The organism is Streptomyces sp. NPDC060366 (assembly GCF_042725135.1).
Lineage (GTDB): Bacteria > Actinomycetota > Actinomycetes > Streptomycetales > Streptomycetaceae > Streptomyces.
In genome coordinates this window covers 1-56834 of sequence record NZ_JBHXDC010000027.1, presented here as the reverse complement: position 1 = coordinate 56834, position 56834 = coordinate 1, and the positions used below count along the sequence as shown (strand labels likewise).

Annotated in this window: 48 protein-coding genes, 2 pseudogenes and 1 riboswitch (1 of these 51 running past the window's edge); of the genes and pseudogenes, 17 read left to right on the top strand and 33 right to left on the bottom strand. The window is 71.7% G+C overall.

Annotated features, from left to right (window positions below):
* The 9 genes from ACFWHU_RS35910 to ACFWHU_RS35870 all read right to left on the bottom strand — a co-directional run.
* Nucleotides 1-89, bottom strand: partial view of a hypothetical protein gene (locus ACFWHU_RS35910; RefSeq protein ID WP_387230307.1) — the beginning only. 4888 nt of this gene lie to the left of the window's left edge; 89 of the gene's 4977 nt are visible here — the first part of the coding sequence; the start codon lies at nt 87-89; the stop codon falls past the left edge of the window.
* An 80-nt stretch (nt 90-169) separates the two neighbouring features.
* Nucleotides 170-1081 carry a hypothetical protein gene (locus tag ACFWHU_RS35905; protein ID WP_387230305.1) on the bottom strand — a complete coding sequence of 304 codons (912 nt, stop codon included), beginning with the start codon at nt 1079-1081 and terminating at the stop codon, nt 170-172.
* A 70-nt stretch (nt 1082-1151) separates the two neighbouring features.
* Nucleotides 1152-2696: a hypothetical protein gene (locus tag ACFWHU_RS35900; RefSeq protein WP_387230303.1), complete on the bottom strand. Its 1545-nt coding sequence runs from the start codon at nt 2694-2696 to the stop codon at nt 1152-1154.
* Between the two features lie 118 nt (nt 2697-2814).
* A complete protein-coding gene (locus ACFWHU_RS35895; RefSeq protein WP_387230301.1) occupies nt 2815-6495 on the bottom strand; it encodes a hydantoinase B/oxoprolinase family protein in 3681 nt (1226 codons plus the stop codon).
* Nucleotides 6492-7466, bottom strand: coding sequence for an SGNH/GDSL hydrolase family protein (locus ACFWHU_RS35890; RefSeq protein WP_387230299.1), 975 nt, complete (start codon nt 7464-7466; stop codon nt 6492-6494). The genes ACFWHU_RS35895 and ACFWHU_RS35890 overlap by 4 nt, the downstream gene beginning before the upstream one ends.
* The gene (locus ACFWHU_RS35885) at nt 7463-8776 is read right to left on the bottom strand and encodes a glycosyltransferase (RefSeq protein ID WP_387230297.1); all 1314 of its coding nucleotides are present in this window, start codon (nt 8774-8776) and stop codon (nt 7463-7465) included. The genes ACFWHU_RS35890 and ACFWHU_RS35885 overlap by 4 nt, the downstream gene beginning before the upstream one ends.
* A complete protein-coding gene (locus ACFWHU_RS35880; RefSeq protein WP_387230295.1) occupies nt 8773-9987 on the bottom strand; it encodes a glycosyltransferase family 4 protein in 1215 nt (404 codons plus the stop codon). The genes ACFWHU_RS35885 and ACFWHU_RS35880 overlap by 4 nt, the downstream gene beginning before the upstream one ends.
* Nucleotides 9988-10251: 264 nt before the next feature.
* Nucleotides 10252-11670, bottom strand: a complete 1419-nt coding sequence (locus tag ACFWHU_RS35875; protein WP_387230293.1) for a HEAT repeat domain-containing protein — start codon at nt 11668-11670, stop codon at nt 10252-10254.
* A 205-nt stretch (nt 11671-11875) separates the two neighbouring features.
* On the bottom strand, nt 11876-12328 hold the full coding sequence (locus ACFWHU_RS35870; RefSeq protein WP_387230291.1) for an ankyrin repeat domain-containing protein: 453 nt from the start codon (nt 12326-12328) through the stop codon (nt 11876-11878).
* A 253-nt stretch (nt 12329-12581) separates the two neighbouring features.
* Between ACFWHU_RS35870 and ACFWHU_RS35865 the strand changes: the two genes are divergently transcribed.
* Nucleotides 12582-12776, top strand: a complete 195-nt coding sequence (locus tag ACFWHU_RS35865; protein ID WP_055611072.1) for a hypothetical protein — start codon at nt 12582-12584, stop codon at nt 12774-12776.
* A gap of 46 nt (nt 12777-12822) precedes the next feature.
* Nucleotides 12823-14478, top strand: a complete 1656-nt coding sequence (locus ACFWHU_RS35860) for a hypothetical protein (RefSeq protein ID WP_387230289.1) — start codon at nt 12823-12825, stop codon at nt 14476-14478.
* 36 nt (nt 14479-14514) lie between these two features.
* Here ACFWHU_RS35860 and ACFWHU_RS35855 read toward each other — a convergent pair whose 3' ends face one another.
* Nucleotides 14515-16023, bottom strand: a complete 1509-nt coding sequence (locus tag ACFWHU_RS35855) for a PLP-dependent aminotransferase family protein (RefSeq protein ID WP_385801982.1) — start codon at nt 16021-16023, stop codon at nt 14515-14517.
* Between the two features lie 104 nt (nt 16024-16127).
* Here ACFWHU_RS35855 and ACFWHU_RS35850 point away from each other — a divergent pair, with 104 nt between their 5' ends.
* From ACFWHU_RS35850 to ACFWHU_RS35835, 4 genes are all read left to right on the top strand, one after another.
* Nucleotides 16128-16796: a YitT family protein gene (locus ACFWHU_RS35850; protein WP_387230287.1), complete on the top strand. Its 669-nt coding sequence runs from the start codon at nt 16128-16130 to the stop codon at nt 16794-16796.
* Nucleotides 16793-17557, top strand: a complete 765-nt coding sequence (locus ACFWHU_RS35845; RefSeq protein ID WP_385801978.1) for a glycerophosphodiester phosphodiesterase — start codon at nt 16793-16795, stop codon at nt 17555-17557. Before ACFWHU_RS35850 ends, ACFWHU_RS35845 begins: the two co-directional genes overlap by 4 nt.
* A gap of 43 nt (nt 17558-17600) precedes the next feature.
* Nucleotides 17601-18959: an MFS transporter gene (locus ACFWHU_RS35840; protein WP_385801976.1), complete on the top strand. Its 1359-nt coding sequence runs from the start codon at nt 17601-17603 to the stop codon at nt 18957-18959.
* 254 nt (nt 18960-19213) lie between these two features.
* Nucleotides 19214-19588: an RNA polymerase-binding protein RbpA gene (locus ACFWHU_RS35835; protein ID WP_003959706.1), complete on the top strand. Its 375-nt coding sequence runs from the start codon at nt 19214-19216 to the stop codon at nt 19586-19588.
* A gap of 120 nt (nt 19589-19708) precedes the next feature.
* On the opposite strand, the gene fxsA is transcribed toward ACFWHU_RS35835, so the two are convergent.
* From fxsA to ACFWHU_RS35815, 4 genes are all read right to left on the bottom strand, one after another.
* Nucleotides 19709-20317, bottom strand: a complete 609-nt coding sequence (gene fxsA, locus ACFWHU_RS35830; RefSeq protein ID WP_385801974.1) for an FxsA family membrane protein — start codon at nt 20315-20317, stop codon at nt 19709-19711.
* Nucleotides 20318-20370: 53 nt separating this feature from the next.
* On the bottom strand, nt 20371-21138 hold the full coding sequence (locus tag ACFWHU_RS35825) for a polyprenol monophosphomannose synthase (protein WP_242574801.1): 768 nt from the start codon (nt 21136-21138) through the stop codon (nt 20371-20373).
* A gap of 552 nt (nt 21139-21690) precedes the next feature.
* Nucleotides 21691-23337: an amidohydrolase gene (locus tag ACFWHU_RS35820; protein WP_387230283.1), complete on the bottom strand. Its 1647-nt coding sequence runs from the start codon at nt 23335-23337 to the stop codon at nt 21691-21693.
* A 122-nt stretch (nt 23338-23459) separates the two neighbouring features.
* Nucleotides 23460-23900, bottom strand: coding sequence for an Lrp/AsnC family transcriptional regulator (locus tag ACFWHU_RS35815; protein ID WP_385801970.1), 441 nt, complete (start codon nt 23898-23900; stop codon nt 23460-23462).
* 204 nt (nt 23901-24104) lie between these two features.
* Here ACFWHU_RS35815 and ACFWHU_RS35810 point away from each other — a divergent pair, with 204 nt between their 5' ends.
* Nucleotides 24105-24503: a hypothetical protein gene (locus tag ACFWHU_RS35810; protein WP_385801968.1), complete on the top strand. Its 399-nt coding sequence runs from the start codon at nt 24105-24107 to the stop codon at nt 24501-24503.
* Between the two features lie 101 nt (nt 24504-24604).
* On the opposite strand, the gene ACFWHU_RS35805 is transcribed toward ACFWHU_RS35810, so the two are convergent.
* Nucleotides 24605-25777, bottom strand: a complete 1173-nt coding sequence (locus ACFWHU_RS35805; protein WP_385801967.1) for an acyl-CoA dehydrogenase family protein — start codon at nt 25775-25777, stop codon at nt 24605-24607.
* A gap of 428 nt (nt 25778-26205) precedes the next feature.
* Here ACFWHU_RS35805 and ACFWHU_RS35800 point away from each other — a divergent pair, with 428 nt between their 5' ends.
* The gene (locus tag ACFWHU_RS35800) at nt 26206-27453 is read left to right on the top strand and encodes a glycoside hydrolase family 18 protein (protein ID WP_385801965.1); all 1248 of its coding nucleotides are present in this window, start codon (nt 26206-26208) and stop codon (nt 27451-27453) included.
* Between the two features lie 103 nt (nt 27454-27556).
* Here ACFWHU_RS35800 and ACFWHU_RS35795 read toward each other — a convergent pair whose 3' ends face one another.
* Both ACFWHU_RS35795 and ACFWHU_RS35790 read right to left on the bottom strand, forming a co-directional pair.
* Nucleotides 27557-28213, bottom strand: coding sequence for a TetR/AcrR family transcriptional regulator (locus tag ACFWHU_RS35795; RefSeq protein ID WP_385801964.1), 657 nt, complete (start codon nt 28211-28213; stop codon nt 27557-27559).
* A 127-nt stretch (nt 28214-28340) separates the two neighbouring features.
* Nucleotides 28341-29735, bottom strand: a complete 1395-nt coding sequence (locus ACFWHU_RS35790; protein ID WP_387230280.1) for a peptidase C39 family protein — start codon at nt 29733-29735, stop codon at nt 28341-28343.
* Nucleotides 29736-29922: 187 nt separating this feature from the next.
* On the opposite strand from ACFWHU_RS35790, the gene ACFWHU_RS35785 reads away from it, so the two are divergent.
* Nucleotides 29923-30552, top strand: a complete 630-nt coding sequence (locus ACFWHU_RS35785) for a hypothetical protein (protein WP_387230278.1) — start codon at nt 29923-29925, stop codon at nt 30550-30552.
* A 373-nt stretch (nt 30553-30925) separates the two neighbouring features.
* Nucleotides 30926-32836, top strand: coding sequence for an AAA family ATPase (locus ACFWHU_RS35780; RefSeq protein ID WP_387230276.1), 1911 nt, complete (start codon nt 30926-30928; stop codon nt 32834-32836).
* An 87-nt stretch (nt 32837-32923) separates the two neighbouring features.
* Here the strand turns inward: ACFWHU_RS35780 and ACFWHU_RS35775 are convergent, their stop codons facing one another.
* The 10 genes and pseudogenes from ACFWHU_RS35775 to ribD all read right to left on the bottom strand — a co-directional run bounded on the left by ACFWHU_RS35775 (nt 32924) and on the right by ribD (nt 41774).
* Nucleotides 32924-34033: a hemolysin family protein gene (locus ACFWHU_RS35775; RefSeq protein ID WP_387230274.1), complete on the bottom strand. Its 1110-nt coding sequence runs from the start codon at nt 34031-34033 to the stop codon at nt 32924-32926.
* Nucleotides 34030-35478, bottom strand: coding sequence for a hemolysin family protein (locus ACFWHU_RS35770; protein ID WP_387230272.1), 1449 nt, complete (start codon nt 35476-35478; stop codon nt 34030-34032). Before ACFWHU_RS35770 ends, ACFWHU_RS35775 begins: the two co-directional genes overlap by 4 nt.
* 275 nt (nt 35479-35753) lie before the next feature.
* Nucleotides 35754-36224, bottom strand: a pseudogene (locus ACFWHU_RS35765) (PH domain-containing protein); the annotation flags it as partial.
* 14 nt (nt 36225-36238) lie between these two features.
* Nucleotides 36239-37087 carry an ATP phosphoribosyltransferase gene (gene hisG / locus ACFWHU_RS35760; protein WP_385801952.1) on the bottom strand — a complete coding sequence of 283 codons (849 nt, stop codon included), beginning with the start codon at nt 37085-37087 and terminating at the stop codon, nt 36239-36241.
* A 130-nt stretch (nt 37088-37217) separates the two neighbouring features.
* A complete protein-coding gene (locus ACFWHU_RS35755) occupies nt 37218-37487 on the bottom strand; it encodes a phosphoribosyl-ATP diphosphatase (RefSeq protein ID WP_078079905.1) in 270 nt (89 codons plus the stop codon).
* A 34-nt stretch (nt 37488-37521) separates the two neighbouring features.
* Nucleotides 37522-38007: a 6,7-dimethyl-8-ribityllumazine synthase gene (ribH, locus tag ACFWHU_RS35750; protein ID WP_387230270.1), complete on the bottom strand. Its 486-nt coding sequence runs from the start codon at nt 38005-38007 to the stop codon at nt 37522-37524.
* Nucleotides 38008-38050: 43 nt separating this feature from the next.
* Entirely contained in the window at nt 38051-39343 is a 1293-nt protein-coding gene (locus ACFWHU_RS35745; protein ID WP_385801948.1) for a bifunctional 3,4-dihydroxy-2-butanone-4-phosphate synthase/GTP cyclohydrolase II, read from the bottom strand.
* Complete coding sequence (locus ACFWHU_RS35740; protein WP_385801946.1) at nt 39340-40008, bottom strand: nicotinamide riboside transporter PnuC; 669 nt, start codon at nt 40006-40008, stop codon at nt 39340-39342. Before ACFWHU_RS35740 ends, ACFWHU_RS35745 begins: the two co-directional genes overlap by 4 nt.
* A complete protein-coding gene (locus tag ACFWHU_RS35735; protein ID WP_387230267.1) occupies nt 40005-40625 on the bottom strand; it encodes a riboflavin synthase in 621 nt (206 codons plus the stop codon). Before ACFWHU_RS35735 ends, ACFWHU_RS35740 begins: the two co-directional genes overlap by 4 nt.
* Nucleotides 40626-41774 carry a bifunctional diaminohydroxyphosphoribosylaminopyrimidine deaminase/5-amino-6-(5-phosphoribosylamino)uracil reductase RibD gene (gene ribD, locus ACFWHU_RS35730; RefSeq protein WP_387230326.1) on the bottom strand — a complete coding sequence of 383 codons (1149 nt, stop codon included), beginning with the start codon at nt 41772-41774 and terminating at the stop codon, nt 40626-40628.
* Between the two features lie 173 nt (nt 41775-41947).
* Nucleotides 41948-42078, bottom strand: a riboswitch (FMN riboswitch).
* Between the two features lie 198 nt (nt 42079-42276).
* On the opposite strand from ribD, the gene ACFWHU_RS35725 reads away from it, so the two are divergent.
* Entirely contained in the window at nt 42277-43023 is a 747-nt protein-coding gene (locus ACFWHU_RS35725; protein ID WP_385801942.1) for an SDR family oxidoreductase, read from the top strand.
* Between the two features lie 88 nt (nt 43024-43111).
* Here the strand turns inward: ACFWHU_RS35725 and ACFWHU_RS35720 are convergent, their stop codons facing one another.
* On the bottom strand, nt 43112-44296 hold the full coding sequence (locus ACFWHU_RS35720; protein ID WP_387230265.1) for an ROK family transcriptional regulator: 1185 nt from the start codon (nt 44294-44296) through the stop codon (nt 43112-43114).
* 132 nt (nt 44297-44428) lie between these two features.
* Between ACFWHU_RS35720 and ACFWHU_RS35715 the strand changes: the two genes are divergently transcribed.
* Nucleotides 44429-45676 (top strand): MFS transporter, encoded by a 1248-nt coding sequence (locus ACFWHU_RS35715; protein ID WP_385801938.1) that lies wholly within the window; start codon nt 44429-44431, stop codon nt 45674-45676.
* A 12-nt stretch (nt 45677-45688) separates the two neighbouring features.
* Here ACFWHU_RS35715 and ACFWHU_RS35710 read toward each other — a convergent pair whose 3' ends face one another.
* Entirely contained in the window at nt 45689-46990 is a 1302-nt protein-coding gene (locus ACFWHU_RS35710) for an alginate lyase family protein (protein ID WP_387230263.1), read from the bottom strand.
* Nucleotides 46991-47200: 210 nt separating this feature from the next.
* Here ACFWHU_RS35710 and ACFWHU_RS35705 point away from each other — a divergent pair, with 210 nt between their 5' ends.
* Together ACFWHU_RS35705 and ACFWHU_RS35700 are read left to right on the top strand one after the other, a co-directional pair.
* A complete protein-coding gene (locus tag ACFWHU_RS35705; RefSeq protein ID WP_387230261.1) occupies nt 47201-48619 on the top strand; it encodes a uracil-xanthine permease family protein in 1419 nt (472 codons plus the stop codon).
* Between the two features lie 84 nt (nt 48620-48703).
* Complete coding sequence (locus ACFWHU_RS35700) at nt 48704-49417, top strand: DUF5995 family protein (protein WP_387230259.1); 714 nt, start codon at nt 48704-48706, stop codon at nt 49415-49417.
* Between the two features lie 66 nt (nt 49418-49483).
* Here the strand turns inward: ACFWHU_RS35700 and ACFWHU_RS35695 are convergent, their stop codons facing one another.
* Complete coding sequence (locus ACFWHU_RS35695; protein WP_387230257.1) at nt 49484-51205, bottom strand: flavin monoamine oxidase family protein; 1722 nt, start codon at nt 51203-51205, stop codon at nt 49484-49486.
* 65 nt (nt 51206-51270) lie between these two features.
* On the bottom strand, nt 51271-52086 hold the full coding sequence (locus tag ACFWHU_RS35690; protein WP_387230255.1) for a carbon-nitrogen hydrolase family protein: 816 nt from the start codon (nt 52084-52086) through the stop codon (nt 51271-51273).
* 298 nt (nt 52087-52384) lie between these two features.
* On the opposite strand from ACFWHU_RS35690, the gene ACFWHU_RS35685 reads away from it, so the two are divergent.
* Nucleotides 52385-52972 carry a Repetin gene (locus ACFWHU_RS35685; RefSeq protein WP_385801927.1) on the top strand — a complete coding sequence of 196 codons (588 nt, stop codon included), beginning with the start codon at nt 52385-52387 and terminating at the stop codon, nt 52970-52972.
* A 91-nt stretch (nt 52973-53063) separates the two neighbouring features.
* On the opposite strand, the gene ACFWHU_RS35680 is transcribed toward ACFWHU_RS35685, so the two are convergent.
* Both ACFWHU_RS35680 and ACFWHU_RS35675 read right to left on the bottom strand, forming a co-directional pair.
* A complete protein-coding gene (locus ACFWHU_RS35680) occupies nt 53064-53519 on the bottom strand; it encodes an Lrp/AsnC family transcriptional regulator (protein WP_078078353.1) in 456 nt (151 codons plus the stop codon).
* 11 nt (nt 53520-53530) lie between these two features.
* A pseudogene (locus tag ACFWHU_RS35675) lies at nt 53531-55010 on the bottom strand (amino acid permease).
* A 225-nt stretch (nt 55011-55235) separates the two neighbouring features.
* Here ACFWHU_RS35675 and ACFWHU_RS35670 point away from each other — a divergent pair.
* Together ACFWHU_RS35670 and ACFWHU_RS35665 are read left to right on the top strand one after the other, a co-directional pair.
* A complete protein-coding gene (locus ACFWHU_RS35670) occupies nt 55236-56246 on the top strand; it encodes a GDSL-type esterase/lipase family protein (protein WP_387230253.1) in 1011 nt (336 codons plus the stop codon).
* A 78-nt stretch (nt 56247-56324) separates the two neighbouring features.
* Nucleotides 56325-56714 (top strand): ATP-binding protein, encoded by a 390-nt coding sequence (locus ACFWHU_RS35665; RefSeq protein ID WP_385801921.1) that lies wholly within the window; start codon nt 56325-56327, stop codon nt 56712-56714.
* The last annotated feature ends 120 nt before the right edge of the window (nt 56715-56834 follow it).

The following is a 56834-nucleotide window of genomic DNA, read 5'->3' as shown; positions in this document are numbered from 1 at the left end:
CCGACTCCGCGCAGGTCGAGCACGGTGTCGGCGTAGCGCGCACCGGCAGGCCCGATGGAGTAGAGGCGGACCCGGGACAGCTCGTACATGGCGGCGGACTCTCGTCGTGGTCAGGACCGGATGAAGACCGGCGAGTGGGGGCTGGGTGGGGGCGGGGGCTGCGGGCCGCTCAGGAGTGGAACGGCAGTCCGGCGTCGGCGACCAGGTCGAGGTCGTCCGGGTCGGGTGGGGGGAGCAGCGTGGCCGATCCGTCGGTGACCGGTACGACGCCCAGGGCGAGCAGTTCGGCCATGGCGGCGCTGCCTGCCATGTCGCGGACCTGGAGTTGGTAGCGGGCCGTGGTGCGGTACGCGCCCCCGGCGTCGTCGCCGGTGCGGTGCAGGAACCCGGAGTCGGTGAGGAAGGCCATGGCCTTGCCGATGATGCCGGTGGTGGAGCCCGCGAGGCGGCGCGCGTCCTTGGTGGCGCCGGTCGCGCTGCGGCGCGCGTAGATGCGCCAGGCCGATTCGAGGCCGGGGGCGTCCGTCTCGGGGTCGGTGTTCTCGCCCTGTTCCTCTGCCTGTTCCTCCAGTCTGCGGCAGGCCTGCCGTACGAAGGCGTCGACGCCGTTGACGGTGATCCGGCCGATGTAGCCGTCGTCGGCGAGGTCCTCGGGGCGGGGGAATGCCATGGCGGCGACGGCGAGATGGGCGAGGCCGTGCAGGAATCGATCGGCGGAGTCGGTGGAGGCGCGGCGGGCGTAGTCGCCCATGCGGACGGCGAACACGGAGTCCTCGCCCGCCGTCACGGCCATCCCCGCGCGGGTCGAGACTTCGAGGACGACGAGTCCGAGGCCGGTGGCGACCGCGTCGGACAGCCGCGCGAAGGCCGGCTCGTCGCGGTAGCGGCGCAGCAGGTCGGCGTATTCGGCGTCGCGCGCGGGCAGCAGTTTGGGCTGGAGCCCGAAGGACACGAGGCGGGCGGCGTCGGCCGCGTCGGCGGGGGTGACGCCGCCGCCCTGCGCGGGGGCGGACGCGCGGGCCGTCTCCGTGCTGCCCGGCTCGCTCCACGCGGCGGCGTGCTCTGCCTGGTGGTCGCTCACGGCCGCTGCTCCTTGCTGAGGGTCGTTCTGTTGAGGGTGATTCGGGTTTTGCTGGCGGTCACGGTGGGCGTCATGCCGCCTCCGTACGGTCGGCGGTCATGCCCGCGGCGTCGAGGAGAGCCATGCCCACTATGAGATCGGCCCCGCCGAACTCCGGGTCGTCGAGGGGCGTTCCGTCGTCCACGGCGAACAACAGCCGCTCCTCGCCCTGCCGGTAGGCCGTACCGACCGGCGGACTGGCCGCGTGGACGGCGAGCAGCGCGACCAGATAGGGCAGGTCGGGATCGCGGCGGCGGGCCTCGGCGAGCAGGCCCGAGAGCCTGCGTGGCGCGTCGTGCTCCAGGTCGAGCAGCTCCATCGCGCTCGCCAGCTGCTCCTCGCTGAAACGGCTGTCGTCGGGTGTCGCGATCAGATCGGGTTCGGGCATCTCCGCGCCGAGGTGTTCGCGCTCCACGGGAGGGGTGAGCAGCAGATCCACGAGGTCGCCCACCCGCACGGAGGCGGGCGTGCGCAGGCCGGTGCCGCGGGCGAAGAACGCGTCGGTGACCCGGCTCGCCCGGTCGACCGGCAGCGGGAGGAGCGGGGCGACGAGTTGGCCGTACAGATCGAGCCCGGTCCGCGTGGTGGGTCCGGCGAACGCCTGGCGGTCCTGCTCGGCGCGGAACAGCGGGCCGGCCTCCAGCAGCCGGGACTGGAGCTGGGTGTGTCTGCGGATGCAGTCCTTGACGATGTCGACCAGTTCGGCGGCGCGCCGCTTGTGCTCGGCCGTCTTCGGGTCGGCGCCGGTCTCCGCCTCGTCACGTGACTTGCGGATGTTGTTGAGGATGGCGTTCTCGTGGCGGTAGCGGTCGGCGACATGGTCGAGTGCCTCGTCGATCATGTCGGGCACGGCGTTGAGCCAGTCGACCGCGCGGACGTTGCGCCGGGTCGCCTCCAGGGTTCTGCGCAGCGTTTCCGCGTACTGCACGGTGCGGTACCGGGCCTGCTCGGCGGCGAGTTGGGCGTCGGCGAGCCGCCCCCTGTTGATCAGTACTTCCAGTTTGACCTCGGCGGCGATCTGCGCGCTGGTGACGTCCGTGTCCAACGCGCCCACCAGCACGTTCACCGCTTCGTCGGTGGTGCGCAGATAGACGCTGCCGCCGTGGCCGGGGACTTCCTCGATCAGTTTGAAGTCGTAGTCGCGGCGGGTGTAGACGCCGTCGGCGCCGAACGTGCCGTACACGGCGCGGAATCCGCGGTCGACGCTGCCGACGTTGATCAGGTTCTCCAGCACCCAGCGGGCGACCCGCTCGTGCTCGGTGACCGGGCGGTGCGGTGCCTGGGCAGCGACGCGCGGCAGGAGTCTGGCCACTATCTGCTCGTGGTCCGCGCCGGTGTCGAAGTCCATGTTGAGCGTCACGAGGTCGATCGCCGAGAGCGCGACCTCCGCCATCGCGTAGACGGAGTACTCGCCCGCCAGATTGGCCTTGCGGGTGTCGAGGTCGTGCAGCGGCGCGGTGCACGCGAGCGCGCGCAGCCGCCGCGCCAGCCCTTCGTCGGCGGCCGGGCCCTGGGCGAGCCGCGGCCCCGCGCTGAGCTGGGGCGGAACGGGGTCCGTCGAGGCAGGCGAAGTCACGCTGAACAGATTAGGTCCTCGGACCGACAACGGTCGAAACGACGCAGAAGCCCCAGCGGCCTCCGCGGGTGGGCGGGCAGAGCGCCGCCCGCCCACCGGCCCGCCGTGCCGGGCGAGTTCAGCGCGGTGGCGACGGTGGCGTTCCGTATCCCCCGCCGCCCGGGGTGCGCAGCACCAGCACATCGTCCACGGCCACGTCGACCGAGTCGACCCCCTTCAGCGCCGTACGCGTCCCGTCGGCCAGTTCCACCTCGTTGCCGCCCAGTTCGCCGGTCCCGCCGCCCGCCATTCCGTACGGCGGCACGGTGCGGTGCCCGGTCAGCAGCGTCACCGTCATGGGTTCCAGGAAGCGGATGCGGCGTACGACTCCGTTCCCGCCGGTCCAGCGGCCACGGCCGCCGCTGCCGTCCCGGACGGCGAATCCGTCGACCCGCACCGGGTAGCGCCATTCGAGCACTTCGGGGTCGGTGAGGCGGGAGTTGGTCATATGGGTCTGGACGGCGTCGGCGCCGTCGAAGCCCTCCCCCGCGCCCGATCCACTGGCCACCGTTTCGTAGTACTGGACCCGTTCGTTGCCGAACGTGAGGTTGTTCATCGTGCCCGAGCCCTCGGCCTGGACGCCGAGCGCCGCGTACAGCGCCCCTGTCACGGCCTGCGAGGTCTCCACGTTGCCCGCCACCGTCGCCGCCGGGAAGGCCGGCGAAAGCATCGAGCCGTCCGGCACCCGCACGTCCAGCGGCGCCAGACAGCCGCTGTTGAGCGGGATGTCGTCGGCGACCAGTGTCCGGAAGACGTACAGGACGGCCGCCATCACCACGGATTTGGGCGCGTTGAAGTTGCCCTCCTGCTGAGGCGAGGTGCCGGTGAAGTCCACGACCGCGCCGCGGGCCTCGCGGTCGACGCGCACGGCGACCTCGATGACCGCGCCGTTGTCGGTCTCGTAGCGGTACGTCCCGTCGCTCAGCCCGGCGATGATGCGGCGTACGGACTCCTCCGCGTTGCGCCGTACGTGCCCCATGTAGGCGTCGACGACGTCGTGGCCGAACTGCTCGGTCATACGGCGCAGTTCGGCGATGCCCTTCTCGTTGGCGGCGATCTGGGCGCGCAGGTCGGCGAGGTTGGTGTCCGGGTCGCGGGAGGGGTACGGCGCGGTGGCGAGCAGTTCGCGGGTCTCGGCCTCGCGGAGCCTGCCGTCGCGTACGAGGAGCCAGTTGTCAAAGAGCACGCCCTCCTCGTGGATGGTCCGGCTGAAGGCGGGCATCGAACCGGGCGTGATGCCGCCGATCTCGGCGTGGTGGCCGCGCGAGGCGACCAGGAAGCGCAGCCGTTCGCCCTGTTCGTCGAAGACGGGCGTCACCACCGTCACATCGGGCAGATGGGTGCCTCCGTGGTAGGGGTCGTTGACCGCGTACACGTCGCCGGGGCGGATCGAGCCCTCGTCGCGCTTCAGCACCTCCTTGATGGACTCGCCCATGGAACCGAGGTGGACGGGGATGTGCGGCGCGTTGGCGATCAGGTTGCCGTCGGCGTCGAAGAGGGCGCAGGAGAAGTCGAGCCGTTCCTTGATGTTGACGGAGTGGGCGGTGTTCTCCAGCCGTACGCCCATCTGCTCGGCGATGGCCATGAAGAGGTTGTTGAAGACTTCGAGCAGTACGGGGTCCACGTCGGTGCCCGCAGCGACCCTGGTGGGGCGGGGGCGTACCCGGGTCAGGAGCAGATGCCCGAGGTCGCCGACCGCCGCCTGCCAGCCCGCGTCCACCACGGTCGTCGCGTCGTCCTCGGCGATCATCGCGGGGCCCGCCACGGTGTCGGTGGGCCGCAGGTCTCCGCGCCGCAGGAGCGGACAGTCGCGCTCGGTGCCGTCGACGAACATCCGTACCTTCGCGGGCCGTACGGACCCGTCGTCGCCTTCCACGGAGGTCGACTCGGCCGCGTACGTGCCGTGCGACGCGGCCTTCCCGACGGCTTCGACCGACACGGCCTCCACCACCAGGGGCTTGTCCATGGTGAAGGCGTAGCGCGAGCGGTGTTCCTTCTCGAAGGCCGTCTTCATCTCGGCGGCGCCGCCGAGGGGCACCGCGAGGCTCGCGTCCGTTCCGGCGTACCGGAGCAGCACGCGCGCGTGGGTGGTGATCGCGGCGTCCGGGACGGAGTCGGCGCGCAGTTCGGCGCGGGTGCGCTCGGCGAGGGCGGCGCACAGTTCGCGCACCCGGCCGATCGTGCCGCCGTCACCGTCACCGCGATCACCGTCACCGTCGCCGTCGGCACCGCCGTCTTCCGGGGCGCCGTCGCCGAGTTCGGCCTCCACCGACTGCTCCCGCATGGCGGTGGCGTCGGCGAGCCCGATGCCGTACGCGGAGAGGACCCCGGCGAGCGGGGGCACGATCACCGTGTCGACGCCGAGCGCGTCCGCGACGGCGCACGCGTGCTGGCCGCCCGCGCCGCCGAAGCTGGTGAGGGCGTAGCGGGTGATGTCGTGGCCGCGCTGCACGGAGATCTTCTTGACGGCGTTGGCCATGTTCAGCACGGCGATCTCCAGGAAGCCGGCGGCGACTTCGGCCGGTTCGCGCCGTACGCCGGTGGCCTTCTCGACCTCGCGGGCGAGCGCGGTGAAGCGCTCACGCACCACGTCGGCGTCCAGCGGCTGGTCGCCGTCCGGTCCGAACACGGCGGGGAAGTGGTCCGGCTGCACCCGGCCGAGCATCACGTTGGCGTCGGTGACGGTGAGCGGGCCGCCCCGGCGGTAGCAGGCGGGGCCGGGCACGGCGCCGGCGGAGTCGGGGCCGACGCGGTAGCGCTGGCCGTCGAAGTGGAGCACGGAGCCGCCGCCGGCCGCCACGGTGTGGATGTTCATCATCGGAGCCCGCATCCGGACCCCGGCGACCTGTGTGCCCAGTTCGCGCTCGAACTCGCCCGCGTAGTGCGAGACATCGGTCGACGTGCCGCCCATGTCGAAGCCGACGACGCGGTCGTGGCCCGCCTGTCCGGAGGTACGGGCCATGCCGACGACACCGCCGGCCGGTCCGGACAGCACGGCGTCCTTCCCACGGAAGTGCGCCGCCTCGCGCAGCCCTCCGTTGGACTGCATGAACATCAGCCGGATGTCGCGGAGTTCGGAGGCGATCTCGTCGACGTAGCGCCGCAGGATCGGGGAGAGATAGGCGTCCACGACGGTGGTGTCGCCGCGCGGTACCAGTTTGATCAGCGGGCTGACCTCGTGGGAGGAGCTGACCTGGGTGAAGCCCGCCGCGCGGGCCGCTTCGGCGACGGCGATCTCGTGATCGGGGTGGCGGTAGCCGTGCACGAGGACGACGGCGGCGCTGCGGAAGCCGTCGTCGTACGCCTCCCGCAGCCGCTCGGCGACGGCTGCCGTGTCCAGCGGCCGAACGGTGGCACCGTGCGCGTCGACGCGTTCGGGCACCTCGATGACGCGCTCGTAGACCGCCTCCGGCAGCACGATGTGACGGTCGAAGAGACGGGGCCGGTTCTGGTAGGCGATCCGCAGGGCGTCGCCGAAGCCCTCGGTCACGAGGAGGACGGTCGGCTCACCACGGCGCTCCAGCAGTGCGTTGGTGGCGACGGTGGTGCCCATCTTGACGACGTCGACGCGGTCGGCGGGCACCGGATCGTCCGGTGCCACGCCGAGCAGCAGCCGGATCCCGGCCACCGCGGCGTCGTCGTACTGCTCCGGGTTGTGCGAGAGCAGCTTCCGTGTGACGAGACGTCCGTCGGGCCGCCGCCCCACCACGTCGGTGAAGGTGCCGCCACGGTCGATCCAGAATTCCCAGCGCCCAGTCATTCCCCCATTCTCGCAAGCGGACGGGTCGGCGGCAGGGCTGTCAGCGCACGGGAGAGCGCGTGCTCGGCGCGCAGATCGAGACGGGTGGCGGTGCCGCGCGCCCAGTGGCGCATCTCGCCGCCCGCCAGCCACAGCAGTTCGGGCAGCAGATCGGTGCTTCTGCGCACCATCCAGCCGGTGCCCGCCGTGGCCAGCCAGAGCAGCGCCTCCGTCCGGGTGGGCGGCGGCCGTTCGGGCTCCTGGGGCGGTGGCGGGCCCAGTGTCAGACCGCGCGCGGTGAGCATCGCGTGGAACCGCGCGGCGATCATCCGGTGGCCGCGTTCGCCGGGGTGCAGCCGGTCGGGGCTCCACAGGGAACGATCGGCGACCCACGCCGGGTCGGCGGCGTGCAGATGGACGGCGCCGTACCGCGTGGAGAGCGCGTGGACGAGGGTGTTGACCGCGCGCTGTCTGCGCGCGAGGGGTCTGGCGAGCGGCGCGGGCAGGCCGAGCATGATGCCGGGGTCGGGGAGGCAGGCGGTGAGCAGGACGGTGCCGCGCGCCGTGAGGGCGGCGCACACCTCGTCGAGGTCGCGGGCGACGGAGGCGATGTCGAACGCACGGCGGAGGGTGTCGTTGACGCCGACGACCACGGAGGCGATGTCGGGGCCGAAGGCGAGGGCGGCGGGGGTCTGTTCCGCACGGACGTCACGGGTCAGGGCGCCGCTGGTGGCGAAGTTGCGGAAGGGGGCGGCGGGTTCGGCCCGGGTGGCGGGGGCGGCGGACCCCGGCGGTGCGCAGGCCGTCGCGCCCGCCGGGGTGAGCGCCCCGGCGAGCAGTACCGCCCAGCCGCGCCAGCCGCCCTCGACGCGGTCCCCGACACCCGCGGTGAGGGAGTCGCCGAGCGCGGCGAACCGCAGCGGCCTCGGTACGGAGGTCTCCACGGCGGGAGCGGCTTCGGTCGGCGCCCCGGCGTTCGCGTACACGGTCATCGCGCGCCCCCGCCGGGAGGACGCGCCGGCGATACGGCCACGGACGGCTGCCCCACGGACGGCTCCGGCGACACCGTCGCCGAGGCCGCGACCATGGGCGAGGCGGATGAGACGGGCGGCAGCCTGACGGGCGTCGCGGGCGCCGCCGGCACCTCCGTGACAGAGCTCGCGGATGCCTCGTGGACCGCCAGGAAGGCCGCCACCGCGCGGTCCCACCCGAAGAGTTCGGCCCGCGCCCGCGCGGCGGCCCGCCGGGCGGCCTCCGGGCGGTCGAGGAGTTCTCGTACGGCGTCGGCGTACGCGCCCGGTGTGTCCGTCGCCGTGCCGCCCGCCGCGCCCAGGATCTCCGGGAGGGCCGACGACGCGCTGGCGACGACCGGGGTACCGCAGGCGAGTGCCTCCAGCGCGGACAGGCCGAACGTCTCGGCCGGACCGGGCGCCAGGCAGATGTCCGCGGCGGCCTGGAGGTCCGCCAGCTCCTCCCGGTCGCCCACGTGCCCGAGGAACACCACGGGCAGCCGCCGTTCGCGCGCCCGGCGCGCCAGCGCGGCGGCCAGCGGGCCGTCCCCGGCGACCACCAGCGCCGCCTTCACTCCCTGGGCGCGCAGCGCGGCGAGGGCGTCGAGCGCCGCGGCCGGGCGCTTCTCCACGGACAGCCGCGAGCAGAGCAGCAGCAGGACATCGGCCCCGCGCGCGTACCTGGCGCGCAGCGCCTCGCGGCGCCGGTCCGGCCGGCAGCGCAGCAGGTCGACACCGAGCGGCGCGCGCACCACGTTGCGCGCGCCGATCCGGACGAACTCGCGCTCGGCCCACTCGGTGGTGCACACGATCCGTGAATACGACCACGCGCTGCGGCGGTTGAGCCGGTCGGCGGCGCGTCCGGCCGCCACGGCCGGTACGCCCCACGTGCGCAGCACACCGTCGGCGGTCTCGTGGGACACCATGACGGCGGGGATCCGGTTGCGCCGTGCCCACTCCCCCGTCCACCGCAAGGTGGTGCGGTCGGAGACCTCCAGGCGGTCGGGGGCGAGGCTTTCGAGCAGGGCGCTCAGGCGTCGGCGGTCGGTCAGCACCCGGTAGCCGCCGGTGCCCGGCAGCACCGCTCCGGGCAGGGTGATCACCCGCCCCTGTGACGTGCGTTCGTCGCTCGGACGCTCGCCGGGGACGATCAGGACCGGTTCGTGCCCGGCGGCCAGGTAGCCCGAACCGAGCTCCTGGAGGGCGGTCCGCAGGCCGCCGGAGGCCGGGGTGACGAAGTTGGCCAGCCGCACGATCCGTATGCCGCGGGAGGCGGCGTCCGTGCCGCTCATGCGACCACGGCCGTGCGCTCGCCGAGTACCTCGGCGTAGTGGTCGAGCAGTTGGTCGCCCACCACGGCCCATGTCCTGCCCTCGACCGTGGCCCGCGCCGTGCTTCCGTAGGAGGCTCGCAGTTCCGGGGCGGCCTGGAGGTTCCGGACGGCGTCGGCGACGGCCCGCGCGTCGTGGGGCGGCACCAGCAGCCCGGTACGGCCGTGGTCGACGAGGTCGAGCGGTCCGCCCGCCGCCGGGGCGACCACGGGTGTGCCACTGGCCATGGCCTCCTGGACGGTCTGGCAGAACGTTTCGTACGGCCCGGTGTGCGCGAAGACGTCGAACGAGGCGAAGATCCGCGCCAGTTCGTCCCCGGTCCGGCGGCCGAGGAACACGGCGCCCGGGAGCGTCGCGCGCAGGGAATGCTCGCTCGGCCCGTCCCCGACGATCACGACCCGCACGCCGGGCAGCTCGCAGACTCCGGAGAGGAGTTCGACGTGCTTCTCGGGCGCCAGCCGGCCGACGTATCCGACGATCAGCTCGCCGTTGGGCGCGAGGGAGCGGCGTAGTTCCTCGTCGCGCAGCTCGGGCCGGAACCTGACGGTGTCCACGCCGCGCGGCCAGAGCCTGACGCGCGGGACGCGGTGTTCTTCGAGGTCCTTCACGGCGGCGCTGGACGGCGCGAGCGTGCGGTCCGCCGCGCTGTGCACGGCGCGCAGCCGCCGCCAGGCCGCCGCCTCGCCCGCGCCCATGTAGGTGCGGGCGTAGCCGGCGAGGTCGGTCTGGTAGACGGCGACGGCGGGTATTCCCAGCCGTGCGGCTGCCGCCATGCCGCGTACGCCGAGGACGAACGGCCCGGCGAGGTGCACGAGATCGGCCCCGTGCGCCGCGAGGGTCGCGGCGACCCGACGGCTGGGCAGGGCTACGCGTACCTGGGGATAGCCGGGCAGGGGCAGGGAGGGGACGCGCACCACGGGGCACGGTGCGTCGGAGTCGTTGGTGCGGGGAGAGGCGGAGAGGGACGGGGAGCCGGAGGGGGACAGGGAGCCGGAGGGGGACAGGGAGAGGGAGGCGGTCCCGGCGCCCGCGAATGCCGCGGACGACGAGGCCGGTGCGATGACGAGCGGGTCATGGCCGCGGGCGACGAGGTGCCGGGCGGTCTGGAGGGCGCAGTGCGCCACGCCGTTCACATCGGGCGGGAAGGATTCGGTGACGATGACGACACGCATACCCGTGTTGTCGCCGTACCGAGGGTGGTCCCGCCAACGTGGATCTTTCCGCGTGGGAAACGTCCCGTGAGCATTGGTGTTTCCGGGGCCCGAGCGGAACTTCGGCCGCTGTGCAACCGTTCGCGCCCCTGATCAAAACCGGAGTGCGCCGGGCGGTTCATCTGCTGGAGTCCGTACGGCCATGCCCGCCCGGTAGAAGCCGCCGACGCCCGGAAGCACGCTCGCGTGGACCCCCGCCCGGTCTGCCCCGGGCGGGGGGCGTTGTCAGACGGCGGGCGCGTCCGGCCCGATCCGGCTCCGTACGGCGGTCTGCACCTCGGCCTCCTCGGCCGGATCCGCGGCGAGCCGCCGCAGCCGGTCGGCGACCCGTACGTCACCGGTCTCGGCGTGGAGCGCGGCGACCTCTCTGGTGGTCTCCTCGCAGTCCCAGAGGCATTCGACGGCGAATCCCGTGGGGTACGAGGGGTCGGTGGCCGCCAGCGCCCTGGCCGTACGGCCGCGCAGTTGTGAGGAGGCGGTCTCCCGGTACACGTGGCGCAGCACGGGTGCGGCGCAGCCGATGCCGAGCCGCCCGGTGCCGTCGACGAGGGTCCACAGGCGCGGCGCGTCGGGTCCGTCGGACCGTACGGCCTCCCGCAGTGCGCCCAGTACCAGTGGGGAGTCCTGCGCGCCGCCTCGCGAGGCGAGGACGCCCGCCGCGGAGGCGCCGAGGGCGTCGGGCCGGTGCACCCAGCCGCGCGCCCGGTCGACGGCCGCCTCGCCGCACATCCGCTCGAAGGCGGCGACCGCGGCCTCGGCCAGGCTCTCCGACGGGTCGTTAGCGGCGGCCTCGATCAGGTCGAGCACGGCGGGGTCGCGGGCCTCGGCGAGATAGTGCAGTGCGGCCGAGCGCGCGCCGGCGGGGGCGCTTCGGCCGGCTTCGACGATCGCGGCACGGTCGTCGGGTCCCGCGACCGCGGTCAGACACCGGGCGGCGGGCACATGCAGGGTGGTGCCCCGTTCGAGGCCGTCCTGCGCCCACTCGAAGACGGCCTGGACGCTCCAGCCGGGGCGCGGACCGGTCGGCCGCATCTGCTGCTGCCATCGGTCGAAGGAGCCCTGTTCCTGTGCCGCCCTGACGCGGGCGGCGACCGCCTCGCGCGGGTCGTCGGCCCACAGGCGCCAGGGCCGGGGCTCGAAGGCGCCGCGGAGCGCGGTCGCCAGCTCAGCGTCGCCTTCGGCGGTCGTGGGGAATCGGGCGAGGATCGGCGGGGCGAGCGAGCGCAGACCCGCGTCGTCGTCGCGCAGGGCCAGCTCGTCGAGCGCCCAGGTCCAGTTGGATCCCGACACGGCGTACCGGCGCAGGAGCGCCAGGGCGTCGTCTCGTCCGTAGGAGGCGAGGTGGCCGAGTACGGCGAGGGAGAGCCCGGTACGCGACTCCTCGGTGTCGAAGTGGTCCTCGGCACGGAAGAGGTGGTCTTCGAGCGGGTCGAGATCGCCGTGGAGATCCAGGTAGAGGCGTGCGTAGTAGAGGGAGCGGTTCTCGACCTGCCAGTCGTGGCGGGGGTCGTTCATGACGCAGTGGTTGAGGGCGGTGAGCGCCTCGGCACGGGGTGCGGCCAGCGCGTGCAGGGTGCCGTCGCCGCGCCCCCTTTGCAGCAGGCCGAGCAGCGTGCCGCTCGGCGCTATGACTGGATCGAACATGGGGAGAGCCTCACATCAAGCTGTCGACGCGACCGGAGTGTGGGGATGCCTAGGCTGCCTAGGCCGCGCGGCAACATCGCTCGACCGTCGTCTCCTGCTTGGTGTAGACCATCTTCCTCTGCCTCTCGTCGGTGGCCCCTTCCGGGCCCGACGTCATGATGACCCACCCATTTCGCCACCGCGACCACATTTACGACGCCTCCCTTCACCGCGCTGCGAACAGCTCCAGCAGGTCCGTCTTCCCGAACATCCGCGCTGTATCCACGGCGGAGGGTGTTCCGGCGGTCGGGTCGGCCCCGCCGGTGAGCAGCGCGCGGATCACGGCGTCCTCGCCCTTGAAGACCGCGCCGGCCAGTGGCGTCTGCCCAAGGTCGTTGGGGCGGTCGGCCTCGGCGCCACGCGAGAGCAGTGCCGTGACGGCGGGTGCGTGGCCGTGATAGGCGGCGAGCATGACCAGTGAGTCGCCCCGGTCGTTGGTGAGGTTCACGGGGACGCCCGCGTCGACGTAGGCGGCGAGCGTCTCGGTCTCCCCGCGGCGCGCGAGGTCGAAGACCTTCGTGGCGAGTTCGACGACGTCGCTGTCGGGAGCGCCGCCGCCGGGAGCCCCGCTTTGCGGGGCCGCGCCGGCCGAAGCCGCGTCGTCGGGGGTCTCGCTCATCGGTGAACCGCCTCTCGCGTCGCTGACCTGGGGTGTACGGCGGTGGAGCCGTACGGGTGAATCGACAGATTACTGCCCCGTAGACCGCTCCGGGGCTACAGAGGCCGCATCAAGCGGCACGCGAGCTTCCGCCGTCCGCCGGTCCAGTGAAATTCGTCGAATTTCACTCACTTGCACCTTTTATCACATAGATACTTACTGTGAGCATGGAACAACTCATGGTGACTGTCCCCCTCAACCAGGAGAACCCCTCATGATCCTGTCCATCTCAGGCGTCGTGCTGCTCGGAATCATCGTCTTCCTCTTCTTCAGGAAGGACGGACTCAAGGCGTCCCACGCCCTCGTCTGCGCACTCTTCGGCTTCTATCTCGCGGGCACAGCCATCGCCCCGAGCATCACGGCCGGAGGCGCCAGCCTCGCCGGCCTACTGGGCGGGATCAAGTTCTGACCGCCTTCCGTCCCTCTCGCACCTTCCGCACCTTCAGGAGACAGACGTGGCCCGGCGACCACTCCCCCGCATTCTGAGCAGCGGCAGCGCTCACATCGCTCGCAGCCGAGTGATGGCCCGCTCGGCCGCCGACAGCGCCACCGACGTCCTCCATCCGCTGATCACGATCACGCGTGGTCTGCGGCTGCTGGCCGGCTCGGGACGGCGGAAGTGGGCCGCCACGCCCAAGGAACGGCGTGGTCCCGCGCTGTTCCTGGTGGCGGCCTGCGTCCTGGTGGTCGCGCTCCTCCCTTACGGCCCCCTCCTCACCCTCATCTCGGTGATGGCGGTGGCCGGCTGGAAGGGGCGCGACCGTTCGCCTCGCCGCACCGGGCCCAACGACGCGGAGCTCCAGCGCCTGCGCTCTCTTTACGAGGCGCTGGTGCCGTACTTCTCCGTGCCGGAGGACCCCAGTCCGCTCTTCGCCCACGGCGGCGAGTGGGACAAGGCCTTCGACGAGTACGAGTTCGACGCCGACGGGCGTCTCACCCGGCTGCGGGTGTCGTACCCGGCCTACTTCACCGACGGCGAGGACTCCTCCCGCGTCCGGATCGAGCATCTGCTGCACGCGAAGTCCGGGCGTGGCCGGGAGTACCTCTTCGACTGGGACGAGGAGGGCAACGAGCTCGTCATGAGCGTGCTGCCCCCGCTTCCCACCGATATCGCCGCCCAGCGCTTCGTCACCGCTCCGGGCGAGACCGTGCTCGGCTTCACCGACGCGGCCGCCGTCCGGCGCACCGTGCCGGTCATGGAGGGCGACAAGACCCGTGACGCCCCTCCGGTGGTCTGGCGTACGGGCGCCCGTTCGACGGAGCCTCATCTGCTCGTCGCGGGGCGCCCGGGGAGCGGCACGACGAGTCTGCTGCGCTCGATCGCCCTCCAGGCGCTCGCGCACGGCGATGTCGTGATCGTGGACGGCAACGGGACCGGCGAGTACGCCAGCCTCAGTGGGCGTAGCGGCGTCCTCGCCGTGGAATGCGGGCTCTCGGGCGCCCTGTCCGGTCTCGAATGGGCCTCCAACGAGACGGAACGGCGGCTGATCGCCGCCAACCGCGCCAGGCAGTCGGGTCACGCCGTGCCCGAGGACACCAAACGCCCCCTGTGGCTCCTGCTGGACCGGCCGAGCGCCTTCACCCATCCGGCGGCCGCCGACGGGCGGCCCGATCCGCAGGAGCTGCTCCAGGTGCCGTTGCGGCACGGCAGGGCCGCGAACGTGACGGTGGTCGTGGCGGAGCAGCTCGACAACTTGGACGCGCTCAGCCGGACCGTACGGACGCACACCCGCGCCCGGGTCGTGCTGGGCGCCGCCACCCGCGACGAGCTGGCATCGGTCCTCGGAGCGCCGCCGCACACCACCCCCACGCCGGAGACCCCCACCGGCCGGGGTTACGCACGGCTTGGCACCGGACCGGTGCTCAGGCTCCAGGTCCCGGCCACGCCCGATCCGTACGACGACGCCACGAGCGACGCGCACCGACGGGCGGTGCTGGATCTGCTGCCGGACCGGCACGCACCGCTGGACGGAACGGCGGAAGCCACCGACACCGCCGGACGGACGGCCGAACCGGACCCGGAGCCGGACCCGCCCGCCCGGGCGCGGGTCAAGCGGCGACCGCGGAAGAGCCAGGCGCCGGTGCCCACCGCCGCACCGGCCGAGGGCTGACCGCCGAACGCCGTCCGCACACGCACGGCGCGGAGGTCAGGCGACGAACGTCCTCGGCATGTCCGTGCCGGCGCGCGCGCCGCTCTCCACGAGGCGGGCGGCGGCCGCCAGCCGGACCGCCGCCTCGTCGGCGACGGGACCGCCGACGGTGAACGGCAGCCGCACATAGCCCTCGAAGGCGCCGTCGACCCCGAAGCGCGGCCCGCCCGGCACCCGTACGCCGACCCGTTCGCCCACCTCCGCGATGCGCGAGCCCGAGAGTCCACCGGTGCGCACCCACAGCGTCAGCCCGCCGCGCGGCACGTCGAACTCCCAGCTCGGCAGCTCCCGGCGGACGGCCGCCACCAGCGCGTCGCGGTTCTCCGCCGCCTGGGTGCGCCGGATGTCGACCGCCTGCTCCCAGCCGCCGGTGCCCATCAGCCAGTTGATGGCGAGCTGTTCGAGCACGGGGGTGCCGAGGTCGGCGTAGGCGCGGGCGGCGACCAGTGAGCGGATGACCTCGGGCGCGGCCCGTACCCAGCCGATGCGCATACCCGCCCAGAAGGCCTTGCTGGCGGACCCGACCGTGAGGACCGCGCTGCCCGCGGGGTCGAAGGCGCAGACGGGCGGCGGGAGTTCGGCACCGGGCCGGTCCCCGTCCAGATACAGCTCGGACATCGTCTCGTCGACGACGAGCACCGTCCCCGCCGAACGCGCCGCCTCGACCAGCTGTCTGCGCTGGTCCTCACCGGCCAGGGCGCCCGTCGGGTTGTGGAAGTCGGCGACGACATAGGCGAGTCGGGGCGCGGCGTCCCGCAGTACCTGGCGCCAGCGCGGCATGTCCCAGCCGGCCAGCCCCTCGGCCATGGCGACGGGGACGAGGCGGGCGCCCGCCTCACGCATCAGTTGGAGGATGTTCGCGTAGCTGGGCGACTCGACGGCGACGCGCTCGCCGCGCCCGGCGAAGAGATGACAGATCGCGTCGATCGCGCCCATCGCGCCGGTGGTGACCATGATCTGTTCGGGCATGGTCGGGATACCGCGCGCCGTGTACCGGTCGGCGAGCGTCTGGCGCAGCGCGGGCAGTCCCGCCGGGTAGTCGCCGTGGGTGTGCGCGTACGGCGGCAGCTCCTCCAGGGCGCCACGTACGGCGCTGGTGAGCCAGGGCTCGGGCGCCGGCAGGGCCGCGCAGCCGAGGTCGATCATCGAGCCGAGGGCGTCCGGCGGCAGCGGTTCGAGGCCACGGGCGGGCAGCGGGTTCCCGGCCGGTACGGCCGTCCAGCTGCCGGATCCTCTGCGTGATTCGAGGAATCCCTCGGCGCGCAGGGCCTCGTACGCGGCGGCGACCGTCGTACGGCTGACGGAGAGGGAGAGGGCCAGTTCGCGTTCGGCGGGGAGCCGGGCGGCGACCGGGACGCGGCCTTCTAGGACGAGCAGCCTGACGCCGTCGGCGAGGGCGCGGTAGGCGGGCGGTTTACGGGTGCCGGGGCCGGCGGGTCGCTGCTGCTGGGCGTGCAGCTGGCGCGCGAGCTGAGCCGCCCCGACCGCTGAAGTCCACTGAGTCATTGAAATCAGTCCACCTTCCCCGAATTGGCCATGGTTGGCCTTCGTCTCCCCGCCACAGAGTGACACGCACCAGTCCACTCGATCCACTCCAGGAGGACAGCGCCTTGTCCATCACGCCCGCTCTCCGTGGGAAGCGGCTCCCCCGCCGACTCATCCAGCTCTACGTCGGTCTGACGCTGTACGGCGTGAGTTCGGCCCTGCTGGTCAGGGGTGGTCTGGGACTGGAACCGTGGGGCGTGCTGCATCAGGGCCTGTCCGAACTGACCGGTCTGACCATGGGCGTCGTCTCGATCGTCGTCGGCGCGGTCGTGCTGCTGCTGTGGATCCCGATCCGGCAGCGACCCGGGCTCGGCACGGTCTCCAACGTCTTCGTGGTCGGCGTCGCGATGGACGGCGCCCTGGCCGTCATCCCGGACGGCCGCGTTCTCGCCGTACAGATCCCGCTGCTGATCGGCGGAATCGTCTTCAACGGTGTGGCCACCGGTCTCTACATCGCCGCCCGGTTCGGCCCCGGTCCCCGCGACGGTCTGATGACGGGGCTGCACCTGCTCACCGGCCGGTCGGTACGGCTGGTCCGTACCGGGATCGAGGTGGCCGTCGTCGCCACCGGTTTCGTTCTCGGCGGTTCCGTCGGGATCGGCACGATCGCCTACGCGCTCGCGATAGGGCCGCTCGCCCAGCTGTTCCTGCGGGTCTTCGTCGTCCCGGCGACGGACGACGGCGGCACGGTCGTCGCCGGGGGTTCTCCGGAGCAGGCCATACTTCGGCCGTGACTCCCGTACGCCATCCCTATCTGGACCATCCGTGGCCGATCCCGTTCGCCCACCGCGGCGGAGCGGCCGACGGGATCGAGAACACGGCGGCCGCCTTCCGGCGCGCCGCCGGACTCGGTTTCCGGTACTTCGAGACCGATGTGCACACCACGGCCGACGGCCGGCTCGTCGCTTTCCACGACGAGACCCTCGACCGGGTCACCGACCTGCGCGGCCGGATCTCCGAGCTGTCGTGGAGCGAGATCAGCAGGGCCAGGGTCGGCGGCGGTGAACCGCTCGCGCTCTTCGAGGACCTTCTGGAGGAGTTCCCCGACGCCCGCTGGAACATCGACATGAAGGCGGAGCCGGCCCTGCGCCCGCTGATCGGGCTGATCCGGCGGACGGACTGCTGGGACCGGGTGTGCGTGGGCTCGTTCTCGGAGGCGCGGGTCGCACGGGCGCAGCGGCTGGCGGGCCCGCGGCTCGCCACGTCGTACGGCGTGCGCGGGGTTCTCGGCCTGCGGCTGCGCTCGTACGGGGTGCCCGTGCCCGTCCGCGGGGGCGCCGTCTGCGCGCAGGTCCCACAGGACCAGAGCGGTGTGCGGGTGGTCGACGAACGCTTCGTGAGGACGGCGCACGCCCGTGGTCTCCAGGTGCACGTGTGGACCGTCAACGAGGCTGATCGGATGCGGGCCCTCCTGGACCTTGGTGTGGATGGCATCATGACCGATCATCTGGAGACGCTGCGCGCGGTGTTGACCGAGCGCGGGCTCTGGCACTGACCGGTACGGATGTCCCCTTCGGGGACGAATGAGGGGGCGCGGGGTGACCGCCGACACCGCGGACCTGACCGACGACGAGACGGGCCGCATACGTGAGCAACGCGGCTGGTACTTCTACGACTTCGCGTGTTCCGTCTACTCGACGAGCGTCGTCACCGTCTTCCTCGGCCCGTATCTGACGTCCGTGGCGAAGGCCGCGGCCGACGCGGACGGTTTCGTCCATCCGCTGGGCATCCCGGTGCGGGCCGGTTCGGTCTTCGCGTACTCGGTGTCCGTCTCGATCGTGGTGGCCGTACTGCTGATGCCGCTGGCCGGCGCGGCGGCGGACCGGACGGGGCGCAAGAAGCCGCTGCTGGCCGTCGCGGCGTACGTCGGGGCGGGAGCCACGGCGGGCATGTTCTTCCTGGACGGCGACCGCTATGTGCTGGGCGTCGTGCTGCTGATCGTGGCGAACGCCTCGCTGTCGGTGTCGATGGCGCTCTACAACGCCTATCTGCCCCAGATAGCCACCCCCGAGGAGCGCGACGCCGTCTCCTCACGAGGCTGGGCGTTCGGCTACACCTCGGGCGCCTTCGTCCTCGTACTGAACCTGATTCTCTACACCGGCCACGAGTCGTTCGGTGTCTCGGAGTCGACGGCCGTGCGGATCTGTCTGGCCTCCGCCGGTGTCTGGTGGGGCGCGTTCACGCTGGTGCCACTGAGTCGGCTGCGCGACCGGCGGGTGGCGAGGGACAGCGGCAAGGCGGGCGAGGGATCGGTCGGTACGGGCTGGCGCCAGCTGATGGCCACGCTGCGCGACATGCGCCGCCATCCCCTGACGCTCTCCTTCCTGCTCGCCTATCTGATCTACAACGACGGCGTGCAGACGGTGATCTCCCAGGCGTCGATCTACGGCTCCGAGGAGCTGGGGCTGGACCAGACGACGCTGATCACGGCCGTACTGCTGGTGCAGATCCTCGCGGTGGCGGGCGCGCTCGGCATGGGTCGGCTGGCGCGGACCCACGGGGCCAAACGGACGATTCTCGCCTCGCTGGCCGTCTGGACGGTGATCCTGGGGGCCGGATATTTCCTGCCCGCCGGGAAGCCGGTCTGGTTCTTCGGCCTCGCCGCCGCGATCGGCATGGTCCTCGGCGGGAGTCAGGCGCTGTCGCGTTCGCTGTTCTCGCATCTGGTGCCGCGCGGCAAGGAGGCCGAGTACTTCGCCGCGTACGAGATGAGCGACCGGGGTCTGAGCTGGCTGGGGCCGCTGGTGTTCGGCCTCGCCTATCAGGTCACCGGCAGCTACCGGGACGCGATCCTCTCCTTGGTGATCTTCTTCGTGATCGGGTTCGTGCTGCTGGCGCGGGTACCGGTCCGCCGGGCCGTGGCCGAGGCCGGAAACCCCGTACCGGACCGGATTTAGACGTTGAAGTGAAAGCGCGGTAGTGTACGCCGTTGGCCTGCCAGCCGGACCGTTACTGCGTGTCACAGAAGCGAAAACACCGGATGACATCCAGCGCTAGATGTGACAAACCGGGCACTGGTGGGTAAACAAGGGGCGGCACGACGGGCGACGCATGACCCGCTACGGGAATCTTTACCGCCGACCGGACGTTGACCGGATGACGACGACAGCGACACCTGTCCTGTGGGCGACAAGCCCGGGAGGCACGATTCATGAGTGAGCGAGCTCTCCGCGGCACGCGACTTGTGGTTACCAGCTACGAGACGGACCGCGGCATCGATCTGGCCCCGCGCCAGGCGGTGGAGTACGCATGCCAGAACGGCCATCGATTTGAGATGCCGTTTTCGGTAGAGGCGGAAATTCCGCCGGAGTGGGAGTGCAAGGCGTGTGGCGCCCAGGCACTCCTGGTGGACGGGGATGGTCCCGAGGAGAAGAAGGGCAAGCCTGCGCGTACGCACTGGGACATGCTCATGGAGCGACGCACACGCGAGGAGTTGGAGGAGGTGCTGGCCGAACGGCTGGCCGTCCTGCGCTCCGGCGCCATGAACATCGCGGTGCACCCGCGGGACAGCCGAAAGTCGGCCTGACCCTCTCGGTACCGCCACAACAGCACATGCGAGAAGCCGTGGGCCGCGACACACACAGTGTCGCGGCCCACTGCTTTGCCGTGTCCGCCGCCGGCGGGCCGGCCCGGTGGGCCGGCGCCCTCAGTGCGTCAGGGGCGGGCGGGGCCCGTCGCGGTCCGAGTCGCCCGGCGGGCGGGGCTCGTCGTGCCTGATGACCTCGCCCTGTACGACCTTGCCGTCCGGGCGGGACATCCTGGCCTGCTGAGCCTGCTGGTACGCGTCCCCGAGGCCGCTGGGCCCGGCGGCGCGCATACGGCGCTCCAGCGACCGCTCGGCCTTCCTGCTCAGCATCGACCGCACCGGCGGCACGAGCAGGACCAGGCCGACGGCGTCGGAGATCAGCCCCGGCAGCATGATCAGCAGGCCGCCGAGCATCAGGAAGCCGTTGCCCGAGCTGGTGTTCGCGCTCTCGTCGGTCACGGGAGCGTCGGGGTCCTGCTGCTGCCGCTGCGCCTGCTGGAGCGTCTCGGTGAGATTCCGGAACGCCCGGCGGCCGGCCCGCTTCACCACCACCGAGCCGAGGATGCCGGCGCCGATCAGCAGCAACAGCACCGTCAGCCCGTTCGTCGCCTCGGCCACGACGGTCAGCAGCCAGATTTCGAGCACCAGCCAGAGAGCGATGCCCAGAGGGACAATTCTGCGCGCTCGCGAGCGCTTCGGGGCCGCGGGAGGCGGTGCGCCGGTCGTCATGAGTCCAGTGTGCCTGGCAGCGGCTCGCGTTGTCGTACGAGGGGCGGCCGGATTCAGAGAGGCTTCCGGCCGAGCATGCGGTTCGCCCGCGTACCGACGCCCCACGCGGTGACCCGCCAGAGCGCCTCCACGAGAATGTCCCGGCTCATCTTGGAGTCGCCGAGCTCCCGGTCGACGAAGGTGATCGGCACCTCCACGACATGGCAGCCGGCCTCGACGGCACGGCGCGCGAGGTCGACCTGGAAGCAGTAGCCCTGCGAGGCGACCTCCTCCAGACCGAGCCGGTCGAGCGTCTCCGTACGGAAGGCACGGAAACCGCCGGTGATGTCGCGCAGCGGCAGGCCGAGCAGCGCGCGTGAGTACGTGCTGCCGCCGCGGGAGATCATCTCCCGCGTCCGCGGCCAGTTCACCACCCGGCCGCCGGGCACCCAGCGCGAGCCGAGCACGAGGTCGGCGCCCTTGAGGGCGGTCAGCAGACGGGGCAGTTCCTCGGGCTGGTGGGAGCCGTCGGCGTCCATCTCGACCAGCACGCCGTAGCCGTGCTCCATGCCCCAGTGGAAGCCCGCCAGATAGGCCGCGCCCAGTCCTTCCTTGCCCTTGCGGTGCAGGACATGGACCTGGCTGTCGTCGGCGGCGAGTTCGTCGGCGAGCTTTCCGGTGCCGTCGGGGCTGTTGTCGTCGGCCACGAGGATGTCGGCCTCCGGGACCGCCGCGCGCACGCGGCTGACGGTCCGTTTGATGTTCTCCGCCTCGTTGAAGGTCGGGATGATCACCAAGGCTGCGCCGAGCGGGCCGTACTGCCTCTGACCACCGTCGTTCACAACTGCCCCTTAATCGCCGTACGCAGAAGTACCACCTTAGCGAGCACGCGAGGGGTGTCCGTCCACGCGGTCGTGGGGTGTCGAACAGGAGGGGGCACGGGCGGCCGGAATCCGGCGGTCCGGGCGGCCGGGCAAGGGATCCGGGGCCTGCGGATCGGGTCCCGGCGTCCTTCGGGCCGACCTGGGACCCGCCGGCTGCGGGTCGACCGAAAGCCGTTGTCTACTGAACGCCGGGGCCCTACCCGGGTCGCACCCGTCGACCGGCAGAAACCTTCCCCCGCCCCCGAGGCGCGGGCGCTGAACCTGGCTCCCAGCGGTGGTGCGCCGGTGCGGCACACCACCCCATGACCCAGCGGCGTTCGACGACTGCGTGGGAGTTGCCGGTCGGACGTCCTTTGGTGGACCCGGCCGAACCTACCGGCCGGTGAGTGCTTGCTGTCAACACTCCCCCGACCTGCGGAAATTACCCGTTCCAGCAGGTCAGCGGGGAAGATCCGCTGGTCGCGACAGTGGCCGGTAAGCATCGGTCGGCCGTACGGAGACGTGGGTACATCACTCGTTCGGTCGCACGAACACCGTACGACCGCCCACCACGGTCCGCAGACAGCGGGGCAGGGCCGCGCCGGGGGTGAGATCGGGCAGTCCCGGCGTGCCCGAACGCGGGTCGGTGGACCAGCGGGAGACCCGGTCGTCGGGGGCCTGGACGATCAGTTCCTCGGTGCGCCAGAGCGCGTAGTCGGCGGGGGCGCCGGGCACGAGCACCCCCGTGTCGTCCCTGCCGACGGCGCGCCCGCCGCCACGCGTATGGGCGGTGAAGGCGGCCCGTACGGAGATCCGGTGGGCGGGTGTGCGGTGGAAGGCGGCGGCCCTGATCGTGCCCCAGGGGTCGAGCGGGGTCACGGGGCTGTCCGAGCCGAAGGCGAGCGGGACACCGGCGCGCAGGAGCGCGGCGTACGGGTTGAGCGTGCCGGCGCGCTCCTCGCCGAGCCGGTCGGCGTACATGCCCGTCGTACCGCCCCACGCCGCGTCGAACGCGGGCTGGACGGAGGCGGTGAGGCCGAGTTCGGCGAAGGCGGCGACGGTCTCCGGGGTCAGCATCTCGGCATGCTCGACCCGGTGGCGGGCGGCCCGGATCCGGGCGAGGCCGAGCGTCTCGGCGGCGGCGCGCGTCCCGGCGACGACCGCGCCGATCGCGGCGTCCCCGATGGCGTGGAAGCCCGCCTGGAGACCGGCCTCGGTGCAGGTCGTGACATGGGCGGCGATGTCGGCCGCGTCGAGGTGCGCGGCGCCGGTGTGGGGCGCGTCGGCGTACGGCTCGCTCAGCCAGGCGGTGTGCGAGCCGAGGGAACCGTCCACGAAGAGATCGCCCGCCGCGCCGACGGCGCCGAGTTCACGGATCCGGGCCGCGCCCTTGGCGTCGCTGATCCGCTCGGCCCAGTAGCCGTGGACGCGCGGGCCCGGCTCGTCGTCGGCGAGCCGCAGGAGCCCGGTGAAGTCGTCCTCGGCGGAGATGTCGGGGCCGGCGCACTCGTGGAGCGTGCCGATACCGAGCGACGCCGCGCGGGCGCGCGCGACGCGCTGCGCCTCGGTGCGCTGCGCCGGGGTCACGGCGGCGTGCGCGGCGGCGCGTACGGCGTGGTGGGCGTCGCCGGTCAGCGGGGCGTCCGGGTGGAATCCGGCCAGCTCGGTGATGCCCGGCACCAGATCGAGCAGTGCGGTGGTGACCACGGCCGAGTGGACGTCCACGCGCGTCAGATAGAGCGGCCTGCCGCCCGCCGCCTCGTCGAGTTCGCCACGGGTGGGCGCACGGCGCTCGGGCCAGCGCGCGGCGTCCCAGCCGTGTCCGAGGAGCACCCGGTCGCCGGGGTGCGCGGCGCGGTGGGCGCGTACGAGCGCGAGCGCGTCGCCGAGGGTTCCCGCGCCGGACAGGTCGAGTCCGGTGAGGGCGAGGCCGGTGGCGGTGGTGTGGACGTGCGCGTCGGTGAACGCCGGGGTGACGAGGGCGCCTTCGAGGTCGACGGTCTCGTCGACACCGGAGGCGAAGGAGTCGGCGGCGCCCTCGGAGCCGACCCAGGCGACATGGCCGCGTTCGACGACCATCGCCGTGGCGAAGGGGTCGGCGGGGCTGTGGACGTCTCCACCCCGCAGCAGCACGGTGCGGGGTTCGCTCTGGGTCCGGGGGGCGGCGCGATCGTTCATGACGCCCAGTCTCCCGCCTCGCGGGACGGCGAGTGCACGCAGGGGGCGGACCGGGCACGGTCGACCGTCGGCATCGGCTCGGAGCGCCCCGGCGGCGAACCGAGCCCTATGAGGACCGAGCCCTAGAAATGCGGCGCCCTCGCCTCGTACGGCGTGGACAGGACGACCGTCGTACGGGTGGAGACACCCGCCAGGGTCCGGATGCGTGTCAGCAGGTGCTCCAGTTCCAGCGGGGCGGCCACCCGCACCTTGAGGATGTAGTTCTCCTCGCCGGCCACGCTGTGGCACGCCTCGATCTCGGGGATCGGGGCGAGCCGTTCCGCGATGTCGTCCGGCGCGCTGGGGTCGAAGGGTTTGACCGAGATGAACGCGGTCAGCGGCAGGCCGACGGCTTCCGGGTCGACGACGGCCGCGTACCCCCGTACGACTCCGCGCTGCTCCAGCCTGCGGACCCGCTGATGCACCGCCGAGGTGGACAGACCCGTGGCCTTGCCCAGGTCGGTGTAGCTCATCCGCCCGTCCTTGACGAGCAACTGCACGATCTGACGATCCAGGTCCTCCATGCGGATCAACCTATTGCCCGAGGAGGCTTCCGGCACAGCCGAGGGCGTACCGGATCGTCACCTGCGCCGGGCATGTGACGAAGACCACAGGTATGTCACGGGGTCCGTCGAGACCTTACGGTTACCTGCCTCGCGCGACGGGAATTGCTTGCTGTGGTCGAGGCCGCACGTGGCTGTTCGGCCCACCCGAGGGGGAGTGTCTCCATGCAGAGCCTGAAGCGCACCGGACGTATCGAACCGGAGCCCGTTGATCCCGTCGAGGCCGATGAGCTCGACTTCTACGACACCTTCGAGATGTACCGGGTCGTGTGCCCGGACTGCTCCCAGCCGATCGCCCTGCTGGCGGACGAGGACAGCCTGCCGGAGCACGCGCTCTGCCCCAGCCCGTGGACCCCGTTCGTCCTCAACGTGTGTGCGGGTACGGGCCGTTCGGCCCTGGATGCCGGGCCTGCCGACGAGTCGCTCGACGCCCAGGAGCAGGACACCGCACTGCTGCTGACGCTCCCTCAGGGGCTGGACTGGCGGACACAGCCGTTCTCCCACGCGGGCGGCCCGAGTTCACGCCCGTTCAAGGTGCCGCACCTGCGGCGCCACGCCGCCTGACGCGCCATCACGCGTCGATCCGGCTGACCACTCGTCAATTCGCCTGATCCGTCCGCCGGTTGGTGACGACCGACGGACGGACCGGTGCGACGGGCGGGTGTTCAGCGGGTCTCGGGCCCCGCGAGGTGCCGGGCGATCACCATGCGCTGGATCTGGTTGGTGCCTTCGACGATCTGGAGCACCTTCGCCTCGCGCATGTAGCGCTCGACGGGGAAGTCGGCCGTGTAGCCGTAGCCGCCGAGCACCTGGACGGCGTCCGTGGTGACCTGCATCGCGGCGTCCGTGCAGAACAGCTTCGCCATCGCCGCCTGCCGGGAGAACGGCAGGCCGGCGTCGCGCAGTCGCGCCGCCGCGAGGTACAGGGCCCGGCCCGCCTCGATACGGGTGGCCATGTCGGCGAGCATGAAGCGCAGGCCCTGGAAGTCGGCGATGGGACGGCCGAACTGGAGGCGTCCCGTCGCGTACTCCACGGCCTCGTCGAGGGCCGCCTGGGCGACGCCCACGGCGCAGGCCGCGATCCCGAGGCGGCCGGAGTCGAGCGCGGAGAGGGCGATCGCGAAGCCCTGCCCCTCGTCGCCGATCCGCCGGTCGTCGCCGATCCGGACGCCGTCGAAGTGGAGTTGGGCGGTGGGTGAGCCGTTCATGCCCATCTTCTTCTCGGGCGCGGCCGCGACCAGTCCCTCCGCGTCGCCGGGCACCAGGAAGGCCGAGATGCCTCCGGCGCCCTCGCCCCCGGTGCGCGCGAGCACGGTGTAGAAGTCGGCGACACCGCCGTGGGTGATCCACGCCTTGGTGCCGGTGATCACCCAGTCGTCGCCGTCCCTGACGGCCTTCGTGCGCAGTGAGGCGGCGTCGGAGCCCGAGGCGGGCTCGGAGAGGCAGTACGCGCCGAGCAGGCCGCCGCCCAGCATGGCGGGGAGGTGCTTGGCCTGCTGGTCGGCCGTGCCGTACGAGGCGAGCGCGTGGCAGGCCAGGGAGTGGACGCTGACGCCGAGGCCGACGGTGAGACGGGCCGCGCCGAGCTCTTCGAGGACCTGGAGATAGACCTCGTACGGCTGGTCGCCGCCGCCGTGTTCGGAGTCGTACGGGAGGCCGAGCAGGCCCGATTCGGAGAGAAGGGAGAAGTTCTGCCGCGGGAAGTGCCCCGCCGCCTCCTCCTCGGCCGCCAGGGGGACGATCTCCCGCTCGATGATGTCGCGTACGAGTGCGAGCAGGTCCTTGGACTCCTCGGTGGGCAACTGACGGTCCACCGGTCGCGGGGCGCGGTCGGGCATGGCGGCGCTCTCCTCCCTTTCGGGGCGCTACGGCGGTCGCTCACCCAGGGTGTGGCGGCGCCGCCGGTCGAGGCCCGGGGGTGTCCCCGGACCGGATACCTGCCCAGCCGATGCTGCCTTCCCGGATCACGGGGCGGGCTGACCAGCGGCTGTGGCGCGTTGAGTATGCCCGATCGGCGGGGTGGAGTCACGGGCGCTCAGGTCCCGCACCCGTTCCGCTTGGGTTCCGTTCGTCCGTCGCCGGGCGGCCGTCGAGCGGTGCTCCGGCCGCTGTCGAGGAGCCGCCCGGCTTCCGCCGAGTGTGCGGGGAAGTTGGTCCGCACCATTGACCCACTGGTCTAGTCCTTCTAACGTCCCGGTGAACACTCTCCGCGTCCATGCCAAGTCAACGGCATGGGCCTCGATCTCCCTCCCCACGAGGAGACCTCATGCTCAGACCGCACCGTCCCCGCGCCCGTTTCCGGGCGCTCGTCGCCGCGGCGTGTACCGCCGTTCTCGGCGTGTCCCTGCTCGCCGGCGCCGGTACCGCGGCGGCCGACCAGGAGAAGGCCCCGGCGGCGGCCCCCACAGCCGCCGGCGAGAAGGTCATCGGATACTTCGCCAACTGGGGTGTCTACGACCGGAATTACCACGTCAAGAACATCGAGACCTCCGGGTCGGCCGACAAGCTGACGCATATCAACTACGCGTTCGGCAACGTCCAGGGCGGCAAGTGCACGATCGGCGACTCCTTCGCCGACTACGAGAAGGCCTACACCGCCGACCAGAGCGTCGACGGTGTCGCCGACGCCTGGGACCAGCCGCTGCGGGGCAACTTCAACCAGCTCCGCAAGCTCAAGGAGCTGCACCCCGGCCTCAAGGTGATCTGGTCGTTCGGCGGCTGGTCCTGGTCGGGCGGCTTCGGTGAGGCGGCGAAGAACCCGGCCGCGTTCGCCAAGTCCTGCCACGACCTGGTCGAGGACCCGCGCTGGGCCGATGTCTTCGACGGCATCGACATCGACTGGGAGTACCCGAACGCCTGTGGTCTGACCTGCGACACCAGCGGGCCCGACGCCTTCACGAACATGGCCTCCGCGCTCCGTACGGAGTTCGGCGGCGACAACCTGGTCACGGCGGCCATCACCGCCGACGCGTCCGACGGCGGCAAGATCGACGCCACCGACTACGGCGCGGCGGCCCAGTACCTCGACTGGTACCTGCCGATGACGTACGACTTCTTCGGCGCGTTCGCGGCGCAGGGCCCCACGGCTCCGCACTCGCCGCTCACGTCGTACGACGGCATCCCGCAGGAGGGCTTCAACTCCGACGCGGCGATCACCAAGCTGAAGGCCAAGGGCGTTCCCGCCGAGAAGCTGCTGCTCGGCATCGGCTTCTACGGGCGCGGCTGGACCGGGGTCACCCAGTCCGAGCCGGGCGGCAGCGCGACGGGCGCGGCGGCCGGCACGTACGAGGCGGGCATCGAGGACTACAAGGTCCTGAAGAACACCTGCCCGGCCAACGGCACCGTGGCCGGTACGGCGTACGCGCACTGCGGCAACAACTGGTGGAGCTACGACACCCCCGCCACCATCGGCACCAAGATGGACTACAAGAACGAGCAGGGCCTGGGAGGCACCTTCTTCTGGGAGCTCAGCGGCGACACGACCGACGGTGAGCTGATCAAGGCGATCAACTAGCCGTTCGGGACACGCGTTCCGTCAACGGGCGCCGGGCGGGCTCAGCGAGCCTGTCCGGCGCTCCCCGGCGGACGCTTGCCGACGAATGCTTGCCGACGGACCGTCAGCGGCCGGTGTACGGACGGAAGTCCGGGTCCGGCGGCGGCGCCGGGCACTCCGGCGCGAACTCCTCGATCGTGTTCAGCGTGTGCCGCAGCATCCGCACCAGCAGATCGCGCGGGATCTCCCGGGTCAGGTCGTCGCGGTGCTCCAGCCATTCGAGCGTCAGCCACTCGACACTGCTGAGCCAGCCGAGCAGGGCGAGTCTGGCGATCGGCGGGATGTCCTTGCGGCCGTACGCGCCCTCGGCGACGGTGGAGACCAGTCCCGTACGCACCGCGTCGCGAATCGCCTGCACCTGGGTGTCGAAGCCGACGCCGCCCGTGATGATCGTCCGGTAGGCGGCCTCGTTGAACTCGGCGAACCGGAGATACGCCTCGACGGTGCGCTGTACGCGCTGGGTGCTCGGCAGGTCACCGCCGCCCGCGGCGAGCGAGACCAGTTCCATCACCGAGTCCTCGATGATGGCGAGGTAATAGCCGCGCTTGTTCTTGAAGTAGTAGTAGATCAGCCCCTTGGCGACGCCCGCGTGCTGGGCGATGTCGTCCATCGACAGGGCGTCGTACGACGTGTCGGCGAACAACTTCCGGCCGGTGGCGATGAGTTCGGAGCGGCGCAACTGCGCCCGCTCACTCTCACCACGCTGCTGCCTGTTGTTCAAATCCGCGCGTCCCAGGTCTCGGCTGTCACAGGAGATCCGCAGTATTGCAGACCCGCCGACGAGGGCCGAGGGCGCCTGTGGCGCCGGGTGGGCGGTTGGAAGACCACCCGGCGCCCCGCGGGAGGGCTCAGCGCACGCCGACGGCCTCCAGCGCCTTGCGCTGGGCCGAGGTGGGCTCCACGGGCCAGTAGAGGTAGCAGACGCCGCCGGTGCCGGAGACAACCGTGCCCGCGGCGTTGTACCGCTTGGTCCTCAACCAGACGTTCTCCCACTCACGGCGCTTGTAGATCCGCCGTACGGCCTCGTTGCTCGGTGAGGCCGGGTCGTTGGCGATCACGTCGCCGGCGGCCGTGAAGCCGATCACGGTCATCAGATGGCCGGAGGTGCCGTAGCCCGCGCCGGTCAGCTCGCTCGCCAGGAAGGACTGCGAGGTGATGACCGGGATGCCCGCGCGGATCAGCCGCTCGACGTCGGTGAGCGAGCCGAGCCGGGTGACGACGGCGTTCATGTCCTTGTACGTGCCCGCGTACGCCGCGTTGAAGGGCCAGTTGCCGCACCCGTCGTACTGGTGGTCGAACGTGAAGCGGGCCGCGTGGCAGACCTGCGGGTCGGCGAAGTCCGGGTTCACCCACGCCAGATCGGCGGCGGTGGGCTTACGGCCCCAGTACTCGATGATCATCTGTGAGGAGGTGGGGCTGCACCAGGCCTCGCCGCCGTTGTCGTACTCCGGGTACTGGCCGACGTGCGTGTTCTGCGAGTAGCGCGGCACGGTCAGCTCACGCGCCACCTGATGCCCGGCGGCCGGGACGGTGAAGCGGTCGGGGATGTCCGAGGCCATCGCGCCGACCCGCCGGACCGTGGGGGTGAGCGTGGTGCCCGGCTTGCGGTGGAGCGTGAGGCGGAGCTGGTACGACGCGAGGCGCAGACCGCTCGCCGGGTCGTCGACGGCGAAGGTGTCGGTCCAGACACTGCTGCGGTCGTCCGTCTGGTCGTCGACGGACGTACGGCGGATGTCGCCGTCCCCGGACGCCCAGCGGCCCATCACGTACCAGGGCGTCGCCTTGCCGTCGGAGTAGGTGCCGCGCAGCTCGGTCTGGATCCAGGTGCCCGCGGGGGTGTCGGCGTTCCAGGAGGCGATCGCCTCGGTGGCCGGGACCTTGGAGCGGTGGACGGGCGAGGTCCAGGTCGCGTACTCCCAGGTGCTGGTCTTCCCGGTGTGCGGGTCCGCGTAGTCGGTGCTGCCCGCGGGGGTGGCGATGACCAGTCCGGACCGGCTGCCGGAGAGGACCTTCGTGCCGTTGGCCGTACCGCCGCGCCAGTCGGTGGCGGAGCTCCAGAACCGGTTGTCCACGGGAGTGGCCACGCGGCGGTGGGCGGCCGAGGGGCCGGAGCGGGCGGACGGTGCGGCGGCCAGGGCCGGCGCCGCGGCGGAGAGCGCGCCCGCGCCGGCCGCAGCGAGGGCGGTGGCGAGCACCGTACGGCGCGACGCCGGGCTGTTCCAGGATGGTGCTGGGCTGTTCATGGGACCCCCGGGTCACTGGTCTCTTCACTGGTATGTGCACGACAGTCCGCCAACTATCGCGGCTCCCGAACGGCTTCGGCCAGCGATTCGTCTCGCGTCGCCCGACCAATATTGGTCTCCACCACTGACGCGGATTCACCGCGCGGGCCCGCGCCGGACCGCGCCCCCGCGCGCATAGGCTGACCGGGTGGACGACCTCACCGAAGCCGCGACGACACTGCGCGCCTTGCCGCCCTCCTGCGGCCCGGTCCGGCTGGTCGCGGTCGACGGCCACGCCGGTTCCGGCAAGAGCACCTTCGCCGCGCGGCTCGCCGCCGCGCTCGGCGGCGCACCCGTACTGCACCTGGACGACCTGGCCACGCACGACGCGTTCTTCGACTGGACACGGCGGCTCACCGACGATGTGATCGGTCCCCTCTCGCAGGGCGCGACCGCGCGGTACGCGCCGTACGACTGGACGCTACGGCGCTTCCGTGCGCCCCTTCCGCTGCCTCCCGCGCCGGTCGTCCTGATCGAGGGGGTGGGCGCGGGCCGGGCGGCGGTACGCCCGTGGCTGGCGAGGCTGCTGTGGATGGACCGGGGCGCCGAGGAGTCCTGGCGACGGGGCCGCGAACGCGACGGATCGGACCTGTCGGCCTTCTGGGACGGCTGGACGCGGGCGGAGACGCGCCATTTCGCGGCCGATCCCTCGCGTCCCTTCGCCGATCTTCTGGTGCGCGAGTGGCAGGAGGGATACAAGTGGCTGCCCGGAACTCGTGCGAATGCGCCAGAGGTTGAACCTGTCACCTACGGTGACCGGACATTCCCTCCGTACTGAGCAGTCGGAAATCAGCCCCGAAGGTGCCTCAACTCGGCTTGACCAAGGGGTGGGACAGGTCTTACGTTCTCAATGTGCGGCTTTTCGGAGCCGCCGCAGACGCGAAGCCCCCGGTTGTTCCCCCGTGATCGGGGGCTTCGTTCTGCCCTCTTCGCCACCTCCCGGCGCCGTCCCTCACCCAGCGATCACCCTGGGTCACCGGCGCGGGCGGGACGGCCGCGCCCTTAGTCGCGCACCCTCTGCGCAGGTACGATGCCCCTTGGTTGGGTAGGTCAGGGGTCAATTCCCGTCCACGACAAGGTGGTTCAGCACGCTCTGCCGACGGGCGCCCGCCCGGCGGGACATCACGGGGTCATGGTTTGTGGGGGGCCTGATGGACATCGGCACGCAGGGCGCTGGAGCCCCGGCCGATCTCGCGTGGGTACGTGGTGTGGATGCTTACACGATGGGGGCGTATCCACAGGCGGAGGAGGAGTTCCGGGAGGCCGTACGGCTCGATCCCGGCATGGCGGACGGCTGGCTGGGGCTGCACGCGCTACGGGTCGACACCACGACCGCGCTGCTGCACATGTACCGCCACCGTGACCGCTTCGGCGAGCAGCGCTCCCGCCATCGTCGCACCCTCAACTCCTGGTACTGGCTGGGCTGGTGGGTGCAGCCCGTCCTGGAGAGCCGGCGCGACCTGCTGCTCGCGCACGCCTCGCACTGGCTCGACGGCCGGCACGTGCCCGAGCTGGACCGGGCGCTCGCCGGGCTGCCGCCCGTGGACGCCGATCCGCATGTGCGTTTCCTGCACGCCTGCCGGGCCTATCTGGTCAAGGACTGGGACCAGTTGGTGCGCCACACCGAATCCCTCGTCAACGACCCGCTGCTGGGCATCGAGGCGGGCCTGTTCGGCGGCATGGCGCGCGTCCGGCTGGAGATGTACGGACAGGCCGAGCCGCTGCTCTCGACATCGCTGATGCGCTGCCGCAGCGAACAGCCGCAGCGCAAGGAGCTGCGTTACTGGCTGGCGCGCGCGCACGAGGGGACCGGGCGCAGCGCCGCCGCGCTGCCGCTGTACCGGGCGGTGCACCGGACGGACCCGACCTTCATGGACACCGCCGCCCGGCTCGCGGCGATCACCGACTCCGACGGGTACGACGGGGCGGACGATTCCGCGGGGCTCGCGTCGGTCGCGCTGGCCGGTTTCGGTCAGGACGCGCTGGACGCGCAGGTCGACGGCGAGTATCCGCAGGGCCCCGACCCGCGGCCGGGCGCCGACGGCCAGTCCCCCTTCGGCGTGGGTGTTCCGCCGAACCCGGTGGACCCCGTGGACGGGATACGGGAGAAGGCGGTCGTACCGTCGCAGCCCGCTCCCCCGCAGTTCCCCGACCGCCCCACCGACCCGGCCCTGCTCGCCGAGGCGCTGGCCGAACTGGAGCGGATGGTCGGTCTGGAACCGGTGAAACGCCAGGTCAAAGCGTTGTCCGCGCAGCTCAACATGGCGCGGTTACGGGCCGGCCAGGGGCTGCCCGTACAGCCGCCCAAGCGTCACTTCGTCTTCTCCGGCCCCTCGGGCACCGGCAAGACGACCGTCGCGCGCATCCTCGGCCGGGTCTTCTACGCGCTGGGGCTGCTCGGCGGTGACCATCTGGTCGAGGCCCAGCGGGCCGATCTGGTCGGCGAGTTCCTGGGCCAGACGGCGGTGAAGGCGAACGAGCTGATCGACTCGGCGATCGGTGGCGTGCTGTTCGTCGACGAGGCGTACAGCCTCGCCAACTCGGGCTACAGCAAGGGCGACGCGTACGGCGACGAGGCCCTTCAGGTGCTGCTGAAGCGCGCGGAGGACAACCGCAACCATCTCGTGGTGATACTCGCCGGCTATCCGGAGGGCATGGACCGGCTGCTCGCCACCAACCCCGGTCTCTCCTCCCGCTTCACGACGCGCGTCGACTTCCCCAGCTACCGGCCCCTCGAACTGACCGCGATCGGCGAGGTGCTGGCCGCCGAGAACGACGACGTGTGGGACGAGGAGTCGCTGGACGAGCTGCGCAGCATCAGCGGCCATGTGGTCGACCAGGGCTGGATCGACGAGCTGGGCAACGGCCGCTTCCTGCGCACGCTGTACGAGAAGAGCTGCGCGTACCGCGATCTGCGGCTCTCGGGTTACGGCAGCACGCCGGGACGCGCCGATCTCGCCACGCTGCGGCTGCCGGATCTGATGCAGGCGTACGGCGAGGTGCTGTCGGGCCGGGGGCCGGTGGACCGGGGGCGCGGGGCGGGAGATCCGCCGCAGCTCTGACACCGGGCCGGTGAGCTGTTGGTGTCCTCACGCGCCGGACGGGCCGCCGCGGGGGCGGGGCCGTCCGGCGCGTGAGGACCGGCGCGTTCAGTGCGCCAGGACCTGCTCCGACGGATCGGTCGGGCCGGCCTTGCCGCCGCCCCGCAGCGCCACCGGCAGCGTCGCCTCCCGGTGGGCCGGGTCCCGTACCTCACCGACGAGCATTTCCAGTACGTCCTCCAGCGCGACGAGCCCCAGCACCCGGCCGGACCCGTCGGCGACCTGCGCGAGGTGCGTGGCGGCCCGGCGCATCACGGTGAGGGCGTCGTCCAGGGGCAGCTCGGCCCGCAGGGTCGTCATCGGCCGCCAGATGTGCTGCGGTACGGCGCGCTCCCGCTCCTCCAGGTCGAGGACGTCCTTGACGTGCACGTACCCCATGAAGACCCCGGCGTTGTCGGCGCAGACCGGGAAGCGGGAGAAGCCGGTTCGCACCGTCAGCTCCTCGATCTCGCGGGGCGTGACGGCGGGCGTCACCGTCACCAGCCCGGCCCGGGTGAGCAGGACGTCGGTGACCGGCCGGGAGCCGAGCTCCAGGGCGTCCTCCAGCCGTTCCTGCTCCTCCGGGTCGAGGAGACCGGCCTGGCCGGAGTCCTCCACGAGACGGTTGAGCTGCTCGCTGGTGAAGACGGCCTCCACCTCGTCCTTGGGCTCGACGCCGAAGGCCCGCAGGACCAGGCCGGCGCAGGCGCCGAGTGCCGCGGTGACGGGGCGGCAGAGCCGGGCGAAGCCGACGAGTCCGGGACTGAACCAGATCGCGGTCTTCTCCGGCGCGGCCATGGCGAGGTTCTTCGGGACCATCTCGCCGATGACGAGGTGCAGGAAGACGACCGCGGCGAGGGCGACGACGAAGCCCAGAGGATGGATGAGTCCCTCGGGCACATGGGCCGCGTGGAGGAGCGGTTCGAGGAGTCGGGCCACGGTGGGCTCGGCGACGGCGCCGAGTGTCAGGGAGCAGATGGTGATGCCGAACTGCGCGGCGGCCATCATCTGCGGAAGGTTCTCCAGACCGTGCAGCACCTGGCGGGCGCGTGCCGATCCCTGGGCCGCGAGCGGCTCGATCTGGCTGCGGCGTACGGAGACGAGCGCGAACTCGGCTCCGACGAAGAATCCGTTGGCGAGGACGAGCAGGACGGCGAAGAGAAGCTGGAGGACGCTCACCGGGCCGCCTCCGCCTTCGCGGGAGCCTGCGCCGGTGTCAGGGCGGGGGCCGGGGCGGGGGCCGTCGTCAGGGCCGTCGCCTTCGGCGTCGCCGCGGCCCGAGCCGGGGCTGCGGCCGGGACCGGTACCGGGACGTCGCCGGTGCGCACGAGCCGCACCCGTTCGGCCCGGTAGCGACCGACCTGCCGGACGGACAGCCGCCAGCCGGGCAGCTCCGCCCGGTCGCCCGGCGCGGGGATACGGCCCAGCAGGTCGGCGACCAGTCCCGCCACCGTCTCGTACGGCCCGTCGGGCACTTCGAGCCCTATCCGCTGGAGTGTGAGGACCCGGCAACTGCCCTCGGCGTCCCAGGTGGGACGCCCGTCGTCGGTGGCGACGGAGACGAGTTCGGGCCGTCCGTCACCCTCGCTGTCGTGCTCGTCCAGGACCTCGCCGACCAGCTCCTCGATGATGTCTTCGAGGGTGACGACCCCGGCCGTACCGCCGTACTCGTCGACGACCACGGCGATGGGCTGCTCGCTGCGCAGACGCTCCAGGAGCTGCTGCACGGGCAGCGTCTCGGGCACGAGCTGGGCCTGCACGGAGATCCGGCCGACCGGCACCCGCCGGCGTTCGTGCGGCGGGACGGCGAGCGCGTCCTTGAGGTGGGCCATGCCGACGATCTCGTCGATGCGCTCGCGGTAGACCGGGAAGCGCGAGAGGCCGGTGGCCCGCGTCAGGTTGAGCACGTCGGCCGCCGTGGCGTCCGACTGGAGGGCTATGACCTTCACGCGCGGGGTCATGACGTGCTGCGCGGTGAGGTGGCCGAGGGACAGCGTCCGTACGAAGAGGTCCGCCGTGTCCTGTTCGAGGGCGCCGGCCAGCGCGGAGTGCCGGGCCAGCGAGACCAGTTCACCGGGCGTACGGGCCGAGGCCAGCTCGTCGGTCGGCTCGACGCCGAACAGCCGCACCAGCCGGTTGGCCACCGCGTTGAGCAGGGCGATCACGGGCCGGAAGACGGTGGCGAACAGATGCTGCGGGCCCGCGACGAAGCGCGCGACCTGCAACGGCCGGGAGACCGCCCAGTTCTTCGGTACGAGTTCGCCGATGACCATCTGAACGGCGGAGGCGAGGAGGACACCGATCACCACGGCGACACCGGACACGGCCCCTTCGGGGAGACCCGTCGCGGTGAGCGGGCCGTCGAGCAGTTGGGCGAGCGCGGGCTCGGCCAGCATGCCGACGACGAGGGAGGTGATGGTGATGCCGAGCTGGGTGCCGGACAGCTGGAAGGACAGCTCCCGCAGGGACCTGACGACGGCGCGGGCCCGGCGGTCGCCCGCCGCCGCCGCGCGTTCCGCGTCCGGGCGGTCCACGGTCACGAGACCGAACTCGGCCGCCACGAAGAATCCGTTGGCGAGGATGAGAAGGAATGCCGCGGCGAGCAGCAGAAGGGGGATGGTCATGCCGCCGCCTCTTCGAAGGCGGCGGCGCAGGTACTACCGGATGATCCGTCCATTGCTGGAGGGAGTCACTCCTCGGGTCGCAGGATGCCCCGCGGGCCGGTACTCACGGCCGTCGGATGCGGGGCGGGGCGCACCTGGCGCCTCCGTCCCCAGAGTAGCCACTGGGACGGGCACCGCAATGTTCACGCGGGACCGGTGTCCGTGGACGCGTCCGTGCCGACATCCTTACCGACGTCACTACCGGCGTCCGTGGCCACGTCCTCGCCGGTCTCCGTCGCCGACTCCGCGCCGGTGCCGTGCGACTCCGCGAGGGCGCGCAGCGTCCGCGCGTCGCGTACGGCCTTCTGCTTGGCGACACCGGGCTGGATGCCCAGCGCGGCCAGGCTGGTGCCGTCGCTCAGGTCGAGGAAGACCCAGGGGTCGCCGACCCGCAGATTGACGCGCAGGATCTCGGCCCACTCCAGCCGCCGGGTGCGGGTGATATTGACCACCGTGACACCCGTGGCGTCGGCGACGACCTTGGGGCGGCTCAGCAGGACCAGCACTCCGAAGAAGAGCAGGCCGACGAAGACGAAGCTGACGCGCTCCCCCGCGTTCAGCTTCTCCAGCATCACGGACATGGCCGTGATGACGACGAGCATGACCGTCCCGACGGAGAGCAGGACGACGCGGGTGCCGTTCGGCCGGAACGTCACGGGCAGGGCGGGCAGGTCGGGGAGTTCGGCGCGGGCGGCCGGCACGGGCATCAGGGGTACGTCCTTCACAGGCGGCAGGCGTGGATGGCCGTGGTGAGGATGGCGCGGGCACCCAGCTCGTACAGGTCGTCCATGATGCGCTGCGCCTCCCTGGACGGGACCATCGCGCGGACGGCGACCCAGCCCTCGTTGTGCAGCGGCGAGATGGTCGGTGACTCCAGGCCGGGCGTGAGGGCGACGGCGCGCTCCAGGTGCTCGGCGCGGCAGTCGTAGTCCATCATCACGTACGTACGGGCGACCAGGACGCCCTGGAGGCGGCGCAGGAACTGCTGGACCTTCGGGTCGTCGGCGTCCGCTCCGTTGCGGCGGACGACGATCGCCTCGGACTTCATGATCGGCTCGTCGACGACTTCGAGGCCGGCGTTGCGCATCGAGGTGCCGGTCTCCACGACGTCCGCGATGATCTGCGCGACGCCCAGCTCGATCGCGGTCTCGACGGCGCCGTCGAGGTGGACGACGGAGGCGTCCACGCCCTTGTCGGCGAGGTACTTGACGACGATGCCTTCGTAGGAGGTGGCGATCGTCAGCCCGCCGAAGTCGGCGACGGACGTGGCCGTGCCGGGCTTCGCCGCGAAGCGGAACGTGGAGCGGGCGAACCCGAGCGGCAGGATCTCCTCGGCGCCGGCGCCCGAGTCGAGCAGCAGGTCACGTCCGGTGATGCCGATGTCGAGTCGGCCGGAGCTCACGTAGATCGCGATGTCGCGGGGCCGGAGGTAGAAGAACTCGACCTCGTTCTCGGGGTCGACCAGGACGAGTTCCTTGGACTCCTTGCGCTGCTGGTAGCCCGCCTCATGGAGCATCGCCGACGCTGCCCCGGAGAGTGAACCCTTGTTGGGGACGGCGATACGCAGCATGAGAGCGGCTTCCTTACGTATGCGTGGGAGCGAGGAAAGGAACGGTGCACGGAAGGGATGTCAGCGGACAGGGGCCCCGGCGCGGCCGTACGTCCGCGTCGGTGGGGCCGTACGCCGCCGGGGGTGGTGCTCAGAGATGGGAGTAGACGTCGTCGAGCGAGATCCCGCGCGCGACCATCATCACCTGGACGTGGTACAGCAGCTGCGAGATCTCCTCGGCGGTGGCTTCGGGGCCCTCGTACTCGGCCGCCATCCACACCTCGGCGGCCTCTTCGACGACCTTCTTACCGATGGCATGCACTCCCTTGTCCACCAGTTCGGCGGTGCGGGAGGTGCTGGGGTCGCCCGTGGCGGCCTTCTGCTGGAGCTCGGTGAAGAGCTCCTCGAACGTCTTCGACATGGTGACGCCCACCCTACGCGGTCCCGCCGGAGCGTCAGCGCCAGGGTTCGGCGACCGTACGCAGGGTGGCCGCCGTGGCGACTGCGGCGGTGACGGCCTCGTGCCCCTTGTCCTCGTTGGAGCCCTCGAGTCCGGCCCGGTCGAGTGCCTGCTCCTCGGTGTCGCAGGTCAGTACGCCGAATCCGATCGGCACCCCGGTGTCGATCGAGACCTTGGTCAGGCCCTGGGTCACGCCCTGGCACACGTAGTCGAAGTGGGGGGTCCCGCCACGGATGACGACGCCGAGGGCGACGACGGCGTCGTAGCCGCGGTCGGCGAGGACCTTGGCGACGACGGGCAGCTCGAAGCTCCCGGGGACCCTGAGCAGGGTCGGCTCGTCGATGCCCAGTTCACGCAGCGCGCGCAGGGCGCCGTCGACGAGTCCGTCCATGACCTTCTCGTGCCACAGGGCCGCGATGACCGCCACCCGCAGGTCGCCGCAGTTGCGGACGGACAGTTCGGGTGCACCCTTGCCGCTCATGTCTCTCCTGTTGTTCCGCTGTGCCGATGTGTGTGCGTCGTGGTTACTGGTTGCCGCAGGCCGACGTGGCCGCCGGGTCGAGCCAGGGCAGTTCGTGCCCCATCCGGTCCCGCTTGGTGCGCAGGTACCGCAGGTTGTGCTCGCCCGCCTGGACGGGCATGGGCTCGCGGGCGGTCACGTCGAGACCGTGCCGCGTCAACGCGTCGATCTTGTCCGGGTTGTTGGTCATCAGCCGCAGGCTGCGCACGCCGAGGTCTTCGAGGATCCGCGCCCCGGCCGCGTAGTCCCGCGCGTCGGCGGGCAGGCCGAGTTCCAGGTTGGCGTCGAGGGTGTCGCGCCCGCGCTCCTGGAGTTCGTAGGCGCGCAGCTTGGACAGCAGGCCGATTCCGCGACCCTCGTGACCGCGCAGATAGACGACGACGCCCCGGCCCGCCTCCGTGACGCGCCGCATCGACGCCTGGAGCTGTGGGCCGCAGTCGCAGCGCTGCGAGGAGAAGATGTCGCCGGTCAGGCACTCGGAGTGCATCCTGACGAGCACGTCGGTGCCGTCACCGATGTCACCGTGGACGAGGGCGACATGCTCGACGCCGTCGACGGTGGACCGGTAGCCGAACGCGGTGAACTCACCGAACGCCGTGGGCAGCCGGACCTCGGCCTCGCGGCGGACGGTGGGCTCCGCCGTACGCCGGTACGCGATCAGGTCCTCGATGGAGATGATCGTCAGGCCGTGCTTGCGCGCGAACGGGATCAGCTCCGGCAGCCGGAGCATCACGCCGTCCTCGCCCGCGATCTCGACGATCGCCCCGGCCGGACGCAGCCCCGCGAGGCGGGCCAGGTCGACCGCCGCCTCCGTGTGTCCGTTGCGTACGAGCACCCCGCCCGGCTTGGCGCGCAGCGGGAAGACATGGCCGGGCCGGACGAAGTCACCGGGCTCGGCCGCGCTTCCGGCGGCGAGCAGCCGCAGTGTGGTGGCCCGGTCGGCGGCCGAGATGCCGGTGGTGACGCCGTGGGCCGGACCCGCGTCGACGGAGACGGTGAAGGCGGTGCGCATCGATTCGGTGTTGTGGTCGACCATCTGCGGCAGTTCGAGCCGGTCCAGCTCGTCGCCCTCCATGGGCGCGCAGATCAGTCCGCGGCACTCGCTCATCATGAAGGCGACGATCTCGGGGGTCGCCTTCTCGGCGGCGATCACCAGATCGCCCTCGTTCTCGCGGTCCTCGTCGTCGACGACCACGACGGGGCGGCCCGCGGCGATGTCCATGACGGCCCGCTCCACGGGGTCGAGGGCGAAGTCCTCGATGTTGTCGGTGGAGTACCAGGTGGGCTGTGCGGTCATGCTGCTGCTCCTTCCAGAGCCGGGGTGCCGACGCGGGTGCGCAGCCACCAGTCACGCAGTCCCCACAGGACGAGACCGAGGTAGACGACGTACACGAAGCCGGAGAAGGCGAGTCCGCTGCTGAAGGCGAGCGGTACGCCGACGAGGTCGACCAGGAGCCAGGCGAACCAGAACTCGACCAGACCGCGCGCCTGGGCGACCATCGCGGCGAGGGTGCCGACGAAGATGTACGCGTCGGGCCAGGGGTTCCAGGACAGATCGGGTACGGCGGTGAACAGGCCGCCGACGGCGAGGGTGCCCAGTGCCGTGCCGCCGAGGAGCAGCCAGCGCTCGGGCCAGGTGGCGAACCGTACGGCGATCGTGCCGTCCTGAGCCTTCTGCCGGCCGCGCTGCCACATCCGCCAGCCCCACAACGCGACGCCGATGACGAGGAGTTGCTTGCCGACACCGCCGCTGAGGTTGGCCGAGGCGTAGGCGGCGACGAGGATGACGCCGGAGAGCAACTGCGCCGGCCAGGTCAGGATCGAGCGCCGCCAGCCGAGCGCGAGGGCGATCAGGCCGACGGAGTTGCCGATCATGTCGGACCAGATGATGTGCTGGCCGAAGGCGGTGAACGCCTCCGCGTTCAGCCAGTCCATGGCCGGCCAGGAGGGCATGGCGCTCATCGGACCGGCCCCCCGGCGTCCGGGGCGGGGAAGCCCAGCAGCCGCTCCACGTACTTGGCGATCACGTCGACCTCCAGGTTGACCGGGTCGCCGGGCTCCTTGATGCCGAGGGTGGTCAGCGCGAGGGTGGTGGGGATGAGGCTGATGGTGAAGTAGTCGGGTCCCGCGTCGACCACCGTGAGGCTGACGCCGTCGACGGTGATGGAGCCCTTCTCGACCACGTAGCGGGTGAGATCGGCGGGGAGCGAGACCTTGACGATCTCCCAGTGCTCGGACGCCTTGCGGTCCACGACCGTGCCGGTGCCGTCGACATGGCCCTGGACGATGTGTCCGCCGAGCCGGTCGCCGACGGCCATGGGCCGCTCCAGGTTGACCCGGGCGCCGGGCACGAGTGCGCCGAGGCTGGAGCGCTTGAGGGTCTCGGCCATGACGTCGGCGGTGAACTCGCCGCCCTCTTCGAGGTCGACGACGGTGAGGCAGACGCCGTTGACGGCGATCGAGTCACCGTGTTTGGCGCCTTCGGTGACGGCGGGGCCGCGCAGACGGAAGCGGGAGGAGTCGCCGAGGTTCTCGACGGCGGTGACCTCACCCAGTTCTTCGACGATTCCGGTGAACACTCAACGCTCCTTGGGAGTTGCGACGGCTGCGGTGCCTACGGCTGCGGTGCTTGCGGCTTCGGTGCTTGCGGGTGCGGCGCGTTCCGGTACGGCGGTGATACGGAGATCGGGGCCGACGCGTTCCGTCCCGGTCATCCGCAGGCGCAACGCCCGTGTGAGGGTGGTGATTCCGGCGTCGCCGAGTGCGGCGGGTCCGGCGCCCAGCAGAACGGGCGCGAGATAGCCGACGACCTTGTCGACGGCCCCGGTCGCGACGAAGGCGCCGGCCAGTGTCGGGCCGCCTTCGAGAAGTACGGAACGGACGCCGCGCGCGTGCAGGCCGGCGAGCAGATCGGGGACAGACAGGCCCCGTTCGGCGCGCGGCAGCCGCAGGACGTCGACGGGCTCCTCGCCGGGCCCGGCCGCCTTGAGGTGCGTGGTGTCCGCGTCGTCGGCGACGGCGATCAGCGTGGGCCCCGCACCGTCCAGGACGCGTGCCCCCGGCCGTACGGCGGTGGCCTCGGTGTCGACGACGACGCGCAGCGGCTGGACGGCTCCCTCGACGCCGCGGACCGCGAGGTGCGGGTCGTCGGCGCGCGCGGTCCCCGAGCCGACGACGACCGCGTCGGCCTCGGCGCGGAGCCGGTGGACGTCGGCGCGGGCTTCGGCGGAGGTGATCCACCGGCTGGTGGCGTCGGCCGCCGCGATCCGGCCGTCGAGCGTGGCGGCGTACTTCCACAGGACGTAGGGGCGGCCGAGCCGTACGGAGGTGAGCCAGGCCGCGTTGCCCGCCTCCGCCTCGTCGGCGAGCAGGCCCTGCTCGACGCGTACCCCGGCCGCCCGCAACGTGTCGGCGCCGCCGGTGGCTTGGGGGTTCGGGTCGCCGACCGCGTACACGACACGGGCGATCCCGGCCTCGACGAGCGCCCGGGCGCAGGGGCCGGTGCGGCCGGTGTGGTCGCACGGTTCGAGGGTGACGTACGCGGTGCCGCCCACGGCCCGGCCGCCGGCCTCGCGCAGGGCGTGGATCTCGGCGTGCGGGCCGCCGGCCCGCCGGTGGAATCCCTCGCCCGCCGGCTGTCCGGCGGCGTCGAGGATCACGCATCCGACAACCGGATTGGGGCTGGTGGCGCCGAGCGCGCGGGCGGCGAGCGTGATGGCTCGACGCATGGCGTCCATGTCGGCTGTGGTGGTGGCCACCGGGTCCTCCCTGCCTCTGGGGCACGGACTCCGGGGCCTGTCGATGACGACAGAGAAACGGGAAACGCACACGGGAACGCCGAGACCGATGAACGGAACGTCCGAGGACGATCCGCCGACGGCGGCATACCGGTGACGGCCCGCCGCGCACTGCCTCCCATCCGGACTTTCACCGTCGGTCCAGGAGTTTCACCTGGTCAACCGGCCGCTGGAAGCGGTCGGGTCGCGGACTGTAACCGCCGGTTCGGAATTACACCGACCCCGGAGTGCGCTGCTGCTGGTACGGAACCAGTGTGCCACGCCTGATCGTCGGCCATCGGGGGCCGGTGTGTGCGCTGGATCACAGACGGTGGCCGGACCGGTGGCCGCGGGGTGGAACACGACTGGTCGCGGGGAGACTCGGCAGGATCTCCACGACACTCCCCGGCACCCTCTCGTCACGCGGAGCGTCACACGCTGGCAGGCTTGGGCCATGGCGACAATCCTCGTGACCGGTGGTACGGGAACACTCGGCAGACAGGTCGTGGACCGACTGCGCACGGACGGGCACACCGTCCGCGCGCTGAGCCGGAGTTCACAGCCGTACGCCGTCGATCTGCGCGACGACGACAGCAGGGCGCTGGACGAGGCGCTGAGGGGTGTGGACGTGGTCGTCCACTGCGCCTCCTCGGCGCGCGGCGGTGACGACAGAGCGGCGGCGCATCTGGTGGAGTCGGCCGTGCGCGCGAAGATTCCGCATCTCGTCTACATCTCGGTCGTCGGGGGCGACCGGCTGGCGCTCGGTTACTACCGCACGAAGCGGATCGTCGAGCGGATGATCGAGGATTCGGGGCTCGGCTGGACGATTCTGCGCACGACCCAGTTCCACGATCTGGTTCTGAAGATGCTGGAGGGCGCGACGAAGCTGCCGGTCGCCACGGTGCTGCCGGCGCGGGTCAGCCTCCAGCCGATCGGTTCGGCGGAGGTCGCGTCGCGACTGGCGGATCTGGCCACGCGCCCGCCGGCTGGCCGGGTGCCCGACCTCGGGGGTCCCGAGGTCCGCACGCTCGAGGATCTGGCCGAGGCGTATCTGCGGGCGACGGGCCACAAGCGACGGCTGGTGGCGATGCCGCTGTTCGGCAAGGCGTACGCGGGCTACCGGCGGGGCGATCAGCTGGCGCCCGAACGGGCCGTGGGCAAGGAGACGTTCGAGGACTTCCTGGCGACGCGGAAGATGTGAGGCGCGACGTCGACTGCCACGCCGGCCGGCGCACCGCCGACCGCACCGGCCGTCATGTCTGTCGTCGGATCTCTCGCCGGATCCGACGTCAGCCCGGTGGGGCGAACAGGTCGTTCTGGGCCGCGTCCCGCGCCGTCAGCAGCGCTCCCCGCAGCACGGCCGCACCGCCGAGTGAACTCGCCACAACCTCCGTACGGAGGGGGGACATCTCGGCCAGCCGGGTCTCGACGCGGGACGCCAGCGCCGTACCGCCCGCCTGACCGACCTCGCCCCCCAGGACCACCCTGCCGGGGTCGAGTACGGCGCTGATGGCCGCGGCGCCGACCGCGAGCGGCGCGGCGAGGGCGTCGAGGAAGGCGGCGCCCGCGGCGCCCGCCGTGTGGGCGGCGCGCACGACGGCAGCGGCGGGCGGCTCCTGGGGACCGGCCTCGGCGAACAGGCCGTGGCGCTCGGCGAGTTCGCAGATGCCCGCCGAGCCGGCGAGCGTGTGGAACCCGCCGTCGCAGGCGGTGGCGGAGGGCAGCCCGGAGGTCCCCGGCACGGGCAGGAAGCCGATCTCGCCGGCGCCGCCCGACGCGCCGCGCCGGACCTTGCCGTCCAGCACGAGTGCGGCGCCCACGCCGAAGCCGAGCCACAGCAGTACGAAGCTGTCCGCGCCCTGGTCGCGGGCGGCGCCGACGCGCTGTTCGGCGACGGCGGCGAGATTGGTCTCGTTCTCCACGAGGACCGTCGCGGTCAGGCGTTCCTGAAGCGCGGCGACAAGTCTTCGGTGCCAGGCGGGCAGCCCGCTGGTCTCGCGGAGTTCGCCGGTCACCGGGTCGATCAGGCCGGGCGCGCCGATGCCCACGCTGTGCAGGCGTACGGCGCCGGCCTCGCGGGCGGTGCGCTCCAGCAGGGCCGCCGCGCCCTCGACGGCCGGTTCGGTGCCCGTGTCGCTGCCGATGGGCAGCACCGCCTCGGCGAGCGTCGCCCCGAGGAGGTCGGTGACGACGACGGTGACGCTCTGCGTCCGTACGTCGAGCGCCGCGAGGTGCGCCCGGTCGGCGACCAGCCCGTACAGCCGCGCGTTCGGGCCGCGGCGCCTGCCTCCCGTCTCGCCGACGATCGTGACCAGTCCGGAGCCTTGCAGCCGCTCCACCAGTTCGGCGACGGTGGGCCGGGAGAGCCCGGTGAGCGTCTTGAGCTGTCCCGCCGTCAACGGGCCTTCGTCCTGGAGGAATTCCAGGGCGAGGCGGTCGTTGATGGCCCGTGCCGTGCTCGGGGATGCGGCCATGCCTGGATCCTTCCAGATGTCTGCGGATCTCAACGCGCCCACTGCCGTCTATTTATCAGGCAGGGTTCCTGATAGTTTACGGCCGCACTGTTGGAACGGCGCCCGCGCGCCGCACGGGGAGGACGAAACCGAATGCCGACTGGACCACCGGTCTTCGACGGACAGCGAGTGCGGCAGGCGCGATTCGCCGTGGCCGCCGTCTTCTGTGTGCATGGCGCGGTCACCGGCAGTTTCGCGACCCGTATCCCCTGGATCCAGGACCACGCGGCGCTGAGCGCCGGGCAGTTGGGGCTCGCGCTCGCCTTCCCCGCCATCGGCGCCTCGGTGGCGATGCCGCTGGCCGGCGCGATCAGCCACCGCTTCGGCGCGCGTACGGCGCTGCGCGGACTGCTCGCGCTGTGGACGCTCTCCCTCACACTGCCGGCGCTCGCCCCGAACCTGGTCACGCTCTGTCTGGCGCTCTTCGTGTACGGCGCGACCTCGGGCATGTCGGACGTCGCGATGAACGCCCTCGGTGTGGAGATCGAGAACCGGCTCGACAAGTCGATCATGTCCAGCCTGCACGGCATGTGGAGCACGGGGGCGCTGCTGGGCTCCGCCGGCGGCACGCTCGCGGCGCACATGGACAGCGACGCGCGCGTGCACCATCTGATCGCCGCCACCGTGCTGACCGTCGCGGGCATGATCGCCTGCCGGTGGGTGCTCGACCTGCGCAGCACGCCCGAGGACGAGCCGCCGCCGCGCTTCGCACTGCCGCCGAGGTCCGCGCTGCTCATCGGTGCCGTCGGCTTCTGCGCGGTCTTCGCGGAGGGCGCGAGCCTCGACTGGTCGGCGGTGTATCTGGAGGACGTACTGGACACCTCCCCCGGTCTCGCCGCGGCGTCCACCACGGCCTTCGCGCTCACCATGGCCATAGCGCGGCTGCTCGGCGACCGGATCGTCGACCGCTTCGGGGCCGTGCGGTGCGTCAGGGTGGGCGGCGTGTCCGCCACCCTCGGCGGCGCGTTGGTCGTCCTCGCGCCCAATCCCCTGGTCGCCATGGGCGGGTTCGCCCTGGTCGGGCTGGGTGTGGCGGTGGTCGTACCGCTGGCCTTCGCCGCCGCCGGACGCAGCGGGCCCAACCCCAGCCAGGCCATCGCGGGCGTCGCGACCATCACGTACACGTCGGGACTGATCGCCCCCTCGGCGATCGGCGCGGTGGCCGACGCGACGTCGCTGGTGGCCTCGTTCGGCCTGGTGACCGTGCTGGCCTTCGGTCTGGTGCTGGGCGCGAGCGTGCTGAAGACCGGGGACCGGCGTACGGCTCCGGCCGCCGGTACGGGTGCGGCGGAGCCGTCGCCTTCCGTACCGGACGGGCTCAAGAGCCCGTCCGGCGACTGAGGAAGAAACCGGTCAGGGCGCGATCGAGTCGAGCTGTTCGGCGGCCGGGCGCAGCGCCCAGAGATCACCCGCGGGCGGCTGTTCCAGCCGGGGCACGGCCGCCCGCGCCTTCCGGTTTCCGGCGTCGGCCGCCGCGTGGACGATGTCGCTCGCCGCGTACCGGTGGAACTCCATCTCCGGATGCGGCCACGGGGTGTTCGCGGTCGCGGCCGGGAGCAGATACTCGACGGCCTTGAACAGGCTCTGGCCGTCCGGTCCCCGGTGGTTCCAGAGATCGACCCCGACGTGCCGGCCGATGTCGGCGAGCCGGGTGTGGGCGACGAGCGAGAACGTCGAGTAGTGCCAACTGCGGGTTCGCGCCAGTTCCTGCGGCTGTGTGCCGTCGCCCCCGATCTGGGTGTCGATCCGCTCGGTCCGCGCGTCCCGGACGATCCGGCGGGCGAGCGCCTTGTCGCCGGTGGCGAGCGCGAGACCGGCGACCTGCATGTCCATGAAGGTGCCGTGGTTGTTCCGGGCCGCCGACTCCTCCTTGCCGAAGGGGGAGTTGACGAGCCAGTCGAGGAAGTCCTCGTTCCAGGCCCGCATGGCGGTCCGGTCGGCCCTGGTCCAGCCCGGAGCGCCGGTCTCCAGGATCGCGAGCGCGTCCAGCACGCTGGTGTACTGCTGCGAGAAGTCGATGATCCCGATCGCGCGGCCGTCGTACTTGCAGGGGATGAACTGCCCGTGGTTCAGGTTCGGGTTCATCCGGGTGGCCGGGGCGACGAACCAGGTGCGCAGGATGTCCGCGGCATGCTCCGCGTACTTCTTCTCGCCCGTGTAGTACCAGGCGAGGCTCAAGCTGGTGGTGGAGTTGAACACCTTCCCGATGTCGGGGCGGTCGGTGCCCGTGTCGACCTCGGGGTTGCGCTCGCCGTCACGCTGGACGTACGGGCAACCCCAGGGGTTCTCCTCGGTCCTGGGCTGCGACGGCCACCAGTACGGTGCCTGGCTGAGGTAGTCGTGCGGGTCGCCGCTGGGGGCCGGTTTCGGCTTGTCGGTGACGGTCCAGGGCCCCTGGTTCAGCCACTTGTCGGCGGAGACGGTCAGCGCGCGCACCGTCTCGCGCAGCGCGGGGTCGCCCCGGTCGAGGCGGGCCTTGGCATCGCGCATGCGCTGTCCGTCGATGACGACCGTGGCGGGGGTCTCACGGGCGTTGCCGTGCCGGGCCTCACCGGCGGACGAGGACGTCGCGGGGACGAGGACGGCGGCCAGTGCGGCCAGTGCGGCCGAGGCGGTGAGCAGGGCGCCGAGGCGCTGTCGGGTTCTGCCCCTCATCAAGCACTCCCATCACATATCTGAATGATGTTCATGACCCAGGACCGTGCGAGCTGCGAGCGTAGAGCCAAACCGCCTCAACGGACAATGCTCCGGACGCAGTTCAAGGAGCGGAACAAGGAAAGCAGGGCTCCCCCGAGAGCATGCGACGCCAGGCCCTACCATGACGCTGATCTTCTCGGCACCGGATTCGGAAGTGGAGCCACCCTCATGAAGCCCCTCACGAAGCTCGGTGTGCGCTGGACCCTGCACGGCGACGGACGAATACCCGCGCCCGGCGCCGTCGTACGGCCCGACGAACGGCTCTCCTGGCCCCGGACGGCCGGGCTCGGCGCCCAGCACGTGGTGGCGATGTTCGGCGCGTCGTTCGTCGCACCCGTCCTGATGGGTCTCGACCCCAACCTCGCGATCATGATGTCCGGTGTCGCGACGATCCTGTTCCTGCTGGCCACCCGCGGCCAGGTGCCCAGCTATCTCGGCTGCTCACTGTCGTTCGTCGGGGTCGCCGCCACCATCCGGGCGTCGGGCGGCGACAGCGCCACCGTGACCGGCGCGGTCTTCGTCGTCGCCGTCACGCTCTTCCTCTCGGGCCTGGCCGTACGGCGGTTCGGCGCCCGGATCATCCACGCCGCGATGCCGCCGGTCGTGACCGGCGCGGTCGTGATGCTCATCGGATTCAATCTGGCGCCGGTCTCCGCCAAGACGTACTGGCCGCAGGACCAGTGGACCGCGCTGCTCGTGATGGTGGTCACCGCGCTGGCCGTGGTCTGTCTGCGCGGCTTCTGGTCACGTATCGCGATCTTCCTCGGTCTGCTCTTCGGCTACGGCGTCTCCTGGCTGTTCGACCAGGTCTTCGGCAAGATCCACTCCCCCGCCGGCGGCGCCGAGTCCGTCGACCACTGGCGTCTGGACCTCTCCCTGGTCGGGAAAGCCGACTGGATCGGGCTGCCGGACTTCCACGCGCCGAGCTTCGAGTGGTCGGCGATCCTGGTCGCGCTGCCTGTCGTCATCGCGCTGATCGCGGAGAACGCCGGGCATGTGAAGGCCGTCGGCGAGATGACCGGCGACTCGCTCGACAGCAAGCTGGGCACGGCGATCGCCGCCGACGGCGCCGCTTCGATGCTCTCCACCGCCGTCGGCGGACCGCCCAACACCACGTACTCCGAGAACATCGGTGTGATGGCCGCGACCCGCGTGTACTCGACAGCGGCGTACTGGGCCGCCGCCGGCTTCGCCCTGCTCTTCGGACTCTGCCCGAAGTTCGGCGCCGTCGTCGCCGCGATCCCCGGCGGCGTGCTGGGCGGGATCACCGTCATCCTCTACGGCATGATCGGTCTGCTCGGAGCTCAGATATGGATCAACGCCGGGGTGGATCTGCGCAATCCGCTGAACCTGGTACCGGCCGCGGCGGGCATCATCATCGGCGTCGGCGGGGTCAGTCTGAAGTTCACGGACAGTTTCGAACTCGGCGGCATCGCGCTCGGCTCGCTCGTCGTCATCGTCGGCTACCACGTGCTGCGCGCCTTCGCCCCGCCGCATCTGAAGGGCGACGGGCCGCTGCTCGACTCGGGCACGTCGACGTACGACAGCGGGGACCAGGGAGACCAGAGGCCCGCCTCGAAGCCGTAACGGGCGGGGCCCGTCCTTCCCCCGTTCTGACGAAGTCCCGCTCCCCCGGCACCCGGCGGACCCGCGGGCTGAAACGCTCCCCCCATGGCGGAGATCCAGCTGTTCGCGGCCCGGCCCGAAGACGACAGACGCGCACCCGATTGCGCGTGGCGGCGGATGGACGCGCTGCGCTCCGGCTGGCCGGACGGTGACGGGGTGGCCGTGTTCAACCGGCTCTGTCTGTCGGCCGACGACGACATCGAGGCGCCGTACACAGGCGGTTACGGCGCCGGTCACGCCGTCGCGCGAGAGACCTCCGAGCTGCGCTCGGCACTCGTCGAGCGGTATCTGGCGGCGGTCGACGCGGTGGCCGTGGGCGGGCGGGCGCCGGCGGGCTGGCGGCCCCTCTTCGAGTACCGGCGGCATCCGGGCGTACGGGCCGCGCAGTTCGCGCTCGCGGGCGTCAACGCGCACGTCGGGCACGACCTGCCGCTCGCGACGGTGGACCTCTGCCGGGCGCGCGGCTGCGAACCGGCCGAGCTGGAAACGGCGTTCGCGCGGGTCGGCGACGCGCTCGCGCTGCTCGTGGAACGCGTCGGCGACGAAGTCCCGGCCGGTCCCGACATTCTGCGGGTCGGGGACCCGCTCACTCATCTGCTCGGTTCCTGGAATCTGGAACGGGCTCTGGAGGCGGCCTGGTCGTCGGCGCGGGTGCTGTGGGGACTGCGGGAAGTGCCGCCGCTGGCCGAGGAGTTCAGGGAGCGGATGGACGCGGGGGTGGGACTGGTGGGGCGGTGTCTGCTCACGCCGTACGGCTGAACGGCCCCCTACCGCCCGTACCGCCCAGCTCCCCCGTACCCGCGACCACCTGAGCCCCGTGCCTCGTCAGTCCTCCGGCAACTCGACCGGCGCGATCTCGTCGTACACGTCGCCCGGTCCGGGATTCGTCGCGTCCGTGGCGCCGCCGAAGTGCGCCATCACGCCCCATACGGCGTTGAGCGCGGTCTGTACGGCGCCTTCCGCCCACCCCGCCGTCCACGAGATGTCGTCCCCCGCCAGGAAGATGCCGCGCTTGTCCGCGGGCAGCCGGTCCTGCATGAAGTGGGTGAACAGACGGCGCTGGTAGCGGTAGTGGCCCGGCAGGTTCGCCTTGAACGCGCCCATGAAGTACGGCTCGTTCTCCCACGACACCGTCACCGGGCTGCCGATGACGTGCTTGCGGATGTCCACCTTCGGATAGATCTCGCCGAGCGACTTCAGCATGACCTCCATCCGCTCGTTCGCCGACAGCGGCAGCCACTTCAGACTGTCGTCGCACCAGGTGTAGGAGAGGCAGATGACGGCCGGCTTGTCGGGCCCGTTGTCCAGGAGGTACGTGCCGCGCGTCATCCGGTCGGTGAGGGTCATCGACATCGTGTCGCGGCCGGTCGGCTCTCCCCTGTCGTCGACTGCCTCGTCCAGCCAGAACGGCCGGTCCACCGGTACGAACAGCTTGGACGACTCCATGTAGTGGGTGCGCTCCATCGCCGTCCAGTGGTCGATCGGGAAGAGCGAGTCGGAACAGTCGATCTTCGAGAGCAGCAGCCAGGACTGCGCGGTGAACACGGCGGCCCGGTAGGTGCGGATGTCCCCGGAGGAGTCGGTGACGGTGATCCGGTCGCCCGCCGTGCGGTGCAGCCGGGTCACGGCGCCGCGCGGCTCGCCGCCGTGCAGGGAGGAGAGCGAGGTGCCGAGGGGCCAGTGCGTGATCTTGGCCGGTTCGCGCTCCCAGAGCCGCAGCGGCAGTTGGCTGCTGCCGCCGACGATGCCGCGGTGGTGGTCGTCGGCCTCGGAGTAGACGACGCGCAGGATCTCCAGGATCGAGTTGGGGAAGTCGGTGTCCCAGCCGCCCGTCCCGAAGCCGACCTGACCGAAGATCTCCCGGTGCCGGAAGGACTTGAAGGCGTCGGAGTCGCAGAGGAAGCCGTAGAAGGTCTGGTTGTCGAGCTTCTCCACCAGCCGCGCCCAGATCTCCCGGATGCGCGGTACGTCGCGCTCGCGCATGGCGCGGTTCATGTCGGAGAAGTCGGCGCCCTCCTCCAGACAGGTGTTCCAAGCGGCCATGACGTCGCGGTAGACCTGCGGCAGGTCGTCGATCGTCCGCGCGTAGTGCGACTCGCCCTTGAGGTCCACGACTGTCGAAGGGGTGCCGGGGGCGAGGGGGTTGGGGAACGGCTCGGTGACCAGGCCCACCAGGTCGATGTAGTGCTGGAGCGCGGTGGACGACGGCGGGAAGCGCATCGCGCCCATCTCCGCGGTCAGTTCGGGGTCGCAGCCGTCGAAGCCCACCGTGCGCAGCCGGCCGCCGATCCGGTCGGCCTCGTACACGACCGGCCGCAGGCCCATCTTCATCAGTTCGTACGCGGCCACGATGCCGGACAGACCGCCGCCGATGACCGCCACCTCGGCGCCGTGCTCGGTCGCCGGTATCTGGCCGACGCCGGCGGGGTGGGCGAGGAAGTCGTCGTACGCGTAAGGGAAGTCCGGACCGAACATGGTGATCGGCGGCAGACCGGCCGGCGGCCGGTCCTCGGTGTGCGGGACGGAGGTGGGCACCGTGGACGTCATGGGGTACGGACTCCTTGCGGGGAAAGGCGGGAGCGGCGGGGGTCGCGGGGCGGGGGCGAGGACGGTCAGTTCAGCGAGCCGTACAGGCCGGGGCGCCGGTCGCGCAGATACGGGTTGGCGGCGCGGGAGGCCCGCAGCAGTTCGGGGTCGACGTCGCCGAGGAGCAGTTCCTCGCCGCGTCCCGCGCGGGCGCGGGTGGTGCCGTCCGGACCGGCCAGACAGCTCAGCCCGACGAACTCGAACGCGGACCCGCCTTCCCCCTCGGGACCTGTCCGGTTCACGTACGCCACGTACATCTGGTTCTCGAAGGCGCGCACCGGGACGAGCGATTCGGCGACGAACTGGAAGGGGTGCATCTGGGCGGTGGGCACCAGCAGCAGATCCGTCCCGGCGAGCGCGTGGGCGCGCACGTTCTCCGGGAACTCGACGTCGTAGCAGATCATGATCCCCACCCGCAGACCGCCGAGTTCGGCCTGTACGACCGGGGTGTCGCCCGGTGTGAACCACTCCTGCTCGAAGCCGCCGAAGAGGTGGGTCTTGCGGTAGTCGGCGAGGGCCGCGCCGTCCGGGCCGACGAGCCGCGCCGCGTTGTAGAGGCTCGCGCCGTCCGCGGAGCGCTCCGGGTAGCCGTAGAGGACCGCGATGCCGTGCTCGGCCGCGATACGGGCCACGGTCTCGGAAGCCGGACCGTCTGCGGTCTCGGCCAGCCGGGACACGTCGGAACCGATGGCGTATCCGGTGAGGAACATCTCGGGACAGACCAGCAGCCCCGCCCCGCCGTCGGCGGCCTCGCGGGCCGCGCCCGCGAGGATCTCAAGATTCTTCACGGCGTCGCCGGGCCGGCCGGAGCTCTGGAGCAGGGCGATACGCGACGACGGCATGGGAGACCTCGGGACGTCATGGTGTTCGGGGGACGTCTTGACGGTACGGCTCCGACTTCCGCCGCGACAAGGCGCCTCTGTTGCGTGTGGGCAGGGCAATCGTTGCGTGTTCGGGCCCCCGTACGGCGATTCGTTGCACCGCTGGTCGTATCCGGTTCTCCGCCGTGCGGCGGAGTGGGTGGGGACCGTGGCCCGACGCCCGGGAGGGGGCCGGCGCGGGACGGTGATCAGGCCCGGGAAGCACCGGGCGCACCACATCCGTACCGGCCGAACCGGTACTCCTGAGAAGGGGTTTTCCATGAACCTTGCCGCACCGTCGTCCCGCCGCCGCACCCGTGCCGCCGCGGTGGGAGCCGCGCTGCTGATCGCCACCGCCGTTGCCGCCGGCGGACCGGCCGCCGCGTCGGACGACAACGGCGCCGGGGCGGGCGACCGGAGCACGACGCGGGAGGCGGCGGCCCTCACCGGCACCGCCAAGCTGTACCGCTCGCTCGGTGACGACATCACCTTCACCTTCGACGCGCACCTCGCCGCCGAGGACACCAACGACCCGAGCAGGGCCACCGGCACCTTCCGCTTCAGCCACTATCTGAACGGCGAGGGCGCCTCGGCCGATGTGAAGGTCGACTGCCTGGTGACCGGCGGGAAGGTGGCCGTCGTGAGCGGAGTCATCACCGAGTCCGATCTGGAAGGGGCCGAGGGCAAGCGGGTCGGCGTCACCGTGCACGACCTGGGCCGCAAGGACCGGCTCGGCTACAGCTGGGCCTCCACCGGCAGCCCGGTCGACCAGGGTCCGCTGCCCAAGTGTGTCAGCTCCGCGCCGTTCGAGACGGTCAAGGCGGGCACCGGCGACTTCACGGTGCTGCCCTGGGAGCCGCAGCTGTGAGCCGACGGTGACGGCCGGGGCTCCCGCGCAGGGGACGGGAGCCCCGGCACCGCACCCGGCCGGCCCAGCAGCCCGGCAGCCCGTCAGCCCGTCAGCCCGGTGCGCCCGACGAGAAGCGCCTGAGCAGCGGTGAGAGCACCAGCACGGACTTCGTACGCTCCACGTACGGCTCGCCCGCGATCTGTTCGAGCACCCGCTCGAAGTGGCGCATGTCGGAGGCGAAGACCTGGACCACGGCGTCCGCGTCGCCGGTGACGGTCGACGCGGACACCACCTCCGGGTAGCGCGACAGACCGCGGCGGATGTCCTCGGGCGAGGTCTTGTGCCGACAGTAGATCTCGACGAACCCCTCGGTCTCCCAGCCGAGCGCCGCCGGGTCCACCCGTACGGTGAAGCCGGTGATGGCGCCCTCGGCGCGCAGCCGGTCGACCCGCCGCTTCACGGCGGGCGCCGAGAGGCCGACCTCGGAGCCGATGTCCGCGAAGGAGCGGCGGGCGTCCTCGGCGAGGGCGTGCACGATGCGTTCGTCGAGCTTGTTCAGTCGCACTGCGGGTGGGGTCACTTCTCTGCTGACGGTGGTTGTGCCGTGGCCGGCCGGGGGCGGCGCGCCCCGTATCCGAAGTAGACCACGAGGCCGACGGTCAGCCAGATTCCGAAGACCACCCAGGTGATCTCCGCGAGGCCGGCCATCAGGTAGAGGCAGAGCCCGAAGCCGATGGCGGGGACGACCGGCGAGAGCGGGACGCGGAAGCCGCGCCGCATCCGGGGCCGGGTCCGCCGCAGCACGACCACCGAGACATTGACGAGGGCGAACGCGAAGAGCGTCCCGATGCTGGTGGCGTCGGCCAGTTGGCCGAGGGGGACGGCGGAGGCGAGCACCCCGCAGAAGAGCGAGACGATCACGGTGTTGGCACGCGGGGCGCCCGTCTTCGGGTGGATCCTCGAGAAGATCCTCGGAACCAGGCCGTCGCGGGACATCGCGAACAGGATCCGGGTCTGCCCGTAGAGGACCGTCAGGACGACGCTCGCGATGGCGACGACGGCGCCCGCGGCCAGCAGCACCGGCCAGACGTGGCTGCCGGTGACATCACGCAGCACGCCGGCGAGCGCCGCCTCGGAGTCGGCGAAGTCGCCCCACGGCCGTGCGCCGACGGCGACGGCGGCCACCAGGACGTACAGCACGGTGACGATGAACAGCGAGAGCATGATGGCGCGCGGGAGGTCCCGCTGCGGGTTCCTGGCCTCCTCACCGGCCGTGGACGCGGCGTCGAAGCCGATGTACGAGAAGAACAGCGAGCCCGCGGCCGCGCTGACCCCGGCCACGCCGAGCGGCATGAACGGTGTGTAGTTGCCCGCCTTGACGCCCTGGAAGGCGGGCACAGAAGAGCAGCAGCGCGGCGATCTTCACCGTGACCATGACCGTGTTGACCCGCGCGGACTCGCGTGCGCCGCCGAGGAGGAAGGTCATGGCGAGCAGGACGACCAGCAGGGCGGGGAAGTTGAAGACGCCGCCGTCGCCGGGTGGCGAGGAGAGCGCATCGGGGATGGTGACGCCGACGGTGCCGTCGAGGAGTTCGTTCAGATACTGGCCCCAGCCGACGGCGACCGCGGCGACGGACACCCCGTACTCCAGGATCAGGCACCAGCCGCAGATCCAGGCGACGAGCTCGCCCATGGTCGCGTAGGCGTACGAGTAGGAGGAGCCGGACACCGGGATGGTGCCGGCCAGTTCGGCGTACGAGAGGGCGGAGAAGAGCGCGGTCAGCCCGGCGAGTACGAACGAGAGGGTGACGGCCGGTCCGGCCTTGGGGACGGCCTCGCCGAGGACGACGAAGATTCCGGTGCCGAGGGTGGCGCCGATGCTGATCATCGTCAGCTGCCACATGCCGAGTGAACGGCGCAGGGATCCGCCTTCACCGTGGCCGCTCTCGGCGATGAGTTCGTCGACGGGTTTGCGCCACATCAGCCGGGCACCGAGTGTCCGGCGTCCCCGCTCCGGTCCGGGGGCGGGGGGCGGCGCTGCGCCGTTGTCCAGCACGGGTGACTCCCTCGGGGGTTCTGCGGTCAGCCTTCCAGAGGGCCGCGTGCCCGGCGGGCGAGCCACGACCGCGAGGACGGCGGAACATTTCGGGCCTGGTACGGGGCACCTATGACGTCGGGCCCGTACGCGCCGGGCGACGGGCAGGGTGTCGCCGGGGCGAGGACCGGCCGACCGATCGCGACCGAGACCGAACCGACACCGACACCGACACCGAGGAGAACGATGAGCTGGCTGGATCCCGCCCCCTTCCTGCGTGGCGTGGGCTGGAGGGACGGCGACCGGGTGATCCGGGCGGACCCCGCCGGTCTGACCCGGCTGCCGTGGGACATCGCCGAGCGCGCGGCGCTCCCGATCGGGGTGCGGCTGGAGTTCGTGTCCGAAGGCGCGTACGCCGTGGAGATCCGCTACCGCGCCGGGGTGCCGGAGCCCGGAGACCCGCTGCCCGAACTCGCCCACGGCTTCGCCCTCTGGGAGGACGACCGCCATCTGGGCGATACGTTCACCGAACCGGCGCGGGAGCGGTCGGTCCGCATCGAGCTGCCCGCGTCCACCGGCCCGTTCACGGTTCACCTCCCCGAGGCGCAGGCGCCGGTGGTCCTGGGTCTGCGGCCGGTAGGCGGTTCCGTCGCCCCGGCGCCGCCACGCCCGCGCTGGATCGTCCACGGCGACTCGATCACCGAGGGCTGGTGGTCGACGCGCCCCGCGCACTCCTGGCCCGCCGTCGCCGGCCGCGCGCTCGGCCTGGACACGGTCAATCTCGGTTACGCGGGCGCGGCCCGCGGCGAACTCGTCACCGCCACCCACATCGCCGCGCTCCCCGCCGATCTGCTGACCCTCGCCTTCGGCACCAACTGCTGGTCCGGAGCGCCGTACTCGGCGCCGCTGCTGTACCAGACGGTGCGCGCGTTCCTCGCTCTCGTACGCGACGGGCAGCCCGCCACCCCGCTGCTGCTGCTCTCGCCGGTACTGCGGCCCGCCGCCGAGCACACCCGCAACGCGCTCGGGGCGACGCTCGCGGAACTCCGCGCGGCCATGGAGGAAGCCGTACGCGACAGCGTCGCGGCGGGCGACGAGCGGCTTCTGCTGCTGCCGGGCCGGGATCTGCTCCGCGCGGAGCATCTGGTGGACGGACTGCATCCGGACGACAGCGGGCATGTACTCATGGCGGAGGCGGTCACGGCAGCCCTGCGCGGAGCGGCATTCGTACCCCCATTCGTGGTCCCGGCCGGTTAGCCCGTCCCGTTCCGGCCGGTCAGCTCCCCGCGATGGGACTTCATGGTTGCCCGAGAACGGGGTAGGCGAGCGACTGAGATGAGTGAAGAACCGCACGCGGTGATCGTGGAATCACCGCACCGTGACACCGCGTCCGCCCGCAGGGCCGCCGCCGACTTCCTGACGCAGCACTGCCCCTGGGCCGATCTGGACGCGGTGCTCCTCGTCGTCTCCGAGCTGGTGGCGAACGCGGTCCGGCACACCTCCGGCTGGTGGCGGCTCCATCTGACGGCCGAGCGGGAGTCGTTGGTCGTGGAGATCGACGATTCGAGTCCGCAGCCGCCCGTTCCGCGCGACCCCGACTTCGGCGGCGGTGGCGGATTCGGCTGGCACATGGTGCTGAGGCTGGCGAGCCGTGTGGAGATCCGGCCGCTGCCCGAGGGCAAGCGGGTGCAGGCGGTCTGGGACCGCCCGGCGGCGGGGGTCTGACGCACGTATACGCGTGGTGGCGGGGAAGGCCCGGGGCGCGGGGCATCCCCCCCCCCACCCCGATTAGATAATTACGGGGGGGGGGGGCGGCGCCCACCCCCGCGAGCACCACAAACCCCC

What these genes read in the sequence shown, in the direction of transcription:
- ACFWHU_RS35870 (WP_387230291.1), bottom strand. Translation starts at nt 12,328, where the DNA reads ATGAGCGAGACCCCCGACGACGCGGCTTCGGCCGGCGCGGCCCCGCAA.
- ACFWHU_RS35865 (WP_055611072.1), top strand. Translation starts at nt 12,582, where the DNA reads ATGATCCTGTCCATCTCAGGCGTCGTGCTGCTCGGAATCATCGTCTTC.
- ACFWHU_RS35800 (WP_385801965.1), top strand. Translation starts at nt 26,206, where the DNA reads ATGCTCAGACCGCACCGTCCCCGCGCCCGTTTCCGGGCGCTCGTCGCC.
- ACFWHU_RS35835 (WP_003959706.1), top strand. Translation starts at nt 19,214, where the DNA reads ATGAGTGAGCGAGCTCTCCGCGGCACGCGACTTGTGGTTACCAGCTAC.
- ACFWHU_RS35855 (WP_385801982.1), bottom strand. Translation starts at nt 16,023, where the DNA reads ATGACTCAGTGGACTTCAGCGGTCGGGGCGGCTCAGCTCGCGCGCCAG.
- ACFWHU_RS35755 (WP_078079905.1), bottom strand. Translation starts at nt 37,487, where the DNA reads ATGTCGAAGACGTTCGAGGAGCTCTTCACCGAGCTCCAGCAGAAGGCC.
- ribH (WP_387230270.1), bottom strand. Translation starts at nt 38,007, where the DNA reads ATGAGCGGCAAGGGTGCACCCGAACTGTCCGTCCGCAACTGCGGCGAC.
- ACFWHU_RS35880 (WP_387230295.1), bottom strand. Translation starts at nt 9,987, where the DNA reads ATGCGTGTCGTCATCGTCACCGAATCCTTCCCGCCCGATGTGAACGGC.
- ACFWHU_RS35690 (WP_387230255.1), bottom strand. Translation starts at nt 52,086, where the DNA reads ATGCCGTCGTCGCGTATCGCCCTGCTCCAGAGCTCCGGCCGGCCCGGC.
- hisG (WP_385801952.1), bottom strand. Translation starts at nt 37,087, where the DNA reads ATGCTGCGTATCGCCGTCCCCAACAAGGGTTCACTCTCCGGGGCAGCG.
- ACFWHU_RS35820 (WP_387230283.1), bottom strand. Translation starts at nt 23,337, where the DNA reads ATGAACGATCGCGCCGCCCCCCGGACCCAGAGCGAACCCCGCACCGTG.
- ACFWHU_RS35745 (WP_385801948.1), bottom strand. Translation starts at nt 39,343, where the DNA reads ATGACCGCACAGCCCACCTGGTACTCCACCGACAACATCGAGGACTTC.
- ACFWHU_RS35890 (WP_387230299.1), bottom strand. Translation starts at nt 7,466, where the DNA reads ATGACCGTGTACGCGAACGCCGGGGCGCCGACCGAAGCCGCTCCCGCC.
- ACFWHU_RS35815 (WP_385801970.1), bottom strand. Translation starts at nt 23,900, where the DNA reads ATGGAGGACCTGGATCGTCAGATCGTGCAGTTGCTCGTCAAGGACGGG.
- ACFWHU_RS35895 (WP_387230301.1), bottom strand. Translation starts at nt 6,495, where the DNA reads ATGACTGGGCGCTGGGAATTCTGGATCGACCGTGGCGGCACCTTCACC.
- ACFWHU_RS35790 (WP_387230280.1), bottom strand. Translation starts at nt 29,735, where the DNA reads ATGAACAGCCCAGCACCATCCTGGAACAGCCCGGCGTCGCGCCGTACG.
- ACFWHU_RS35725 (WP_385801942.1), top strand. Translation starts at nt 42,277, where the DNA reads ATGGCGACAATCCTCGTGACCGGTGGTACGGGAACACTCGGCAGACAG.
- ACFWHU_RS35705 (WP_387230261.1), top strand. Translation starts at nt 47,201, where the DNA reads ATGAAGCCCCTCACGAAGCTCGGTGTGCGCTGGACCCTGCACGGCGAC.
- ACFWHU_RS35720 (WP_387230265.1), bottom strand. Translation starts at nt 44,296, where the DNA reads ATGGCCGCATCCCCGAGCACGGCACGGGCCATCAACGACCGCCTCGCC.
- ACFWHU_RS35695 (WP_387230257.1), bottom strand. Translation starts at nt 51,205, where the DNA reads ATGACGTCCACGGTGCCCACCTCCGTCCCGCACACCGAGGACCGGCCG.
- ACFWHU_RS35810 (WP_385801968.1), top strand. Translation starts at nt 24,105, where the DNA reads ATGCAGAGCCTGAAGCGCACCGGACGTATCGAACCGGAGCCCGTTGAT.
- ACFWHU_RS35715 (WP_385801938.1), top strand. Translation starts at nt 44,429, where the DNA reads ATGCCGACTGGACCACCGGTCTTCGACGGACAGCGAGTGCGGCAGGCG.
- ACFWHU_RS35700 (WP_387230259.1), top strand. Translation starts at nt 48,704, where the DNA reads ATGGCGGAGATCCAGCTGTTCGCGGCCCGGCCCGAAGACGACAGACGC.
- ACFWHU_RS35805 (WP_385801967.1), bottom strand. Translation starts at nt 25,777, where the DNA reads ATGCCCGACCGCGCCCCGCGACCGGTGGACCGTCAGTTGCCCACCGAG.
- ACFWHU_RS35780 (WP_387230276.1), top strand. Translation starts at nt 30,926, where the DNA reads ATGGACATCGGCACGCAGGGCGCTGGAGCCCCGGCCGATCTCGCGTGG.
- ACFWHU_RS35710 (WP_387230263.1), bottom strand. Translation starts at nt 46,990, where the DNA reads ATGAGGGGCAGAACCCGACAGCGCCTCGGCGCCCTGCTCACCGCCTCG.
- ribD (WP_387230326.1), bottom strand. Translation starts at nt 41,774, where the DNA reads ATGCGTCGAGCCATCACGCTCGCCGCCCGCGCGCTCGGCGCCACCAGC.
- ACFWHU_RS35770 (WP_387230272.1), bottom strand. Translation starts at nt 35,478, where the DNA reads ATGACCATCCCCCTTCTGCTGCTCGCCGCGGCATTCCTTCTCATCCTC.
- ACFWHU_RS35670 (WP_387230253.1), top strand. Translation starts at nt 55,236, where the DNA reads ATGAGCTGGCTGGATCCCGCCCCCTTCCTGCGTGGCGTGGGCTGGAGG.
- ACFWHU_RS35875 (WP_387230293.1), bottom strand. Translation starts at nt 11,670, where the DNA reads ATGTTCGATCCAGTCATAGCGCCGAGCGGCACGCTGCTCGGCCTGCTG.
- ACFWHU_RS35685 (WP_385801927.1), top strand. Translation starts at nt 52,385, where the DNA reads ATGAACCTTGCCGCACCGTCGTCCCGCCGCCGCACCCGTGCCGCCGCG.
- ACFWHU_RS35740 (WP_385801946.1), bottom strand. Translation starts at nt 40,008, where the DNA reads ATGAGCGCCATGCCCTCCTGGCCGGCCATGGACTGGCTGAACGCGGAG.
- ACFWHU_RS35885 (WP_387230297.1), bottom strand. Translation starts at nt 8,776, where the DNA reads ATGAGCGGCACGGACGCCGCCTCCCGCGGCATACGGATCGTGCGGCTG.
- fxsA (WP_385801974.1), bottom strand. Translation starts at nt 20,317, where the DNA reads ATGACGACCGGCGCACCGCCTCCCGCGGCCCCGAAGCGCTCGCGAGCG.
- ACFWHU_RS35665 (WP_385801921.1), top strand. Translation starts at nt 56,325, where the DNA reads ATGAGTGAAGAACCGCACGCGGTGATCGTGGAATCACCGCACCGTGAC.